Source organism: Haloferax sp. ATCC BAA-644, from assembly GCF_000336975.1.
Lineage (GTDB): Archaea > Halobacteriota > Halobacteria > Halobacteriales > Haloferacaceae > Haloferax > Haloferax volcanii.
In genome coordinates, this window is record NZ_AOLF01000021.1 from 172,752 (window position 1) to 230,105 (window position 57,354).

Genomic DNA, 57,354 nt, shown 5'->3' on the forward strand with positions numbered 1-57,354 from the left:
AGCGGTCGGCCCGCGACCCGCCACCGAACAGGGATGGGATGTCTGGCATGGTTCGAAGTGGGGTCGCCACGGGCGTAGGCCCACCCCCGAACACGTTCAATTCACTGTTCGTCGGCGCTCGTCGCGGTCGTGGCACGGGTCGATGGTGCTTGGTGCTGTCAAAATTCGTCGTCGCGGGACGGGAGCTACGTGTGGACGGGCCAAAGAGCGGCACAGACAGCCCGGACACGGTTCGGAGCGCAGGTCACCGAAATATCGCCACGACGGAGACGGCTCCGGACGCACTCATCTCCGATTTATCAATCGCTGAAGCCGGTCGCGAACGTCGTCCGCGGAGTCGTAAATCTCGTTGTCGACCGAGGCGAGTACCTCGTGGATGGGCTTCGACCCACCTTGCGTTTCGACCTCGTAGTCGCCGTAGTTCTCGACGAGTTGCTCCGTCGTGGTCGGATAGTCCTGAATTTCAAGCGCATCGTCGAGGTCACCGAGCTGCTCCCCGGGGGCGGGTTCGTCGGCGCGGTCACGCGCCTCTTGGAGCGCTCGTTCGCGCTGGCGCTGTTCTTCGTTGGCCGCTTGCTTGTTTCGGCCCTGTTTGTCGTCTGGCATCCTTGGCACTTCGAAAGCGAACGGGATAATGCTGTGGCCGATTCTCGGTAGTCGCTTCCGACACGCGGGTTCTGTTAGCTCCGGCGGGGGTCAACAGCGTCAGGCAGAAAACCGGTCAGTCCGGGGACGCCCGGTCGGTGCCGGCGCTCCGTTGCGGTCGGAACGGTCGAGTACACGATGGATGCCAACCGGCCTCGGAGTAGCTTTATTTTCGGCCCGATACGGTACACCACTTGCGGAACGATGCGTGCTCACCAATCGCTCGAAATCCTCGTCGTGGCTATCCTCTACATCTGCGTGTTTGTGATAGTCGTCGGACCTGCGCTTGATTCGATAGCCGGCTTGGAAACGCTCTCGGTGGATGCTACGAGGGGCGTTGAACGCACATGGGACTTAGTCTCGAAGCCACAGGGCTGGATTCTCTGTCTCGGCTACGTCCCAGTTCATTTCGCGTACCTGTTCGTCCGCGCACGACTCGCCGGTGAATCGGTTGATTCCTACTGGGACTGACAACCGCCACGACGTGTACTACGCCTCGCTGAACACAGAGTGCGAGTCGGTCACTAGCGACTCGTTGGCGAAATATATTACACGTCCACCAGTACTCGTTCACGTATGCGTTGCAACCAGCGTCTGCCCTCTATCGATGACTGACGTCAACGACGAGTTCGGTAGTGTGTGGGGTGGCGTGAGTACGCTGCTAGTCGCAGTACTCGCCATCGGCGTCTTCGTATTCTTGACGAACCCGACCAATACTGGTGGAGTTATCGCCGGAATCGTTTTGGCCCTTATTGGTCTTGCACAGGTTCTTGCCCCTCGTATCTCGCCGTGGTTCAAACGCCTTAGCCGTCACTGGATTGGCCTGTGTTGGATACTCGTCGGTGGCGGGATAGCGACTCTCGGGCTTGTTGCCTCGTCAACAGCCGGAACGCTCGTCGGTGGAGTTGTACTCGGGGCACTGTTCATACTCTTTGGAAGCGCTGTTGTATTCGGTCGTTGATATCGCCCTCTAAGCGTTGCACGCGTGTTCTCTCAACACCGAGCGGTTCCGACAGAGACGGACGAAAAACAGCGATCAATGGTTGCCAGTCGGTGCAACGGCGCTACTGCGGGTCAGGGTCGGGGTCGAATATCTCGGGGTCTTCCGGTCCCTCGGCGCGGACGACCGCCATACAGCCCTTGCGGACGACGCGGGACAGCGAGTGGTCGACGAGCTTGAAGTCGCCGGGGACGGGCGAACTCATCGTCGCGATGGTCGTGCTCCCCGGCGGCACCTGTCGCGTCTGGATGTGGGTCTGCGGGTCGGTCGTCAGCGACCCCTCGGGGTAGAGCGTCTCCCAGACGCTTCCGATGGGGTGGAAGCTACTGGAGAGGTTCGGCCCCCCGTCGACGAAGTACACCCGGACCGTCTCGTCGAGGCCGACCGTCGCGGCCGGCCCCCGGCCGTTGGGCGTCCACGCGTACTTCTCGCCGTTCATGAGGACGTACGTCGGGTCCTCGTTCCGCATGGCCTCGTAGTCGAAGGCGTGTTGGCCCTCCTCGCCGGCGTCCTTGTCGGTGTAGAGTTCGTGCTGGCCGAGGTATATCTCGTGGTCGACCTCGGGCATCCCCTCCGGCGGCTCGACGAGGATGAGCCCGAACATCCCGGCGCTGATGTGCATGTCCATGTTCGGCACGGCGCAGTGGTAGATGTACGCGCCGGGGTAGGTCGCCTTGAACCGCAGATGTGCCGTCTCGCCGGGGTTCGTCATCGTCGCTTCCGCGCCGCCGCCGGGACCGGCGACCGCGTGGAAGTCGACGTTGTGCGGCATGGTGTTCTCCTCGGGGTTCTCGAACGTCACGTTCACCGTGTCGCCCTGCCGGACGCGGACGAGCGGGCCGGGAACCTGCCCGTTGTACGTCGTGTAGGTGAACGTCACGCCGTCTTCGACCTCCGCGGTCACCTCCTCCGGCCGGAGCGTCACGTCGACCTCGGCGGGCTCGCTCCGGTCGATTGGACCGGGGATATCCGTCGGGTCGGCCGCGACTTGGTCCACCAGGTTCGTCGAACCCTGTTGTGTCGGTTCCTCCGTCTCGTCGAGCGACTGCGCGGCGGTCGGCGATTTCGTCGCACAGCCGGCGAGCGATGCGACGCCGCCGAGTCCGAGCCACTGGAGCGTCCGCCGCCGGGTCGTGGATAGCATCTGTGTCTCCCTCCGGTTGAATCGAGTGCCCGGATACTGGTATAAACGGACACTGGTTGTCCGGGTTGGAGACGCGCTCCGAACATCTTCGCGAACCGTACCACGCCGTGAGACGCGGAGAGGCGCGGTCGCTAACGAGCGCGCGAATCCCGAGCAGACGAACGGGGGTTCAGTCGTCGCCGACGAAGCGGTCGCGGCGGTACCGACACTGCTCGCAGAAGAACTGCGCGAGTCCCGCCGGCTGCGTGCCGGTGAAGGCCATCTCGGAGCCGCAGTCGGGGCACCATTCGGAGTGGGTGGTATTCGTGTGGTCTGAACTCATACCACGTACAAACGCATGGGGTATTATTACATTAACGATTATGCCAAATTAGGCACGACCGACACGTTTCGGGTCGAAAACGGTGCCGCTCCCGGCGCTGACGAGGGGCACGCAGGAGGGGTGTCGGAGACCGCCCCGACTCAGGGCTCCCAAATCGCGGTGACGACGCCCTCGTCGCGCTCGGCGGAGCAGTAGGCGAATCCCCGGTCGTCGAGCTTCGGGTAGAGGAACTTCGGCTCGCGGTCGTTAAGCTGGACGAATACGGTTTCGCCGTCGAGGTCGGTGAGGCGGTTCATCGTCTCCGTGAGGGGTTCCGGCGGCGGCAGCTCCCGCACGTCGAGGAAGTCCACCGCTCGCTCGGTCGGTGCGTCGAGTCCGTCGAGGTACGCCTCGTGGTCCATATGCGTGTCGTGGGGGCGACAGCGCAGGAAGCTCACCCCGAACGTGTTCGATTCGGTTTCCCCGGCCAGTCGGCCGAACACGTTCGGGGCGTGGCTCACCTTCCGCGACGCCGAACCGCACGACAAGAGCCATGTCTCGACCGCCACACGTCGACACCGACGCCGACGCCGAAGCCAACACCGACGCGGAGAGTGACGCCGGCGCGCCGCCGACGGCGACCGCCCCGCCGGACCCGTCGAGCATCGACACCTCGCGGCGGCCGTTCGTCCTCATCTGGGAGATCACGCAGGCGTGCGACCTCGCGTGCGACCACTGCCGGGCCGATGCGACGCCCGCGCGACACCCCGACGAACTGACCACCGCCGAAGGAAAACGCCTGCTCGACCAGGCCCGCGAGTTCGGCCCGGGCCAACTCGTCGTCCTCTCCGGCGGCGACCCGCTGGCGCGCTCGGACCTCGTGGAGCTCGTCGGGTACGGAACCGACCTCGGCCTCCGGATGACGCTCACCCCGAGCGGAACGTCGTCGCTGACGCCCGAAACGGTCGCAGACCTCGCCGACGCGGGCGTCAGGCGCATGGCGCTCAGCCTCGACGGCGCGACCGCGGCGTCGCACGACGCCTTCCGGGGAGAAGACGGGAGCTTCGACCAGACCGTCGCGGCCGCCCGCGCGGCCCGCGAGGCCGGCCTCCCGCTCCAGATAAACACGACCGTCTGCGCCGAGACGGTCGACGAACTCCCGGCGCTCTGCGACCTCGTGGCCGACCTCGGGGCGGTGCTCTGGTCCGTGTTCTTCCTCGTCCCCGTCGGGCGCGGGCGCGTCCTCGATCCGATTTCCCCGGAGCGCGCCGAGCGTGTCATGGAGTGGCTGACCGAAGTGAGCGAGGAAGCCCCCTTCGGCGTCAAGACGACCGAAGCGCCCCACTACCGGAGGGTCGCCATCCAGCGCCGGCGTGACGCGAGCGACGCGCCCCCGACCGACGGCATCGGCCGCCGGCTCGGCATCACCGCGGGCGACGGCTTCGCCTTCGTCAGCCACACCGGCGAGCTGTTCCCGTCGGGCTTCCTCCCCGCGTCCGCCGGTTCGGTCCGCGACGGCGGCCTCGTCGAGCGATACCGCGAGAGCGACCTCTTCCGGTCGCTTCGGGACCGCGACGCCCTCGGCGGGAAGTGCGGCGCGTGCGAGTTCCGCCACGTCTGCGGCGGCAGTCGGTCGCGGGCGTACGCCCACACCGGCGACCCATTGGCGAGCGACCCGCTCTGTGAGTACGTGCCCGCCGACTACGACGGCCCGATGCCGACGACGCGGTCGGCGGGCGACTGACGCCTCGGCAGGTGGCGGCGCGCGGGAGACGACCCGAACACGTTCGGGATAACCGCTTGCATCCGTCGCCGCCGAGGTACACCTGATGACGAGCGACTCCAATCTCACGAGACGGCGCTTCACGGCACTGACTGCGACGGCGGCGCTGTCGACGGCGCTCGCCGGCTGTTCCGGCTCCGACGGCGGCGCCGCGAACGCGGCCGAGGCGGACGGCGACGACGCGACGACCGCCGAATCGACCCCGGAGCCGACGACCGACTCCGGCGAAACGACCGACGCGGAGAGCGGGTCCGGCGGCGGGAGCGCCCCGCAGTTCGACGGCTGGTTCGACAACGTGGACAACTACGACGGCGTGGTTGACGAGACGGGGAGTTCGACGGTGACGGTGACGGTCGGTGCGCAGGCCAACGGCGGGGCGTTCGGCTTCGGCCCGGCCGCCGTGCGCGTCTCACCGGGCACCACGGTCGTCTGGGAATGGAACGGCGAGGGCGGCTCGCACAACGTCGCCGCCGACGACGGGAGCTTCGAATCGGAGTTGGCGGGTAGTAGCGGCCACACGTTCGAACACACCTTCGAGGAGGCCGGGACGTACAAATACGCCTGTACGCCCCACGAGACGGTCGGGATGAAAGGCGCGGTCGTCGTCGAGTAGCGCCCGGTCACGTCGTTTTTCGGCCCGGTTTCGCCCGTCGTCGGTCGGTTCTCCACCGCCCGCGAACTTCTTCTCCCGGTACGACGAATCTCCCGTATGCCTCGGACCTCGGTCCTCGCCGCCGCGCGTCGTCGCCCGTCGCTCACGTTCGCCCTCGCGGGCGGTGCGTTCGCGCTCTGGTACGTGCTCGCTGAGCCGGTGGTCGCGTTGCTGACCGGCGGCGACCCGGCCGTCCCTTCCGGGCCGATGGCGGTGCTCGTCGCTGGAGGCTTTCTCGGCGGCGGCCTGCTCGCAAGCCTGCTCTGGCGGCGACTCGGCGGGCCGAACTCCCGAGTCCGCGGCGCGCTCGTCGGCGGCCTCGTGGGATTGCTCGCGCTCCCCGTCCCGATGTACCTGCTCGAATTCGCGGTGGTCGTGATGGAGGGCAGTCCGTTCGAAGCGCCGGTCGGGATGGGGCCGATGGCGGCGCTCGCGAGGGGTGTCGTCCTGTTTCTCGTCGTCCCGCTGTTGCTCGGGGCGCTGGGCGTGATTGCGACGCTCGGTGGAACGGTCGTCGTCGGGGCCGCGACGGGGCTGGCCCTCGCGTGGGAGTGAGTCGGGAGAGCCGACATCAAAGAGAAACCAGAACGCGTTAATCAGTCGTCGGCCGCGCTGTTGTGTGACAGTCATCTGATAGGTGTGGTGTGACACAGACAGAGGGTGAGTTTAGCACGCCATCGACATCCATTCAGGAAAAATTTCGAGGTAGGAGTCTTCACACTCTGCTCTACCAACAAACCTACAATCAAAACTGAGGTAGTGAGAATGTGCTACCGAATACCTCCGTTAAGTTGGCTCTCCTTGGAATTGCTATCTTGGTAGCAGGTGTCGGTGCTGTGGTTTGGGCAAGATATATTCTATCTTGGATACGCGATTCGAGGAACTGAAACCTCCTACACTTGGTGTGGAGAAACTGGCTATGATAACCGACTCGCGCTCTCTATTCAGCACGACTCCGACAAACTAACAGAAAAGAATCGGTTCGACAGAGCCTCGCCAGTTAGTCGTCGCCCAGGATGCCCTCGGCGACGGCCATGTCCTCGACGCTCGGGTCGTCGGCGGACTGCCGGAGGACGAACCGCTTTCTGACGAGGTCGGCCGCGTAGATGACCGTCCCGAGGATGATGAGCGTGTCGCCGGGGAGCCGCGCCCAGAACAGCGTCTGTATCAGCGGCTGGTCGTAGAAGGCGACGCTCCGGGCGGCGGCGTAGCTCCCGGTGAACGCCGTCTCCAGCTGGAGGAAGCCGACCGGGAGGACGGAGACGAACACCATCAAGACGAGGCCGACGTTCCAACACCAGAAGGCGGCGCGCAGCCACGAGCCGTCCCAGCGCTCGGCGTCGATGGACAGTTGGAGCATGTAGGTGACCATGCCGAGCGCGAGGAAGCCGAACGCGCCGAACATCGCGGCGTGGGCGTGGCCGACCGTCAGGTACGTCCCGTGCTCGTAGTAGTTGATGAGCGGGAGGTTGATGAAGAAGCCGAGGACGCCCGCGCCGACGAAGTTCCAGACGCCGCTGGCGACGATGAACATGAACGGCAGGCGGTACGGGAACGACTCGCCCGACATCGCGCGGTACTGCCCGAGCGCCTCGTAGAGGATGAACACCAGCGGGATGAGTTCGAGCGTCGAGAAGACGCTCCCGATGGGCACCCACATGTCGGGCATTCCGACCCACCAGTAGTGGTGCGAGACGCCGATGATGCCCGTCCCCATGACGAGAAGCGCCTGGAGCATGACGGCCTTCTCGGCGCTCCGGCGGGACAGCAGGTTCATCGACACCAGCGTCAGGCCGACGATGGCGACGATGAAGAACTCGAACGCCCCCTCGACCCACATGTGGACGACCCACCAGCGCCAGAACTCCGTGACGGCGATATTCGTCTCGGGGGTAAAGAGGAAGCCCGCGGTGAACAGGAGGGCGATGGAGCCGCCGGCGTACAGAATCATGTGCGCCAGCCCGTACGGCGGTTCCTTATCGAGAAGCGGTTTCAGGCCGCGGACGGCCAGCCCCGCCCAGATGAGGAAGCCGGCGAGGATGCCGAACTGCCAGAGCTTCCCGACTTCGAGGTATTCGAGCCCCTCGTTGCCGAGAATCCACCACAGCGAGCCGTCGATGTAGCCGTTCGCGCCCAGCCAGATGCCCGACAGGCCGCCGACCACGACGACGACGATCGCGCCGAGGAGGACGTTGATGTACCTCGACTGCTTCGGCGGCTCGTAGCCGGTCAGAAGCGGCGGGAGGAACAGCCCCGCGCCGAGCCACGTCGCGGCGATCCAGAGGATGCCGAGGTCGATGTGCCACGTCTTGGCGATGGCGAACGGGAGCAGTTGCAGGATGGGCACGCCGAATATCGACTCGATGCCGAAGAACCCGGCGCGCTCGATGTAGAAGTGCGCGAGCAGGCCGCCCAACAGCACCTGCGCCAAGAACAACCCTGCGGCGACCGGGATGAACCGGAGCGCCGCCCGCTGGCTCGGGAAGACGCTCACGTCGCCCGGTTCGGGCACCGTGATGTCCTCGGCCGACGGCTCGGGGAGTTCGACCGACTTGTACAGCCAGATGCCGAGGCCCGCGCCCGCGACGAGGAGCACCATGGCGATGACGCTCCACGTCATCGAGGCGGCGGTGGCGTCGTTGCCCGCGCCGGGCTGGTACGGCCAGTCGTTCGTGTACGAGTGGGTGCCGTCGGGGCGGTCGGTGTGGGAGAACCACGCCGTCCACATGGCGAAGTCCGCGAACGCCCGCGCCTCCTCCTCGGAGTCGATCATGTTCACGGGCACGCCGCGCTCGTGGTCGCCCTCGTGGTAGCGCTCGACGTACTCCTGGCGGACCTGCTCGTGGGCGTAGACCTCGGCCGCGGTGTACCGAATCGCCCCGCCCTCGTAGCTGTCGTCGAGGTCGGATTTCACCACGTTGGCGACGGCCGCTTGGTCCGCGGAGTCGAGTTGGTCGTAGCTCTCACCGTACCGCTCTTGGGCGTAGTAGTTCCGCATGAACTGGACTTTCAAGTCCAGCGCGTCGGCGGTGTAGTCCGCGCCGTAGTACGCGCCGTTGCCCAGTATCGACCCGTGGTTCATCAGGCCGTCTTTCTGGAACACCGTCTTGCCCTCTCGAATCACGTCGCCGTTGGCGACGACATCGCCGTCGGGTCCGACAACCTCGTCGGGGATGGGTGGGGCCTCCTGATAGGCGAACCACGCGCCCGCACCCATCACGACGAGGTTGAAGACGAACACGACGACGATTGCCTTCGCGATGGTCTTGCGTTGTATCTCCATACACGTCGTGGTTCACACGCCTCGTATAGGCTCTACACGCCGCTTCCCGGCCTCGCACAGCTCGGACGAACATGTTCGGATAGTCGCTCTTTGAGCCGGACGCCGTTCCTCGAAGCGTAATGACGACCGATTCGCGACCCGCGGCCCACGACCACGACACGCCCGACACGGCGACCGACCGCGTCCACGACACCTCGTGGTCCGCGAACCTCGAACTCCCGCGACACGCCGCCGACCGCGACCTCGTCGTTGCGGAGGCGGTCGCCGCGGTCGAACACACGGCCGCCGGCCACCACGTCAACCTCGTCACGCACGGCGACCACGGCCACCCGGAGACGTACCTCTACGACGCGCTCGCGGAACGGTTCGACGGCGTGGCGTACGAGTATGTCGAACAGTGCGGCTGCGGCGGGCACGTGACACGGGTGTACGTGGAGTAGTCCCGTCTCGAACCGTGGGCGGACTGTCCCCGCGCTCGCGTCGATGCTGTACCTATTTATCGGGGAACGCGGATGACACGTCTATGGCCTCACAACTCGTTTTGGCCCTGCTGGCAGGCGTCTTCGCCGGAGCCCTGTTCGGCCTCATAGAAACACCGATTCCGGCCCCGCCCAACCTCGCCGGAATCTTGGGTATCGTCGGCATCTACCTCGGCTACACGGGAGTCCAGCGGTTGGGGTTCCACGTCGATATCCCGGGGGTGCTCGCGTCGCTGTTCTGAGCGCGTGATTCGAGAAAACGATTCAACACGGCATCGACTCCCCCGACTCCTCCTGCGGGCGACTTACTCCGACTTCTCCTTCGGATACGTCTCTCCCGCCGACTCGCCGCCCTCGCCTTTGAGCCACATGAACGTGCCGAACAGCGCGGGCGACGCCAGCATCGCGCCGAACGTCCCGGCCAGCGCGATGCCGCCGAGGCGCTCGGTCCCGGGGTCACCGAACGGTTCGGCCACCTGCGCGTTCGACCCGCCCTCGTCGTCGGTGACGACGACTGCCCCTTTCATGCCGAGCGTCTTGTGCGGCGTGCAGGCGTAGGTGTACGTCCCGGCCTTTTCGAAGGTGTGTTCGAACGTGTGGTCGCCGGCGCTGACGAGGTCGGATTCGAAGCTCCCGTCCTCGGCGGCGACGTTGTGCGACCCGCCCTCGCCGGACCACGTCCACGCGACGGTCGTCCCCTTCGAGACGCGAATCGCCGCGGGACCGAAGCCGAACGCCCCGCCGTTGGCCTGCGACCCGACCTCGACCGTCACGCGCTGGAGGCCGGTCTGCGCCTCCACGCCGTCGAAGTTCGAGGTGTTTTCGAACCACGCGTCGAGGTCCGCGTCTCCCTCGCCGGCGGCCTCGGTGGACTCCGACTCGCCCTCGCCGGCCGAGTCGGTCGAGTCGGCTGCCTCGGTCGCGGTCGCGCCGCCGGCGTCACCGACGACGATTGCGCCCTTCATGCCGAGCGTCTCGTGCGGCGTGCAGACGTAGGTGTAGACGCCGGTCGAATCGAACGTCCGCTCGAACGTGTGGCCGCTGTCGCCGACGAGGTCGGACTCGAAGCTCCCGTCCTCGGCGGCGACGTTGTGCGACCCGCCCTTCCCGGTCCACTCCCAAACGACGGTCGTTCCGGGGTCGACGCGCACGGCGGCCGGGCCGAAGCCGAACGCCCCGCCGTTGGCCTGCGACCCCACCGTCACCGTCACCGTCGAGCGTCCCGTCTCGTCCACCACCCCGTCGTAGTTCGAGGTCTGTGCGAACCACGAATCGAGGTCGGTCCCCGACTGCGCTCGCGCGGCGTCAGCGGCGCCTCCCAGTGCAGTCGCGGAGACGGCCGCGCCGCCGAGGAGTCGAAGTACGGTTCGCCGGCCGAGCGTCGGAGATGTGGTGTCGTTCGAACTCATGATTGAGGATGGCGAGGCGGTGGACCCGCCCCGCTCGATACTCGACGGTCGGTGGTCCGGTGAAAAACCCGTCTCGGTGGTTCCCGAAACGCGGCCGAAGGGCGAACATGTTCGGAAGTATCTTTGTGCGGCGGGGACGACTTCGTTTCACTACCGATGCCCCGGGCAACACTCTCCATCACGCTCCCCGAGCAGGTCTGGGTCTCCGACCTCTCGGGCCGCTATCCGGACGCCGAGTTCACCGTGCTCGCGGCGATGCCGGCCGACGAGACGGGCGTCGGCCTCGTCGAGATACGGGCGGCCGACATCGAACCCGTCGTCACCACTATCGACGAGTACGACTCGGTCGTCTCGGTGACGATTCTCGAAGCGCAGCCGGAGCGCGCGCTCGTGCAGTTCGAGACGACCGAGCCGCTGTTGATTCTCACGCTCAGCGAGGTGGGCATCCCGCTGGAACTGCCCATCACCATCGTCGACGGCGAGGTGACAGTCGAGGTGACCGCGCCGCGGGCGAACCTCTCGGAGTTGGGCGAACAGCTCACGCAGTTCGGCATCCCGTTCGACCTCGTCTCCATCCACCAGTCGATAGACACGGAGTCGCTGCTCACCGACGACCAGTACGACCTCCTCGAAACGGCCGTCTCTGAGGGGTACTACGACACGCCGCGGACGTGCACGCTCACCGGGCTCGCCGAGGCCGTGGGGCTGGCGAAGTCGACGACGAGCGAGAAGCTCCACCGGGCGGAGGGCAAAGTGATGAAGGCGTTTCTCGCGCGGGACGACGCGACGGTCGGGTAGGTCTCAGTCGTCGGTCTGGTCGCTGACGGCCGACCACATCGTCGAGAGCTGGTCCGAGGCCGACCGCGACGGCGACGACACCGAAAGCGAGAGGTCGCCGGGTTCGCGCGTCACGACGACTTCCTCGAAGCCGAGCGCGTAGCGGGCGGCGTCGCGGCCGCGGTCGCGCTTTTCGAGGAGCCCCGCCTCGACCATCTGTTCGAGCTTTCGGTACACCGTCGACCGCGGGAGGTCGCACGCGGCGGCGATGTCCGAGGCGGTCATCGGCCCGTCGAGCCGCCTGAGAACCGCCCGACACTGCGGGCTGGTGAGGGCGGCGAACACCGTCTCGAAGTCCGGTTCGAGCGCGTCTGAGAGTGGATTGGTCGACATCTGCGTGAGAGTGGATTGCTCGGCGGCGACCCGCGCGCCGTCGGTTCGATTCCCGATACACCTCCGGGGCGTATGAAAGTCGTGGGGGGCACCAGCGTCGGTGCGGTCGAACCGATGGCCGTCGATTCTGACTGGTACGCCCGAGTCGACTGTTTTCCCGCCCGGTACGTATCGGCAATGCCGAACATGTTCGGTAAACTCCTGTGCGTCGGGAACCGGCGAGACGGTATTCCATACCCCCGGGCAACGACCGACTGTAATGCGAAACTACGTCGGTGCACCCGGTTCGACGGTATCGCGTCGCGAATTCCTCGCCGCAACGGGAAGCGTCGGAGCGCTCGGCCTCGCGGGGTGCGCCGCGCCCACGAACGATGACGGCAACGCCGCCGTCGGTGCGGACGAGACGACGGTCGCCCAGACGAGCGAGTCGAGTCTGCCGTACACCAGTCCGCCGGAGGTCGTGCAGGTGGACGAACAGGGCGGACAGGTCACCCTCAAGAGCGCGCCGGCGCGCCACGCGGCCCACCCCCTCGAAACGATGGGCGGGCCGGTCGAACTCCCGCAGGTGTGGGCGTTCAGCGCCGACGACGGCGAGCCGAGCGTCCCCGGGCCGATTCTCCGGACGACCGAGGGCAACGACATGGAGGTCACGCTGGACAACACCGACGGGATGCGCCCGCACACGGTCCACTTCCACGGCGTGCGCAAGGCCTGGAAGGACGACGGCGTGCCGACGACGACGGGCATCCGAGTCGACCCCGGCGAGAAACACACCTACACCATCCCGGCGAACGTCCCCGGGACGCACCTCTACCACTGTCACTACCAGACCCACCGGCACATCGAGATGGGGATGTACGGCATCCTCCGCGTCGACCCGAAGGGGTACGAGCCGGCCGACCGGGAGTACTTCATGACCGTTCGCGACTGGGACTCACGGCTCCCCCGGCAGATGGCCGGCGAGAACGTGACCTACGACCCCCGGGACCGGAAGCCCGACGTGTTCACCGTCAACGGCAAGAGCGCGCCGCGGACGCTCCACCCCGAGGACGGCTCGCCCATCATCGTCGAGCAGGGCGACACCGTCCGGGTCCACTACGTCAACGCGGGCTACATGAGCCACCCGATGCACATCCACAACCACCGCTTCCAGGTCGTCGAGAAGGACGGCGGCGTCGTCCCCGAGGCCGCCCGCCACGACATGGACGTGACGAACATCGCGCCCGCGGAGCGCCACACCATTGAGTTCACGGCTGACGCCCAACCCGGTGTCTACCTCATGCACTGCCACAAGGTCAACCACGTCATGAACGACAACTTCTACCCCGGCGGCATGCTGAGCGGCGTCGTCTACAAGGAGGCGATGGACACCGACATCTTCGCGAGCCTGATGGAGTACGCCGGCTACGAGGGATAACGAAACTGGGGGTAGCGGCGGTGTGTCCGCTCGCCTCGACGTCCGGCGGCTCGTTCCGTTTCAATCGATTTCCGTGACTCCAGCTGGAACCGCTACCTATCGAGTAGCAAAACCGGCAGCTGAATTAGTCCTCACGCCCCGTGGCGTCGACAAACAACGTAGCCGAACCGCTATATTTTTTAGGCCGACCTAATTCAGAGTTCGTAATGAAGCGAACCAACCCAACGCGTAGGGACTTGCTGGGAAGTGGCGCTGCCCTCGGTACCGCGCTCTTCGCAGGGTGTCTCGGTGGCGGCGAGAGCGGGACTGACGGCACGACCGACAGTTCGACCAGTGAGCCGGACACCACGGCAGTGGCGACCACCGATGAGTCGAGCGCCACAAGCGACACCGGTGGGTCGTACACCGTCTCGATCGAACCGATGGGTGCGGTCGAGTTCGACGGGCCGCCGGAGCGGTGGACCGCGCTGTTACCGACCCTCGCGGACATGGGGTTCGCGCTCGGCGGGGGACAGACGCTCGGCATCCAGAACCACGCGCGCTTCGCGAACGAGGCGTTCGAAGCACTGCCCGGTGTCGAGTTCGACGCGGACGCTATCGTGGAGCTAGTCGGAGACGGCGTGCCGAAAGAGCTGGTGTACGAACTGAACGCCGACGCTCACCTTCTGGACCCCAATCTACTGGTGAACTGGTACGGCTGGGACCGCAGCGACGTCGAGGAAGTCCGAACCGAGATCGGTCCCTTCTTCGGGAATTTCAGTCGCAAGCACAGCTCGGAGTGGCACGACGGCTACCGCTACTACGAACTCTACGAGATGTTCGAACTGGTCGCCGACGTGTTTCGGGCCCGGCCGCGGTACGAGGCGTTTGTCGACCTCCACGGGGAGATGCTCGAGACGATTGACGAGCGAATCCCACCGGCCGACCAACGCCCGACTGCACTGCTGGTCTATCCGGCCGGTCAAGAGGGCGATGAGTTCTATCCGTTCCGCTTCGACGACGGCGGAATCAGCACCAAGCAGTGGCGAGACCTGCGGCTACAAGACGCGCTTGCGGGGACGGACATCGAACACTTCAGCGGGACCAACAACAGCACAATCGACCTGGAGGCCGTCCTCGAAGTCGACCCCGAGGTACTGCTCGTCCGCAACTACGGTGGTGCGTCCGAGTCGGAGTTCCGGGAGGCCGTGGTCGAACCGTTACAGGACGACCCGGTCGCGAGCCAGGTCCGAGCCGTTCAGGACGGGGCGGTCTATCCCGCTGGATATCTCGACCAAGGGCCGATAATCAACTTCTATCACACCGAACAGGCGGCCTTGAACATCTACCCGGACGCCTTCGAGGGCGCAACGCTGTTCGACCGCGAACGCGTCGCCGACATCGTCACCGGCGATTTCTGACGCCCGCCGCGGGAGTGCTTCCGACGGCGGTACCCGACTAACGACCGACGCTTTTCCAACACCGTCGTGGGTTCTTGACGCGAATCCGTCCGTGTTCTCACCTGCTACTCTCGCCCGACTGCCGCAGCTGTCACAACTGTTATTAGCTAGTTGTATCACTAGGTAATCAATGGCGTCGACACAACTTCAACACGCCCGAGCGGGAACCATCACCCCGGCGATGAAACGGGTCGCAGCGCGCGAGAACCGCGACCCCGAGTTCGTCAGGAAGCAGGTCGCCGAGGGGCAGGCGGTCGTCCCCGCGAACCGCAATCACGACTCGCTCGACCCGATGATTATCGGCCGCGAGTTCGCCACGAAGGTCAACGCGAACATCGGCAACAGCGAGACGACGAGCGACCTCACCGAGGAGTTGGAGAAACTCCACACCGCGGTCCACTACGGCGCGGACACGGTGATGGACCTCTCGACGGGGTCGAACCTCGACGAGATTCGCGAGGCGAACGTCGCGTACTCGCCGGTCCCCATCGGCACCGTCCCCATCTACGAGGCGGTCAAGCGCGTCGACAGCCCCGAGGACATCACCCGCGACCTGCTCCTCGACGTCATCGAGAAACAGGCCGAGCAAGGCGTCGACTACATGACGATTCACGCGGGCGTGCTGATGGAGCACCTCCCGCTTACCGACGGCCGGAAGACGGGCATCGTCTCCCGCGGCGGCTCCATCCTCGCCCAGTGGATGGAAGAACACGGCGAGCAGAACCCCCTGTACGTCGCGTTCGAGGACATCTGCGATATCTTCGCCGAGCACGACGTGACGTTCTCGCTCGGTGACGGCCTCCGACCCGGCTGTCTGGCCGACGCCGGCGACGACGCGCAGTTCGCCGAACTCGACACGCTGGGCGAACTCACGCGGACCGCGTGGGACCACGGCGTGCAGGTGATGGTCGAGGGTCCCGGCCACGTCCCGATGGACCAAATCGCCGAGAACGTCGAGCGCCAACAGCAGGTCTGCGACGGCGCGCCGTTCTACGTCCTCGGGCCGCTCGTCACCGACGTGGCTCCGGGCTACGACCACATCACGAGCGCCATCGGCGCGACCGAGGCGGGGCGCGCCGGCGCGGCGATGCTGTGTTACGTCACGCCCAAAGAACACCTCGGCCTCCCCGACCGCGAGGACGTGCGCGAGGGGCTCGCGGCCTACCGAATCGCCGCCCACGCGGCCGACGTGGCGACCGACCTCCCCGGCGCGCGCGACTGGGACGACGCGCTCTCGGAGGCCCGCTACGAGTTCGACTGGGCGCGGCAGTTCGACCTCGCGCTCGACCCCGAGCGGGCGCGGTCGTACCACGACCAGACGCTTCCCGGCGACAACTACAAGGAGGCGCGCTTCTGCTCGATGTGCGGCGTCGAGTTCTGTTCGATGCGCATCGACCAGGACGCCCGCGAGGCCGACGGCGAGATGGAGACACTCGCCTCTGTGACCGACCTCGACGCGTCGCCCGCGGCCGACGCGAACCTCCCCCCGGTCGGCGCGCACGACACCGACCGCGTCCCCGACGAAATCGAAATCGGCGGCGTCACGTTCACGCCCGAGTCCGCCCACGGCGACGACTGACGACCCGCCGCGCCCGCGGCCCGCCGACCAACCGACCTCGCGGGCCACCGACCTCCCCGGCGCGCGCGACCACCCCGTGTCGGTGGCTTCTTTTTCCGCGTCGCTGAACGGGCTTCCAATGGCCCTCGGCAGTCTCCTCCCGTCGTCGCCGCTCGCGAACGTCGCCGTGATTCTCCTGATGACCGGTCTCATCTGGGTCGGCAGCGGGTGGCTCGAAGAGTCCGCCGACCACCTCGCGGCGTACTACGGCCTCCCCGCGGTCGTGCAGGGCTCTATCATCGTCGCCCTCGGGTCGAGCTTTCCCGAGTTCGCCAGCGTCGCCGTCGCCGCGACCGCGGGCGTCTTCGACATGGGCGTCGGCGCGATCGTCGGCTCGGCCATCTTCAACATCCTCGTGATTCCGGCGCTGTCGGGGCTCGCCACCGACGGCGACCTCGAAACCAGTCGGCTCGTCGTCTACAAGGAGGCGCAGTTCTACATGGTCGCCGTCGCCACGCTCGTCGTCACCTTCTCGCTGGCGGTCATCTACTTCCCCGTGCCCGACGGCCCGCCGCTGACGGGAGAACTCNTGGTCGCCGTCGCCACGCTCGTCGTCACCTTCTCGCTGGCGGTCATCTACTTCCCCGTGCCCGACGGCCCGCCGCTGACGGGAGAACTCACCCGCCCCATCGCGCTCATCCCACTGCTCCTCTACGGGCTCTACCTATTCATCCAGTGGCAGGACGTGTCGGAGCACGAAGCCGAGGACGCGGGCGTCGCTGACGGCATCGGCCGCGAGTGGGCGCGGCTCCTCGGCGGCCTCCTCGTCATCCTCGTCGGCGTCGAGCAACTGGTCGGGAGCGTCGAGTCGCTCAGCGCGACGTTCGGCGTCCCGACGTTCCTCGCGGGCGTCACGGTCGTCGCCGCCGCGACGAGCCTCCCCGACACGCTCGTCAGCGTCCGCTCGGCCGCCGACGGCAACAGCGCGACGAGCCTCGGCAACGTCCTCGGGTCGAACACGTTCGACCTGCTCGTCGCCATCCCCGTGGGCGTCCTCATCGTCGGGAGCGTTCCGGTGGACTTCGCCGTCGCCGTCCCCATGCTGGGCGTGCTGACGCTGGCGACCGTCCTGCTTTTCGGCCTGCTCCGAACGGACCTGTCGCTCTCGCGGCTGGAGTGCTACGCGCTCGGCGCGGCGTATCTCGTCTTCGTCGGCTGGGTTATCGCTGAGACCGCGGGCGTCACGTCGCTACTTCGGAACTGACGGGCGGACGCGGTCGGTCCGTCGGGTCCGCCGACTCGGGCTGACTCGCCCCGACGCCCGGCGACCCCGCCCTACTCCTCTCGCGGCTCTCTGACCGTCACGACCGGCACCGGCGAGGACCGGACCAGTTTCTCGGCGACGCTGCCGAGCATGTAGCGGTCGAACCCCGTGTGGCCGTGGGTTCCCATCACCACGATGTCCACGTCGTACTCGTCGATGTACGCGAGGATGCCGTCGTGAATCGACACGTCGCGGCCGACCGACTTCCTGATAGTCTCGACGCCCGCGGCGGCCGCCGTGTCGCTCGCCGCGTCGACCGCGTCGCTCGCCCGCTCTTCGAGTTCGTCGAGGAGGAGCGGTCCGCGGATGTCCGCGCCGAAGGCGGCGACGTTGACGACCGACACCGCGTGGAGCGCCGCGTCGGTCGCCGCGGCCAACTCGCTCCCGAACGTGACCGCCGCGGTCGCGCAAGCGCTCCCGTCGGTGGGCGTCAGCACGTCGGCGTAGGGGTACGCGAGGTCGGTCGCCGCGTCCGGCCGAACGGTGAGCACGGGCACGTCCGACCGCCGGACGACGCGCTCCGTGGTACTCCCGAGGAGCAGGCGGCTCAACCCCGTCCGCCCGTGGGTCGGCATGACCACGAGGTCGGCGTCCTGCTCGGCCGCGTACTCGGTGATGACCTGATACGGTTCGCCGCGTTCGACGCTCGTCACGACCGTCACGTCGGACTGCGACGCGCGGGCCGCGGCGTCGCTCACGAATCGCTCGCCGTCGCTTCGGCGGCGTTCGCTGGGGTCGTCGCCGGCGTCGTCGCCCTCGGAGCCGCCGGTCAGGCTCGGGCGGCGCTCGGGTTCCGGCGGGGCGACGTGCAGTAGGTGGAGGGTCGCGTCGTGGGCGGCGGCCATGTCGACGACGTGGTCGAGGACGGCGTCCGCGCCGTCGCTCCCGTCGGTCGGAAAGAGGAGTTGGTCGAACATGGTTCGATATTCTCAGCGAACGCACAAAAGCGAGGAGGCTGGTCGCCGGGGAGTGAGAAGTCGGCCGCGCCCCGCTTTCAGCGCCGGAGCGCCCAGACCGCCAGTCCGATGGCTTCCCGGAGCGTCACGCCCGCCGCGAACACGTACACCGTCTGTAACGGCAGTTCGAGGAAATCGATGGCAGCGACCGCGAACGACATCACGATGGCCATCCCGACCCACCCGAGTGCGAACCGGCGCTCCGACGCCGACGTGTGTGTGCCCAACTCGACCATACTCCCTGACTCGGCCGAATCTATTTAATTTCTCGTGCCGGCGCGCCCGAGCGGGCGGTCGGGTGCGCCGTCGACGGCCGGGTTACTCCGATTGGGCGTCCACCACGGCGACCCCCGCGAGATCGAACGACCACCTTTTTCCGGTTCGGGTTCGCTCCGCTCACCCTCTCCGCAAAAAGCTGGACCAAAAAGTCCCTCGCTCCGCTCGGGGCCGCTACTCCGATTGGGCGTCCACCACGGCGACCCCCGCCAGATTGACGATGTCTTTGACCTCGTCGCCGCGCTGGAGGACGTGGACGGGTTTGTCCATGCCGACGAGCATCGGGCCGATAGCCTCCGCGCCGCCGAGCCGCTGGAGGAGCTTGTAGCCGATGTTCCCCGCTTCGAGGTTCGGGAACACGAGGACGTTCGCGGGGNGGGCCGATAGCCTCCGCGCCGCCGAGCCGCTGGAGGAGCTTGTAGCCGATGTTCCCCGCTTCGAGGTTCGGGAACACGAGGACGTTCGCGGGGTCGTCGAGTTCCGCGAAGTCGTAGGTGTCGGTCAGCATCTCCTCGACGAGGGCGGTGTCGGCCTGCATCTCGCCGTCCACCGGGAAGTCCACGTCGGGGTCGGCGTGCAGTTGTTCGACGGCGTTTCGGGGCTTGCGCGTGCCCTCGTTCGTGACGCTCCCGAAGTCCGAGTACGAGAGCAGCGCCGCGCGGGGTTCGACGTTGAAGCGCCGGGCGAGCTCGGCGGTGTGTTTCGTCACCTCCGCGAGCACGTTCTCGTCGGGGTCGAGGTTGACCGTCGCGTCGGCGCAGAAGACGACCCGGTTCCGGAACGTCAGCATGTAGACGCCGGCGGCGTAGTCGGCGTCGTCGGCCGTGCCGATAATCTGGAGCGGCGGGCGCAGCGCCGACGGGTAGTGGTGCGTGAGGCCGGTCAGCATCGCGTCCGCGTCACCGACTTCGACCATCACGCTGGCGAAGTAGTTCGAGTCGCCCCGCACGAGTTCGGCCGCCTCGGTCCGGGTGAGACCCTTGCGCTGGCGGCGCTCGTAGAGGTGGTCGACGTAGTGGTTCCACTCGCCGCTTTCGGGGTCCGCGATGGTCGGGTCGAAGTCGAGGCCGAGGTCCTCGGCGGTGCGGAGAATCTCTTTCGTCCGGCCGACGAGAATCGGTTCAGCGATGCTCTCTTCGACCAACTGGCTCGCGGCGCGAATCATCTTCTCGTCTTCGCCCTCCGCGAGGACGACCCGCTTGGGGTTCGATGCCGCCTTGTTGAGGACGACGCGCATCATCTCGCGGGACTTCCCGAGGCGGGCTTCCAACTCCTCGCGGTAGTCGTCGAGGTCGCGCTCGCGGCGGGCCGCGCCGCTCTCCATGGCCGCCTCGGCGACGGCGGGCGTCACCTCGTAGAGGACGCGCTGGTCGAGCGGCTTGGGGATGAGGTAGTCGGGGCCGAACTGGAGCGGGCCGTCGCCGTAGGCCTTGACGACCGCGTCGGGCACGTCCTGTCGGGCGAGGTTCGCCAGCGCCTCGGCGGCCGCGCGCTTCATCTCCTCGTTGATTTCGGTCGCGCGCACGTCGAGCGCGCCGCGGAAGATGAAGGGGAATCCGAGCACGTTGTTCACCTGATTCGGATAGTCGGAGCGCCCGGTGGCCATGATAACCGTGTCGTCGCGGGCGTCCTTCGCGTCCTCGTAGGCGATTTCGGGCTCCGGATTCGCCATGGCGAAGATGATGGGATTGTCGGCCATCGACCGCACCATCTCCTGGCTGACGATGCCGCCGACCGAGAGGCCGACGAGCACGTCCGCGCCCTCGATTGCGTCCGACAGCGAGCCCTCGTCGACGCCGCGGGCGAACGGCTCGGCGTACTCGTCGAGTTCGCCGGCTTCGGCCCGCGACTCCGAGAGGACGCCGTCGATGTCGCACAGCGTGATGTTCTCGTGAGGGATGCCCAGCGAGACGTAGAACCGCGCCGTCGCGGTCGCGGCCGCGCCCGCCCCCGAGAAGGTGACGTTCAGCGACGACAGCTCCTTGTCCGCGATGTCGGCGGCGTTCAGAAGCGCCGCCCCGGAGATGATGGCCGTGCCGTGCTGGTCGTCGTGGAACACGGGGATATCCATCCGCTCGCGCAGGGATTCCTCGATTTCGAAGCATTCGGGCGCACGGATGTCTTCTAAGTTGATGCCGCCGAACGTCGGCTCCATCGCGGCGACCGACTCCACGAACGCTCGGGGGTCGTCGTGGTCGAACTCGACGTCGAACACGTCGATGTCGGCAAAGCGCTTGAACAGCACGCCCTTGCCCTCCATCACCGGCTTCGACGCCTGCGCCCCGATGTCCCCCAGCCCGAGGACGGCGGAGCCGTTGGAAACGACGCCGACCAGATTACCCTTCGCCGTGTACTCGTAGGCGGCGTCTTCGTCCTCCGCGATGTCGAGACACGGCGCGGCCACGCCCGGCGAGTACGCCAGACTCAGGTCGCGCTGGGNTCGTCCTCCGCGATGTCGAGACACGGCGCGGCCACGCCCGGCGAGTACGCCAGACTCAGGTCGCGCTGGGTGTTCGTCGGCTTCGTCGTCGCTATCTCTACTTTCCCCGCGGGCGGACGCCGATGGTAGTCTCGGGCGTCGTCTCCGAGTGTCATTGCTCGTGATGGGAACGGTGAGGTAAGTAGACCCTTCGCTCCGACAGCGCCACGTCAACGAGAGTCACGCACAGCGCGGCCGCTCGTCGCGCCGTTTCCCCGCCGAGGTCATGAATGTACGGGTCCGGCTGGTGCTTACGGGCGACAGCGTCGTTGGCACGCCCCACCCGCGCGCTCAACGGAGCGCTTCGTGCGGCATCGTGTAGAGCTGAACGTTGTCCGCTATCGACACCTCCTCGAAGTGACTCTCCGTGACGAACAGGTCCGAGACCGCGTCGACTTGCTTGATGGGATAGATATGCTTCGCGCTGCCGTAGCCGTGGTACACCTCGACCGGCACGGCGAACGCAATCTCTCCCTCGTCGACTTCGACTGTCGCACCGAACGTCAGCTCGTCGTCCTCATCGACAACTGTACAGATAGTTGATGGTACCGTATCCCCTGCATCGTATATCTCTTTGACCATCCGTTGACAACCCACACTATTTTTCATTACCTTGAACCGTGTTTCTCCCCGCCCACTCTTCGGGAACACACTGCTCAAGTTTCAGCCACATGTCCGACGAGCACCGTGATAACTATTACTCAACCGCCAGAACTATATGTGTAGTTGATACGTTCGGCGGCGCGTTGACCCGCGTGCGCCGAATCACTGCGTCGGAACCGAACTGCGGGCCGCCGACCGCTGGCCGACGCCCGTGGTGTGTCTCTTCGCCCGCCACGGGGGCGACGAACTCGACAGCCGAGGCTCCCGGCCCGAGCGAGAATCCGCGCGTTCACCGACGCGTCGCCGGGTGAACTCCCCGTCAGCTGTCTAGTCGTCTCCTTAGTATGTCATCGTGCGCGCGGCCTGATAGTCGACCATCAGTTTGCGGACAGTTCGTGTCGCACGCGACCCGCGAATGCGACGTCGAGCTCAGCGGAGGGCGTCGTGCGGAATCGTGTAGAGTCGGACCTCGTCCGCGACGGTCATCTCGGCGGGTTCACCGTCCGTGACGAACAGGTCCGAGACGCGTTCGATCTGTTCTGTCGGATAGACGTGCTTCGCGCTGCCGTAGCCGTGATAGACCTCGACCGGCACGGCGAACGTCAGCCCACCCTCGGCAGCGGGAACCGAGCAGATATCCGTCGGTACGTTCTCTCCTGCTTCGTATCGCTTGTTAACCATTCTGATTACCCACACTTTGTGGCGGCTCTGGGCAGTATCTCACCCACCCCTTGAGATATCCTATCGAGTTTCGACTACAACTCCAACGACCACGATGATAATCGTTCCCCCCAAGTGGACGAGAGCGGCGGCCGAATGGGTCTCACACGGTCGGGTGGTCGTGACCACGGGTTTCATCGCGTTCGAGAGCGTCCGACACGCGTGTTCTCGGCCGAGGTCGAACGCGCCAAACCGTGGTCGGTTGTCCCAGAGTGTAATGAAGATACGTCTGTTACAGCTCTGTCGGTCACCCGCGTTCCGTCCACCGCGGTCGCCTCGAAACGCCCCTCGCTTACGCGGGAGCCAAGTCGACCCTGCCGATATCATAACATATATTATGGATATTCGCACCTCGGCGGCGACCGCGCCGTGTCGCTTGCGACGACGGGGGTTGATTTCAACGGCGTGAGGTCCGCCCGAGACCAGGCATCGACCTTTCAGAAACTTTCACATTCAAAAGTATTATGCCGTTTCTATCTGTTGGGTGAGATATGAGTCGCTACCGCAGGCTCTCCCGGCAAGGGTTGAGTCTCGCACTCACTCTCATCGTGGTATTCTCGGTTATCGCAGGGCCAGTCTCTGCGAGCGCCGGGACCGCCACAGGTGAGGCACAACTGGGTGGACCGCCCGCTAACCAACTCGACACGGTCGACGACGACCAACTGACCCGGGCGTCGGAGAACATTAGCGTCTGGGACGGCGCGTTCCTGACGCTCCGGCCTGACGACACCGACTCGCGGCTCGACTCGGCCGCGGCGTATCAGGTCCAGTCGACCAACACGTACGTGCGGGTAGACGGGAGGGAGCGGTCCCTCGAAAAGAATCCGATGTACGTGTACAACGTCGGACAGGAGGTTCCGTTCACGTTCTCCGGTTCGAGCGCCGGTGCGCCCCGAGCCCTCGAGGACCAGGACGTCCAACTCGTCGCGGCAAAACTCGATAAGGGCGCGACGATTCCCCGGAGCGTCCCCGGCGTCGCCGAGACGCTCACGAGCGACGACGACGTGAGTTCCTCGGTCGTCGGCTCGGCGCAGGGCACGTCGGACGACAACTCGTTCGCGTTCACGCCCGACGAGTCCGGCATGTGGATGTTCGCGGTCGTCACCGTCGACGACGGCACCGGCTTTTCGGACGCCAACGGCGACGGGAACCTCGAAACCGACGGCAACGTCACGTTCGTCGGCGTCGACGCCCTGCCCGTTCAGCAGGGGTCGTCGTCGGTGAGCGCGCCGTCGCTCGCGGGCAACGGCCAGAACGTGACGGTCACGGTGGACGCCTCGTCGCTCGACGCGACCGAGGTCAGCCACACCGTCGCAATCTTCAACGAGTCCGACCTCTCGAACTACGACCAGACCATCAACGCGACCGACCGGTCGAGCATCTCGCTCGAAACCGAAATCGCGCGGGTCAACGGGACCAGTCGGATGCCGTCGAACGCGAACATCATGGGCGCCACGCCCGGTTCGCGGTCGTTCGTCGGCAGCGAGACGGCCGTTTCGATTTTCGACCAGCTCAACGACAGCACGTCCCGGTTCGACGACGTGACCGTCGTCTCCCCGGGCGCGACCGTCTACGGGTCGGCCGTCACCGAGGTCGCGGGGAACCAGACGACCGTCGAGGTCCCCATCGCCGACGACGCCACGCCCGGTGACTACGTCGTGATGCACGTCGCGACGAACCAGTCGGGCACCGAGTCGGTGACGAACCGCGCGCCGCTGCAAGTTGCCCAGAGCGTCCAACTGAACCTGACGGCGAACACGACCACGCCCGTCGCGGGTGAGGACGTGGAGTTCGCCGTCACGCGCGAAGACACCGGCGCGGCCGTCGAGAACGCCGAGGTCACCGTCGGCGGAACGACCGTCCAGACGAACGCCAACGGCGTTGCGGTCGTCACCGTCCCGACGGCGGGCGAGTACAACGCCACCGTCTCGAAGAACGCGACGAACGGCGAGGCGTTCGCCGGCGACGCGCTCGCGCTCGACGTGTTCGAGCCGGCGACCTTCGAGTACAGCAACCTCACCATCGAACCGAAGCAGGTCGTTCCCGGAACCGACGTGGTCGCGAACGCGACCGTCGAGAACGTCGGTGAAGTCAACGGGAGCTACGAGGCGGCACTCACCGTCGACGGCGAGCCGCAGTCGCCCTCCGACACCGGCGAGCTCCAGCCCAACGAGTCGACCGAGGTGAGCTTCACCACCTCGTTCGAGGACCCCGGCACCTACAACGTCTCCATCGACGAGCTCTCGACCGACGACGCCGAACTCGTCTCGCGGACCGTCCGCGTCATCGCGCCGGCGAACTCGACCGTGACCGACATCACCGTCGAGCCGACGAGCGTCAACACGACCGAGCGCTACACCACTTCGGCGACCGTCGAGAACACCGGCGGTCGCTCCGACCTGGTCCGGCTCACGTACACGACGACCGACGACTCGGGCACGGAGGTCTCCAACACCACCCGAACCGTCGTCGTGGGCGCCGATTCCACGGTCACGAGAAACGTGACCACGCTCGCGCCGACCGCGCTCGGTGCCGACGACGTCGGAAACTTCACCGTCGCCGTCAACGGCGTCGAAGCGGATTCGACGCTGACGGTCACGCGGCGCGACCGGCTTCCGCCGACCGTCCGGCTCCCGGAACCCGCACAGGGCGCGGTCCCCTTCGGCACGCCCATCACGCTCAACGTGAGCGACGAGTCGGACATCAGGCGCGCGACGTACAACTTCGGTAACGGCTCACAGCCGCTCTCGCTCGACGCCAACGGGAGTGCGACCATCCCGACCGGCGACCTCGACGAGGGAGAGACGACGCTGACGGTCAACGCGACCGACACGGCCGGGAACACGATTACCCGGACGTTCAGCTTCGACTTCGTCTCCTCGCCGCGCGTCACGAGCGTCGAACCGACCGACGTCGTCGGGCCGTCGAGCACTATCTCGGCGTCCTTCGCGGACGACCGCAACGGCGACGCGGAGTCAGGCATCAACGCCAGCGCGACGACGCTCGTGGTCAACGGCACGGCCGTCGACCTCTCGGGCGCGACGACGAACGACAACTCGACGCTCGAAATCAACGTCTCCGAACTCGGCGTCTCGCTCGACGAGGGGCCGACGACCGCGAGACTGACCGTCGTCGACGAGGTCGGCCACGCCACCTCGCGGCTGTTCGAGTTCGAGTACGACGAGACCGCGCCGACCGCGAGTCTCACGCTCGACCCCGACTACGACGAGGACCGCGAGGACGTGAGCGCGAACAACCCCGTCGACATCACGCTCGACAGCGCCGACGACAACCTCGAATCCGCGGCGTTCGTCGTCCGTGACTCGGACGACGAGGCGGTGTACACGCGCGACGTGACCTCCCTCGCCAGCACGACCGGCGAGTTCGAAATCGAGTGGGACGGCACGAGCGACGACAGCAGTCTCGTCGACAGCTGTTCCTACAACCTCACGCTCGTGAGCACGGACGCCGGCGGTAACACCGGCGTCGCCAACGCCACGGTCTGCGTGGACAACGATGAGCCGACCTACGACGTGTCGGCCGTCGACGGAACGACGGACACCGTCTACACGAACGGCAGCGTCGATGTCGCGTACAGCACCTCGGAGAGCGTCACCGTCGAATACGCGTTCGAGTCCGACTCGGGCGTGACGGCGACGTTCGAACGGACGCCCGACAACGGGACGAGCAACCACACGCTCGACGTGGCGTCGGCGCTCCCCGACGGGAACTACACGATGACGGCGACCGCCACCGACCTCGGTAACAACCAGGTCACCGTGGAACGGGCCGAACCCGTCGTGGTCGACACGACCGACCCCGGACTCACCGCGACGCTCAACACGACCGAGTCCGGCACCCTCTCGGTCAGCGTCGCCAGCACGGAACCGCTCGTCGGCACCCCCGACGCGGAACTCACCGACCCGAACAGCAACGTCGAGTCGCTGAATCTCACGCAGGTCGACTCGACGACGTGGACCGCCGAACTCGACACGACCGAGTCCGGCGAGTACGCACTCGACGTGACGGGGACCGACCTCGCCGGCAACACGGCGAGCGACTCCAGTACCGCGACCGTCACGAGCAACAACTTCTCGGAGCAGTCGTCGGTGTTGCTCGTGAGCGCGAGCGGCGACACGTTCATCCGTATTAACGCCAGCGACGACGCCGACCTGCCCGCTGGGCAGACCGTCATCACGCTGACCGACACGAACGTCCCGCCGAACGCGCTCTCGCAGGGCACGGCGGCGACGAAGTATCTCGAAGCCAACGCCGGACTCACCGAGGACCAAATCGAGAGCGTCACCTACGGCTTCAACGAAGACCTCGACACCTCCGGAAACGGCTTCAACATCGTCTACATCGAGCGCGGCGGCACGCGGGTGCTGCCGACGACGCTCCAGACCGACCCGTTCGGCCTGTCCGGTGACTACTACACCGCGACCCGAACCGGCCTGTCGACCTACGGCGCGGTCGAAAACGACACCGAAGCGCCGACCATCAGCTACGACGACCCGACGGAGGGCGCTGCGTTCTCCGAGGTCAACAACACGGTCTCGGTGAACGCGACGCTCTCCGACAACGTGGAGGTCAACACCTCCTCGGTGTCGGTGACACTCGACAGCGACGGACCGGTCAGTAACGTGGACGTGACCGACAACGCGACGGTCACGAACGAGTCGGTCAACTACACCGCGTCCGGTCTCTCGCCGGCGGACTACACCGTCACCATCGAGGCGTCCGACACGAACCTGACCGCCAACACGGCGACCGAACAGGTCAACTTCACCGTGCAGGACGACCGCGAACCGCCGACGATCACCGCGCTCGGTCCGACCAACGGCACGACCTTCCCGTTCGGCACCGACACGGTGGCACTCAACGCGACCTACGAGGAAGCGAGTGACGCGGTGAACGACACCGGCGTCGACGCGGAGAACGTCACCGTCCTGTACGACGGACAGGACATCTCGGCCTCGGCCGCGCCCGACGCGACCGGGTTCAACACGACCGTCTCCGTGGACGGAAACGAGACGCACAACCTCACCGTTCGCGTGCTCGACAACGCCGGTAACAGCGTCGAGGACACGACGAACTTCAGCATCGCCGCTGACGACGCCGAGCCGACGGTCGAGATTTCGAGCCCCGTCGAGGGCGAGGAACTCTCGAACACGACGAGCTCGGTCAACGTGACCGCGAGCGTCGACGACGCCGAAAGCGGCGTCAACCTCAGCTCCGTGACCGTCGCCTTCGACGGGACCGATGTCACGAGCGAGGCGACCCTCGACGACCTCTCGAACATCCGGCTCAACGAGACCGGTCTCGAACCGGGCACCAGCCACACGGTGTCCGTCTCGGCGGCCGACGAGAGCGGGAACGAAAACGCCTCGACGGTGAACTTCACCGTCGCGCCCGACCTGACGGCACCGAACGTCACGCGGGTCAGTTCCCAGAACGCCACCTTCGAGAGCGACGCTAACGTCTCGGTCGAAGTGAACTACTCCGACCCCGAGAGCGGCATCGACGCCTCCGCGGTGACGCTGCTGCTCGACGGCGAGGACGTGACCGACGACGCGACGGTGTTCTCGAACCCCGGCGCGACGCTCGAGCTCAACTCGTCCGAAATCGACTCGGGCGAACACCAACTCAGCGTGCGCGTCACCAACAACAACGGTGACACGACCACGAACGACACCACGTTCTCGGTCAACCGGGGTCCGGACATCGCCGTGACCGCCGCGGACCTCAACGCGACCAGCGTGCAGACCGGCGACCAGGTCGAGGTGACCGCGCAGGTCGAGAACTTCGGTGACGAGACCGGGTCGCTCGACATCGGCGTCACCGGCACCAGCCAGGCGGGCACCACCGACTTCGGCGCCACGAAGTCCGTGACTCTCGACACTGGTGAGAACCAGTCCGTGAGCCTCGTCATCGAGCCGACGAGCGCGGGCACCTACTCCATCGCGGTCAACGAAACGACCACGGAGAACGCGCTCGACGTGAGCTCGCCGACGGCCGACATCCAGCTGCTCAGCGACTCGTCGGCCAGCCCGTCGACGCTCCTCGAAGACGAGGAGACGACCGTCACGGTCAAACTCGGTAACCTCGGCGGCGCGAGCGGCAATATCTCCGGCACCGTGACCCGGAACGGGACGACGGTCGGGAACGTCTCGACCTCGCTCGCGTCCGGCGCACAGCGGACGTTCACCTTCACCGACACGCCGCCGGGAACCGGCGACTACGTCTACGCGTTCGACGGCGAGACCATCGAGACGGTCAGCGTCTCGGCGCGTCTCCCGGCGTTCAGCATCGACGCGGGCGCGAGTTCCATCTCGCAGTCGACCGTGGACACCGAAGAGACGTTCACGGTCTCGGTGCGCGTGAACAACACCGGAACCGCGGAGGGGACGTACACCAAAGCGCTCACGGCTGACGGCACGACGCTGGCCACGGAGAGCGTCACCGTCGGCCCCGGTTCCTCCGGCACGCTGACGTACACCGTCTCCATCGACGACGCCGGCACGTACGACCTCCAGGTCGACAACGTCACGGTCGGCAGCATCACCGTGGAGGAACCGAACGTCGGTGGCGGCGGCGGTGCCGGCGGGAGCAGCCTCCCCCACGACGACACGACCGACAGCGACCGGCTGTTCTCGGCACGCGGGTTCGACGCCCAGTTCGACGGCGGACAGGGCGTCTCCGCGGTGAGCATCACGTTCAGCGAGCAGACGACCGGTGAGGTCGTCGTCAGCGAACGGTCGGGGGTCCCCGGCAGCGTGGGACAGCCCGACGGCACGGCCGTCAGCTACGTGCGGATTGACGTGCCCGACAGCGCCCGCGACCGCGCGTCGACCCTCCGGTTCACCGTCAAACAGAGCCGGCTCGACGAACTCGGCATCGAATCGTCCGACCTCGTGGTCCGGCGGTTCAACGAGGACGCCGGTTCGTGGGAAGACCTCGAAACCAGCGTCGTCGACAGCGGTAACGGCGCGGTCGTCCTCGAGGCCGACACGCCCGGCTTCTCGTACTTCGCCGTGACGTCGAGGCAGGCCGTCACGACGACAGCGCCGGACGACGGCGCCGGCACCGACACGACGACGCCGGACGACGGCGCCGGCACCGACACGACGACTAGCACTGCCGGCTTCGACGACGAAACGTCGACGGCAGCGAGCGGCACGACCGACTCCCCCGTTCCCGGATTCGGCGCGGCGCTCGCCGTGGTCGCGCTCCTCGCGGCCGCGCTCCTCGCCGTCCGTCGGAACGACTAACGACCGCACCGCGCGGTTCGTCCCCTTTCCCGTCTCTTATTTCTTCGACCGGTCCAGCGACGCCCGCGGCCGGCGCGACTGCCTACAAGCTTTTACCACCGGTGAGCAAAACGAACGATGATGCTACGACCCCGCGTCTCGATTCCCGTTCTCGTGGTTGCCGCGATGCTCCTCGCGGCCGTCGCGCCCCCCGCCGTGGGGACGACCCACGACTACGACATCGACATCGACGGCTCGATCGACACCGTCGACAGAACCGTCTCGACCTCGCAAGGCGAGTTCACCGTCACCCAAGTCGGCCGCGCCGACGCCGGCGACACCGTTTCGGTCTCCGTGGACGCGCCGAGCGACAGCGACTACACGATCACGATTCTCGACTCCGAACAGCGATTCCGGCGGACCGCCGACGCCACCGGCGACGCGAGCCGCGAGTTCGGAACCGGTGGACTCGAGCCCGGAACCTACGCCGTCGTCGCCGGCAACCAGTCGACGGAGGAGGTCTACGCCGGCGAACCGCTCGTGATTCGCGCCTACGCGGTCTCGACGCAGGCCGCCGAGAGCGTCGAGCAGTCGGACGACCTCGACGTGACCATCGAACTCGACGAGGTCGAGTCGGGCGAATCCATCGAGGCCGTCGAGGTCGTCCTCGCGGACGACTCCGAGAACGTCCGCGTCGACGCCTCGGCGGTCAACGACACGCACTACTCGGCGTCCGTCTCCACCGACGACGTGGACGCCGGCGACTACTCGCTGTACGCGGTCGTCCGCGGCGACGACCAGGCCCTCGGCGAGAACGAACTCATCGGCGTGAGCGACGCCTCGACGGTCGAGGTGGTCGAACAGAGCGACACGTCGACGCCCGACGAGGGCTCCGGCGGTGCTGGCGGTGGCGGCGGTGGCGGCGCGGACGACGCCACTGAGACGACCACCACGGAGTCCGGCGACACGTCGACATCGACGACCGACACCGCGGCCACGACCGACGACGACGAGCCGTCGACCACCGAGTCGACCGAGACGACCGACGCCACCGAGCCGACGGCGACCACGACGACCGATAACGTCGTGACGCCCAACGAGTCCACGACGACGGCCCAGACGACGACGTCTTCGGAAGTCCCGAACACGGCGCTCCACGTCCTGTTCGGCGCGCTCGTCGTCTTCGCTGTCGGTCGCCGCCTCGTCGGCTAACGCGTCCCCCGCGTCACTCCCTGTTTTTCTGTGCCTCTCAGCGCTCCGCTCGCGCGCGCCGGTTGTCGAGTCGGTTGACCAGCCAGATACCGAACGCGACGACCGCGAGCGCGTACTGGAGGTTGTACCGCGGGTCGCCGAGCGATTCGAGGACGCGGACCCACGGCGGCACCGAGTCCGCGGCGTAGTCGGTCGCCGGGAACAGGGGCCACAGGAGGAACTGCATCGAACCCCAGTCGCCGGCGAGGAGCGCCCGGGAGGTGTCGCCGAGGTAGTGCGAGAGCGTCGCGACGACGAGGGCGGTCGCGTGCTCGCCGTAGCCCAGTCGATAGCCGACGCCGACGAGGGCGACGAGCGCGGGCAGCATCACGAGAAGCGAGTGGCCGAGCGAGCGGCCGCTGACGAGGACGCCGTAGTACGCGAGCGGTTTGTCGATGAGGTCGGGCAACTGCGACCCGACGAGCGCGGCGGCCAGCGTCCACCCGGTCGGCAGTGGGCGACGACGACCGACCCGGAAGAGCGCGACCGAGAGATATCCGAGCGCGAGGTGGCCGATTGGGAACACTACCGAGGTGGACGGCACCGAGGCTATTCAACCGTGTGGACGATGCGGGGCCGCACGACCCGCGAATCTGGACGTTCGTCGAATCGCGCTGGACTCTCGGCGTTCGCGACTCCACGCACCAAGTATATGTCACGTCGGGGACCACGTGGCAGTATGTCTGATTCGGTCTCCGAACACCGCCCTCCCGCCGCGGCGGACTCGGCGGCGACGCTCCGTTGCGAGCGGGTCGTCCGCGAGTACACCCGCGGCTCCGACTCGTTTTTCTCCCGCGGGTCCGACGCCCCGACGGTCCGCGCGCTCGACGGCGTCTCGCTTTCGGTCTCGACGGGCGAGTTCGTCGCCATCGCCGGGCCGAGCGGGAGCGGTAAGTCCACGCTGTTGCATCTCCTCGCCGCGCTCGACACGCCCACTCGCGGCGACATCCGGGTCGCGGGCACCGACGTTCGGTCGCTGTCGAACCGCGGGCGGACGAAACTCCGCCGCGACACCATCGGCATCGTCTTCCAGCATTTCCACCTGCTGCCCTCGCTTTCGGCCCGCGGCAACGTCGCGCTCCCGCTCATCGAACGCGGCGCGTCGAAGCGCGACCGCCGCGCCCGCGCCGAGGAACTGCTCGAACAGGTGGGGCTCGGTGACCGCGCCGGCCACAAGCCGGGCGAACTCTCCGGTGGCGAGCAACAGCGCGTCGCCATCGCCCGCGCGCTCGTCTCCGACCCCGCGGTCCTCATCGCTGACGAGCCGACCGGCGAGTTGGACACCGAGACGGGCCAGCGCGTCCTCGACTACATCGAACAGACCGCCACGGAGCGGGCGGTCGTCGTCGCCACGCACGACGAACACGTCATCGAGCGGGCCGACCGCGTCGTCCGCCTCCGCGACGGCCGCGTGGTGAGCGATGGCTAGGCGACACCGGCTGTTCGGCGTCGTCGGCCTCGCGGGGCGGCGCGTTCTCGGCCGCCTGCGGACCACGTCCTCGAAGCAGGTGCTGTTGAGCGTCATCGGCGTCGCCCTCGCCGTGACGCTCATGACGACCGTCAGCGGCATCGCCCTCGGTCTCGGCGCGGAAAACGCCATCCAGAGCGAGGGCGTCGACTACTGGGTCGTCCCCGAGGCCAGCACGGCCTCGTCGGTCGCCGTCTCGGTCGGCAGCCCGCAACTCGGTGACACCCACGCGATTACCGACCGGCTCGCGCGCGACGAGCGGGTGGACTACGCCACGCCGGTCCAAACGCAGTTGGTGACGCTCACACCCGCTGGCGGCTCGACCGACGAGTACGTCCTCGCGGCGGGTATTATCCCGCCCGAGGAACCCACGTCGGTCGTCGGCGTCTCGACGGAGGCGCTCACGCCGGGCGACCCCCACTACGCCAACGGGAGCTACGACGGCCCGCGGACCGGCGAACTCGTCCTCAACGACGCCGCCGCGGAGCTGCTCGGCGTCTCGGCCGGCGACGAGGTGACCGCGAGCGTCGGCGGCTCGCGGGCCGAATTCACCGTCGCAGACGTCCGCGAGGGGTCGCTGTCGTCGGGCGTCGGGCCCGTCCCGGTCGCGCTCGTCCACCTCTCGGAACTGCAAACCATGACCGGCTCGACCGAGGGCGACCTCGCGGACCAACTGCTCGTCAGCACCGACTCGGCGGGCGTGCGGTCCGACATCGAGGCGCTCTACCCGCGGACCTCGGTCGTCACGCAGACCGGCCTCGCCGTCCGCGGCGCGTCGACCTCCAGCCTCCCGCTGGCGATGGCCGCCGTCTCGCTCGTCGTCGCCGTCCTCGTCGGCGTGCTGTTCGTCGCCACGATGATGGGCCTCGAAGTCAACGCGGACCGCCGCAATCTCGCCGTGCTCTCGGCGATGGGCTACCGGACGAGTTCGCAGATGTTGCTCGTCGTGGCCGAGACGGTGGTCGTCGCCACCGTCGGCGGCGTCGTCGGCGTCGTGGCCGGCATCGGCGGCATCCACCTGACGAACGCGATTACGCGGGAGCTCCTCGGCGTGCAGGTCGCGCTGTTCGACCCGGTGCTCGTCGGATACAGCGTCGCGGTCGCGGCGCTCATCGGCCTCGTCTCCTCGGTTTACCCGGCGTGGCTCACCTGGCGGACCCCCACTCTGGAGGCGATGTCACATGACTGAGGGCGCCGACCCGAACCGCGGTTCGGACGCGACGCCGAACGGGGACGGGAATCGTCGGGCGACCCCGGAGTCGTCGCGGTTCCCGCGGCTCGCTCGCGTCCGCGCGTCTGCGGGCATCGCGGTCTCACAGCTCTCTCACGCCCGCGGGCGGACGGTCCTGACCGTCCTCGGCATCACGCTCGCGGTCCTCGCGGCGACGCTCTTGGCGGGGACGGGTATCGGCGTGATACAGACGGGCCAACAGCAGTTCGACGCGGCGGGTCGCGACGTGTGGATTACCGGCGGCCCGGTCCGGTTCTCACCGACCGGCGTCGGCGGCTTCGAAAACAGCATCGTCGACGCCCACGGGTTAGACGCCGAACTGGAGGCCCGCGAGGACGTGAAAGTCGTCACGCCGATGTCGTTCCAGACGGTGTACGTCAGGTCCAACGAATCGGACTACGAGACGCTCGTCGGCGTCGGCGCGCCCGCCCGCGGCGGCTCGGTCCAGATTACGAACGGCTCGGGCTTCAGCCGACCGGATGTCCACTACGCCGGCGGCAACTACACCGGGCCGATGACCCACGAGGTCGTCATCGACCAGCGGACCGCCGAGATGATGAACGTCTCCGTCGGTGATTCGCTGTACGTCGGCGGCACCACGGGCATCGCCCGCGAAAACGAATTCACCGTCGTCGGCGTCTCGCCGACGTTCTCGCGGTTCCTCGGCACGCCGAGCGTCGTGGTCCACCTGAGCGAGCTTCAGGAGGTGACGGGCTCGACCGGCGCGGACACGGCCACGCTCATGACGCTCACCGTCGCCGACGGGGCCGACCCCGAGGCGGTCGCGGCCGACATCCAAGCGGACTATCCGGACTACGACGTGCGGACGAACCAGGAACAGCTCACGGAGATTCTGCGCGACCAGGCGGTCGTGATGGCCGCCGGCGGGAGCCTCGTCTTCCTCGCGCTCCTCGCGGGGCTGGCGCTCAGCGTGAACGTCCTGCTGTCGCACGTCTACCACCAAAAGCGGGAGCTCGCCGCGCTGAAGGCGCTGGGTACGTCGTCGTCGACGCTGTCGCTGACGCTCGTCGCGCAGGCGCTCGTCCTCGGCACGTTCGGCGGCCTGCTCGGGGTGGCGCTGTCGTTCCCGGCGGCGGTCGGCCTGAACCGACTGGCACAGCTCCTCGTCGGCTTCGGTGACGTGGTCGTCCTCCCGCGGGCGGTGCTCGCCGGCGGCTTCGCCATCGCGTTCGTGATGAGCCTCGTCTCGTCGCTCGCGGTCAGCCGGCAGATAGCCGGCATCCGACCGCTCGACCACCTGTAATCGCGGGGCCATCCGGGCGTCGCCCGACCCCCGCAAGCGATAGTTTAGTTATCCCGCCCCGTCCACGACCGTACATGGCAACGGCACGACGCGAGCGGTTCATCCGCGCCCAGCTCGCCTGGATGCTCGGCGCGACCCTCGTCTTGGTCCTCCTCGATTCGCTTTCCTACGAGTTGGTGTTCGTCGTGTCGCTCATCGGCTTTCTCGTCGTCGTCGAACTCACCGCGCCGGTCGCGGTGACGCCCGCGTGGCGGCGACGGCTCCTGTGGCTCATCGGCGGCGGCCTCGTCGCCTTCGGCTACATCGTGGTCAGACGCATCCTCGACATCCTCCCGCCGGGGGTGTTCTGAGTGCGCCTCGGCTCCCGCGAGGTCGGCTACCCGCACCTGTTGGTCGCGGCGCTCCTCGTCGCGATGCTCGTCGGCGTCGGCGTCGGCGCGGGCACCTCGTCGTCCACCTACGGCGCGTTCAACGCCGCGTGGGACGGCGGCTCCGGCGTCCGCGGAGTCGCGGCCGACGCGGGCGCAGAGACCGAGGTCGTCTACAACACCACCGAGTACGACGCGGTCGACCCGGCGGGCACCGTCGCGTTCGTCATCTCGCCCGAGCGGGGCTACACCGACGCCGAGGCCGCCCGCATCGAGGCGTTCGTCCGCGCCGGCGGGACCGTCGTCGTCGCCGACGACTTCAGGCCGCACGGCAACGACCTGCTCGCCCGACTGGGCGCGTCGGCGCGCATCGACCGGACGCCGCTCCGCGACGACCGCCACCAGTACAAATCGGGCGCGCTCCCGGTCGCCACGCGTGTCGCCGCGGACCCGCTCACCCGAAACGTGACGCAACTCAGCTTGAACCACCCGGCGACGGTGACGGCGAACGAAAGCACCGTCCTCGTCCGCTCGTCGAACTTCTCGTATCTCGACCGCGACGACGACGGCGAACTCGACGACGACGAGACGCTCCAATCGCACCCCGTCGTGACCAGAGAGCGCCTCGGCGCGGGCGACGTGGTCGTCGTGAGCGACCCGAGCGTCTTCATCAACGCGATGCTCGACCGGCCGGACAACCGGGCGTTCGCGACGGCGCTCGTCTCTGACCGGGCGACCGTCGTGTTGGACTTCTCGCACGCCGAGGAGCGCCCGCCGCTGCAAGTCGCGCTTCGGGCGCTCCGCGACTCGGGCGCGCTGCAACTCCTGTTCGGCGTCGTCGCCGTCGGTGCGGTCGCGTTGGTCGCCCGGCAGGGACGGCTCTCGTAGGCCGTCTCGGCGCTCGGCCGGCGCTGTCGCCTCGCCGCCCGTCTCGCGGGGTCGCGGAGACCGCAGTTATATGTGGCCGCCGTCCCGACTGTTGCCATATGAGTGCTCCCGAAGAGGTCTACGAGGCCATCCTGGACGAGACGTCGCAACTCCTCGTCGGGAACGAAGACGCGATTGAGGCGCTCACCATCGCGTTGCTGACGAACGGGCACGTCCTCCTCGAAGGGGTTCCGGGCGTGGCTAAGACGACGATTGCCAACCTGTTCGCCCACGCCGCGAACCTCGACTACCAGCGGATTCAGATGACGCCCGACGTGTTGCCGGCCGACATCACGGGCACCCACATCTACCGCGAGAACCTCGGCGAGTTCGAACTCCAGCGGGGGCCGGTTTTCTCGAACGTCGTCCTCGCGGACGAGATAAACCGCGCGACGCCGAAGACGCAGTCCGCGCTCCTCGAAGCGATGGAGGAGGGACAGGTGACAATCGAGGGCGAGACGCTCAAGCTCCCCTATCCGTTCATGGTCGTCGCCACGCAGAACCCCATCGAGTACGAGGGGACGTTCAATCTCCCGGAGGCCCAGCGCGACCGCTTCCAGTTCAAGGTCGTCGTCGACCTCCCCGAACGGGCCGACGAGCGGGAGATTCTCGAACGGTTCGACCGCTCGCCGTCGCTCAAGCCCTCGGACATCTCGAACGTCATCGACGACGCCGACATCGGGAAGGCCCGGCAGGTCGTCACGGGCGTCCACGTCGACGACAAGGTGTTCGACTACATTCTCGACCTCGTCGGCGCGACGCGGACGCACGCCGCGGTCGATTTCGGCGCGTCGCCCCGCGCCTCGCTGGCCTTCCTGCGGGCCGGGAAGGCCGCCGCGGCGATTCGCGGCCGCGACTACGTGATTCCGGACGACGTGAAGCGGCTCGCGCCCATCATCATGTCGCACCGCCTCGTTCTCGGGACCGAGGCGGACATCAGCGGGCGCGACCCCCGAGACGTCGTCGAGGAGGTCGTCGACACCGTTCCGACGCCCGAAGTCGGTCTCGACGAGTCGACGACGACCTCGGTCGCGGGCGACGACGACTGAGCGCGAGCCGGCGACCTATCGGCGCTCGTCGGGGTCTGCGTTCTCGGTCTCTCTTTTCGTCTCGGTCGTGCCGTCCGCCGCGTCCGCCGACGGCTCGGGCTCGGTCTCTCCGTCGCCTCCGACCTCCCACCGGCAGGTGACGGCGAAATCCATCTCCTCGCCGGCGGCGACCTCTGTGACGACCGGCGCGTCGAGGCCGCGGGCGACGACCACGGCGACGAACGACGCGACCGGCGTGTCGAACGTCTCGGCGGCGGCGAACCGACAGTCCTCGACGCGGACCGTCAGGCGACCGTCCGCGGCGTCCGTCTCGGCGGTCGCGGCCCCGGCGAGTTCGAACAGTTCCACGAGCGCGTCGGTCGCCTGTCGCGCCAGCGTCTCGGGGTCGTCGCCGAGGGGACCGTCGAGGCTCCGCTCGAACTCGTCGAACAGGCCGCCGCCGCTGGGGTCGAACGCGACGCCGCGGGCCAGTTCGTCGTCGGTGACGACGAAGGTGTCCCGGAGCGCCTCGGCGTCGGGAAGCGCGTAGGCGCGGTGCTCCGGGACGAACAGGCGAACGCTGTCGCGGTCGGCGTCGGGGACGTAGACGGTCGCGTCCTGCAACCCGAGTTCGTCGACGACGGCGGCGTGGTTGCTCGCGTGCGCGCCGAACACCGACGAGCCGACGCCGACGGGGATGAACCGCTCGGGGCTGAGATACCGGGTCACCGCGGCGGCGAACAGCCCGATAGCCCCGAGGACGACGAGCGTCTCGCGAACGGGCGGAAACAGCGCCCCGCCGAGCAGTCCGGCGACGCCGAGCGCGGCCAGCGCGACCGCGGTCCGCCGGTACTGCCCATCTCGGAGCGCTTCGTAGCGCTGTCTGAGCCGGACGTTCTCGCGCCGGAGCCCGGCGAGTTCGGCGCGGTCGGCGTCGGGGTCGCCGGTGTCGGTTCGGCCGGCGTCGCCGTCGCGTTCGGCCGCAGCCGACACGACCGCGTGGGTCTCGCCGTTCGCCAGCCCCTCGTCGAGACGGTCGAGGTCGTCGTCGGCGCTCATCGTTCCGCCTCCGGCGCGTCAACGAGACCGAGGGCGACGCGCTCGTAGCGGTGGAGCCCGTAGGCGACCGCCGCGGCGAGAACGGCGGCGACCGCCGCAGCCTGCCACGCCCACCGAAGCGTCGCCCACAGCGCCCACGCGACCCCGAGGGCGACGACGTAGCCCGCCGCCAGCCGGGCGAGTCGAGCGCGGTCCGGCGGCCACGCGCACGCGGCGCTCGCGAGGAGCGGGAACGCGGCGAGCTGCGCGCCCCCGACCGCGACGAGGCCGGCGTCTCCGAACAGCGAGACGGCGGTCAGTTGGGCGACGACGAACGCGAGCGGTCCCTCGGTCGCCGCCGCCGCGACGAGGACGAGGACGCCGGCGGCGAGGCCCCACAGCCCGTTGGCCAGCCCCACCGCGAGCGTGAAACAGAGGACGCCCGTCGCGTCCATCGGGGTGAGCTCGTTCGCGTCCAACACGGTTCGAATCGTCAGTTCGCTCTGGTTCACAGGTGTCTCCATCGGTGTTCACTCCGCTGTGGTGGCCCGCGCCGTCGCCAGTGCCATCGCGCTCTTCGGGGCAACCTCGTAGGCGGTGACGTTCGGCAGCCGTTCGAGGCGCTTTCTGAACTCCTCGAAGGCGACGAACCCGGCCGCGAAGTCCGTGGCTCCGGCGTCGGCGGCGTCGGCGGCGTCGTCGAAGAACGTCGTCGGCGTGAGGAAGACGCTCGTCTGGCTGCTCCGCTTCGATGCGACGACGACCGCCTCGTAGGTCTCGACTTTCGCCGAGTCGTCGGTGACGAGCACGAGGTGGTCCTGTCTGTTCGACCGCGAGCACGCGGATTTCACCGCGTCGAAAAGCGGCCGGTCGCTGACCCGCGAGACGTAGCTTTCGCCGTCGCGGAGATACGGGCGGAGTGTCGCCGCGAACGCCGAGTCGTCGTCGAGGAGGCGACTTCGCTTGCGGGCGTCTTCCGGGGCGACCGGGCGGGACGCGTCGACCGGCCGGCGCGGGCTGGCGGTCGGCTCCATCGAGAGCAGCCGCCGCCGAACCGTCTGGTAGGCGTTCGACGAGGAGGAGGGGCCGAACTCCCACTCCATCGCGTCGTCGCCGACGAACTGCGTCGAGACGGGGTCGCCGTGGGACTCCGCGGCGTCGACGAGGCCGAGCGCGATTTCGCGCGCGTACGACAGCATCGTCCGCCCGGTCGGGCCGCGGTTCATGTGCGACCCGCAGTCGACCACGAGCGACAGCAGGTAGTCGGACTCAGATTCGAACTCGCGGATGTACGGGTGGTTCATCCGGGCGGTGGTCTTCCAGTCGATCTGCGACAGCGTGTCGCCGGGGAGGTACTGCCGCGTCTCGTGGGGGACGAGCCCCGGTCCGGTCTGGTCGCTCGAGTGGTCACCGAACGTCGTGCCGACCAGTTCGCCGCCGCGCCCGACGTGGATTCCCTCGGGGGCCGGCGGTTCGACCAGACAGCGGGCGTCGGCGTCGAGCGTCACCGACTCGGTGAAGAAGCCGGCGCGCCCGTCGATATCGACGGCGACCTCGTCGAAGGCGATTCGCCCGGCGACGGGGAGTTCGACGCTGCACGTGACCGACCCCTCGGTCTCGCCGGGGGCGAGACTGACCGTCCGGCGCGCCCGCTCCGGCGCGTTCACGCTCGGCGGCGCGACGAGTTCGACTTCGACGGGCGCGTCGACGGCCTCGGACAGCGACGCCGTCAGCGTCACCGCGGCGCGGTCGCCGACGAACACCGACGTGGGCTCGACCGAGACGGACGCCGAGAGGTCGCGGTCGACGGCGCGCATCGCCCCGACGGCCTCGACCTGCGCGACGACGAGCCACGCGACGAGACCGCAGGCGGCAACGAGCGGCGTCGGCTCGTCGAGGACGACCGCGTAGACGGCGAGGAAGCAGGCGACGCCTGCGAGTGCGGCCCACCGGCGGGTCGGAAGCATCGTGGATTCGATTCGTGCCCCCGAAGTTGAATGTTTGTGTTGGAGCGGGCCGCGGTCGGCCGGGCGGCCTCCGACGATTCACGCCGCGGTCGCGGCTTCAACCGGACGTTAAACCCGACGTTAACGCGTTGCAGTCTGCGAATCACGCCTCCGAGGTCGCGGCCGACCGTCAGCCGAATGCCAAAACCCATTACGTCCCCCCGTCTGACTACGAGTAGTGCGTGGAGCATGGGGCCGCCCGGCACGGTTGCTTTGGACGCTGTTGGTCGTCGCCTGTCTCGTCGCGACAGCGTCGGCGGCGGCAGTCCCCGCGGGAGCGGCCGCCGACACTGCCGCGCAGTCCGCGACCGCCCCGGCGTCGCCCGGAGCAGACGCTGACCGGTCGGCACTCGGGACGGCCGCGACCCCGCCGCGACAGACCGGGAACGAGACGAACAACAGCACCGGCGTCATCCACGAGAACCCCGACGAGGTCGACGGAGAGAACGAACTCGACCGCCTGCTTTCGTACCTCTCGGGCGAGCTCAACGGTGACATCGGCGCGAGCACGCTGCGACTCAGTCGGGGCGAGTACGAGGCCGCGCGGGCGGCGCTCGGCGACGACTACGACGACTCGCTCGGCAAGTACGTCGATGTCGAAGGTGAGACCGACGGCAACGGCGCGAGCGAGGAGTACCGGACCGTCGGCGAGACCCAGCGGGCGTACGTCGACACCGTCAGCGAGTTCCGCGAGACCCGTCGCGAGTACGAGGCGGCGAGGCGGGCCGGAAACGACGAGCGCGCCCGCGAACTCGCCCGCGAGCTGACGCGGCTCGCCGAGGACGGCGAGTCGCAGTCCGACCGACTGCTGACGGCGTTCGATGTCATCTCGAACCGGACGGACAGCGACCTGACGGAGAGCAGCACCCAAATCACGGCGGTGCAGGCGAACGTCTCCGAACAGCGCGACGAAATCGTCTCCCGCGAGTTCGTCGCCACCGGCCTCACCGTCGACGACTACGACCGGAACATCTCCTTTACCGACCCGCTCGTGCTTTCGGGGTCGCTCGTCGCCGCCGACGGCACGCCCGTCGCGGGGTCGACCGCCCGCTTCGCGGTCGGCGGACAGACGATTCGAACCGCGGTCGACGCCGACGGCTCGTTCGAGCTGACCTACCGGCCGGCGCGGATTCCGGCCGGCAGTTCCTCGGTCACCGTCCGGTATCTCCCGAACGACACGTCGGTGTATCAGGCGACCGAGCGGGTCGTCCCCGTCGCCGTCTCGCAGGTGAACGCGACCGCGGGGCTGTCGGAGCCGGCCGCGCCGGCCTACGGCTACGCCGACGGCGTCTCGGTTCGCGCGACGCTCCGCGTGAACGGGACGCCGGTTCCGAACTACCCGCTCGCCGCGAGTTTTGCCGAGTCGTCGGCGACCGCGTCGGCGACGAACGCGAGCGGCCAGTCGACCGTCTCGACGACCGTCCCGGCGACCGCGACGGGCGCGGCGTCGATTCGCGTCGCGCCCGACGGCGACGGGAGGGCGGTGGCGTTCGCCCCGGCGGCGGTGTCGGTCCCGCTCGAAACCGAGGGGACGGCGCTCGACGCGAGCGCCCGCGAGACCGAGAACGGGACGGTCGTCGTCGACGGCCGCCTCGAAACCGACGAGGGCGAGGCCGTGTCCGGCCAGACGGTCGCCGTCAGCGTCGCCGGGCGGGAGGTCGCGTCGGCGTCGACCAACGAGTCGGGGGCGTACCGGGCGACGTTCGACCTCCCGAGCGACGCCGCCGCCGAGAACGCGACCGTCTCGGCCGCGTTCGACGGCGGGGGGACGAACCTCGAATCGTCCGCCGCGACGGCGAGCATCCGGCTCGTGGACGGTCCCGCCGCGGCCGGAGCCGGAAACGGCGCGTCCGGCGGCCTTCCGCTCGACCTCGCGTGGGTCGTCGCCGGGACCGCGGTGGTCGGCCTCGTCGCCGCCGTTCTCCTCCGGCGGAACCGCGCCGGCGCGTCGGCGACGACAACGACGGTTGACGACGAACCGACCGCGTCGGACACCGACGACTCGTCCGAGCCGGATTCGGTGACGACGGGGACACCGGCGCTGGACGCGGCGGCCGACGCGCTCGACGCCGGTCGGCCGAACGACGCGGTGGTCGTCGCCTACGCGGGCGTCAGACAGTCGCTCGGACCCGCCGCAGGCGTGGACGACGCCGCGACCCACTGGGAGTTCTGCGACCGGTGTGTCGACGCCGGCGTCGCGCCCGTCGACGCGCTCGAATCGCTGACCGCGGGCTACGAGCGCGCGGCTTACAGCGGGCTGTCGGTGAACGACGAAGCCGCCGCCGAACTGGTCGAGACGGCCCGCTCGCTCGCCGGCACGGCAGCGCCCGACGCGACGGACTCCCCCGATTCCGACGGCGATGCGGACGCCTCGGAAGCGGTCGGCGCGGCCGAGTAGCGCGCTCGCGGAGCCGCGGGTGACAAATGATTTTTGTGTTCGTGCCTCCCATCTCGGGTAGATGTCGCAGCGCCGAGACTGGCGGTTGTTCCTCCCCGAGCCTGTCCGCAGCCTTCCGGCCGACCTCGCGGTCGTCGTCGCGGGGGTCGCGCTCACGCTCGCCGTGACGCTCACGCCCGGACTGGCGGAGACGCCGCTCCGGGACATCGCCGGCTTGGTGTTCTCGCTTTTCCTCCCCGGCTACGCGCTCATCGCGGCGCTGTTTCCCGAGCGCGGCCCGCCGATAGACGCCGAGGACCGCGACCGAATGGGCGGTATCGACGGTATCGAACGGGTGGCGCTGTCGTTCGGAACGAGCATCGCCGTCGTTCCGCTTCTCGGTCTCGTCCTCAACTTCACGCCGTGGGGGCTTCGACTCGGTCCTATCCTCGTCACCCTGAGCGGCTTCACGCTCGTCGCGACGTCGTTCGCGGCGACCCGGCGCTCGGCGCTCCCCGAGGACGAGCGGCTTGTGGTCCCGTACGAGCGCTGGTTTGCCGCCGCGCGCGACGAACTGTTCAGTCCGGCGTCGCAGACCGACGCGATGCTGAACGTCGTCCTCGTCGTGAGCGTGGTGCTCGCGACCGCCAGCGTCGGCTACGCGGTGGCGGTGCCGAAAGACGGCGAGTCGTTCACCGAACTGTACCTCCTGACCGAAGACGGGAACGACGAACTCACCGCCGACAACTACCCCGAGGAACTCGTCCGCGGCGAGCCGGCGTCGCTCGTCCTCGGCGTCGGCAACCAAGAACACCGGACAGTGAACTACACCGTCGTCACCGTGCTCCAGCGCGTCGAGGTGTCGAACAACTCGACGACCGTCCTGGAGTCCGAGCGGCTTCGGACGTTCACGCCCCGACTCGAACACAACGAGACGTGGCACGAACCGCACGAGGTCCGCCCGACGATGACGGGCGAGCGCCTGCGGCTGACGTACCTCCTCTACGAGGGCGCGCCGCCGGCGGCACCGACGGCGGACAACGCCTACCGCGAAGTCCACCTCTGGGTGACGGTTCGGGCGGAGTGATGGTGAAAACCGACCGCAGTCGGGTGGGTCTCGGCTATCTCATCTTCTGATAGTTCGACGCTCAACCTCGGAATCCGCACGAACGAGGGCTCAAATCGTGTAACTCGGTTGTGTTCTAGTTTTATCACGTCTGATAATCCATGGGTAACGTTTAGGGTACTGCACGCTAAGCTTCCGCCGGCGAAGTCACAATGCGAGACTCTGGAAGGTCGGTTTCCCGCCGCGGCGGCCGAGGTCCGAAGATAGAACGCATCGCGAATCGCTACGGCCTCGACGGTCTCGGCGACGACCTCGTCGATGCGTGGCTCGGCGATGGCCGAGCGCAGCGGAGCCTCCGCGAACTGGAAGGCGACGTGAACAAGCGCCTCATCCGGGCCGCACTCGATGAGGCCGGCGCACACGTCCTCGACGGGGAGGCGGAGAACTTCTACCGCCTCCTGACCAGCGACGACGTGACCGCAGGGAGTCGTACCGACGCGCGGAACACGCTCCGCGAACGCGGCGTCGATGTCGAGCAGCTAGAGGCCGACATCATCTCCTACCAGTCGGTGTACAACTACCTCAAGCGACACCGAAACGTCGAACGCGAAGACGATGACGACGACGAGACGGACGCCACCGAGGCGGGACTCGCGACGATTCGAAAGCTCCGGTCCCGACTTCGTACCGTGACCATCGACGTCGTCGACCGCTTGGTGAAGGCCGAGCGGGTCTTCATCGGCGCGTACGAGGTCGAAGTCGACATCAGAGTCACCTGTACCGACTGTGACACTCGAATGACCCCGACGGCGCTACTCTCCTCCGGGCACTGCGACTGCGAACGCGAGCGAGACGAGTAGCGATTCGGGCTCACCAAACATCCCACATCCGACACATGAACGATTCAGAGGCACTTCAGGCGGCGACTGTACGCATACGAAACATCGGCGGTATCGACGAGCGGCGCGTCAGGCTCGACCCCGGCGTGACCGTGCTCACCGGCCGCAACGCGACGAACCGAACGTCGTTCCTGCGGGCGCTCATGGGCGCGTGCGGGAGCGACGCGGTCAGCCTCAAAGGCGACGCCGACGAGGGGTCGGTCGAACTCGAACTCGACGGCCGGACGTACACTCGCCTCCTCTCGCGTGAGAACGGGACAGTCTCGACCGACGGGACGCCCTTTCTTCGAGACGCGGCGACCGCGGACCGCTTTGCGTTCCTCCTCGGCTCGAACGAGGCGCGGCGGGCGGTCGTCGCGGAGCGCGACCTCTACGACGTCATCATGGCCCCGGTCGACACCGACGCCATCGAGGCCGAAATCGAGCGCCTCCAGTCACGCCGCACGCAGGTCGAGCGCCGACTCGACTCGCTGGACTCGCTCGACGCCGACCGGCGGTCGCTCGAATCGAAACGCGACGACCTCGAAGCCGAAATCGAGGCGCTCGAAGCCGAGCGGGACGACATCGAAGCCGAAATCGAGGCCGAAGACCGGACGGTCGAGACGCAACGCGAGCACCAAGCCGAATTAGACGAGGTGCTTTCGGAGCTTCAGTCCGCGCGGTCGGACCTCGAAAGCGTCCGCTTCCGCCTCCAGAGCGAGCGCGAGAGCGTCGAATCGCTCCGCGAGGAGCGCTCCGAACTCCAGTCGGAACTCGACTCGTTCGACGCCGAGGCGGTCGACCGCGGCGAGGCGAGCGACCGAATCGAGTCGGTCCGGTCGCACATCGAGTCGCTCAACTCGACGATTTCGGAGCTTCAGACCGTCGTCCAGTACACCGAAGACGTGCTCGACGGGAAGGCGGGTCTCGTCGAGGACTCGCTGGGCGCGGCCGGCGACGGCTCGGTGACGGACCGGCTCGTCGCGTCGGAGACGACCACCTGCTGGACCTGCGGCACCGAGGTCGACCGCGGCCAGATTCGGGGGACGACCGACCGGCTCCGCGAGGTCAGAGACGAGAAACGCGAGGAACGCGCCGAGCTCCGCCGCGAACTCGACGAGCTCGAACGCTCGATGCGGGCGGCGGAACAGGCGGAGCGCGACCGCCGGAAGCTCCGGGATAAACTCCGCCGGCTCGAAGACGAACTCGACCGCCGGACCGGCCAGATAGCGTCGCTGACCGACCGGCGCGAGGAACTCGCCGAACACGTCGACGCGCTCGAAGCCGACGCGTCCGAACTCCGCGGACAGAGCGGGGGGGAAGGCGACCTTATCGAACTCCACAGAGAGCTCAACGAAGTCGAGTTCGCTCTCGACCGGACGCGCGACGACCTCGCGTCGGTCCACGACGAACTCGACGAACTCGACGACCGGTTCGACGAGCGCGAGGAACTCGAACGCGAACGCGAGCAGGTAAACGAGGAGCTCGAAGCCGCACGGACCCGGATTCGGTCGCTCACGGCCGCGGCGGTCGAGTCGTTCAACGAGGAGATGGAGACGGTGCTCGACCTCCTCGGCTACGACAACATCGAGCGCGTCTGGCTGGAGCGAGTCGAACGCCGGGTCCGCGAGGGGCGTCGCAAGGTCGAAAAAGCCCAGTTCGAACTCCACATCGTCCGCGCGTCCGACTCCGGCGCCGTGTACGAAGACTCCATCGACCACCTCAGCGAAAGCGAGCGGGAGGTCGTCGGCCTCGTGTTCGCCCTCGCGGGCTACCTCGTCCACGAGGTGTACGAGCAGGCCCCGTTCATGCTCCTCGACTCGGTCGAAGCCATCGACGCCGAGCGCATCGCCGCACTGGTCGACCACTTCGAGCAGTACCCGACGTTCCTCGTCGCGGCGCTCCTCCCGGAGGACGCACAGGCTCTCGACGCGTCGTACCGGCGCGTTACGTGGGGCACGGACGTGACGCCGGCCGCCTGACTGACGTGCCCTGACAGCGCGAGTTCGCGAAGGGCTAGGGGCGTCTCCCGCGTCTCCGCTTCGTCCTATCGTCTCATTCTGCTCCGCTTCGTCCCGTCCCGTCCCGTCCCGTCCCGTCCCGTCCCGCATCCCGTTTCGGTCGGTTCTCGGTTCGGTCACGCGCTTCTCTCCGTTCTTCCAGCCGTCCGCTCGTTTCCACGACACCGAACGCGCGTTCGCTGAGTCGCCGGTCCCCGCTCGCTGGCACAGTATTGCATTAAAACAGAATTATCAAGGGAACATACCGATAGTACGCAAGAAATATAACACATCGAAACGACGTATCAGACGGACGATACTGGGGGGACGAGACCATCATCACATCTGACACACGGACACGAACTGAGTACGAACCGACGCGTGTTTGGTACGACTGCGAGCGTACCGAACCGGTCTCTGCGGCGGTCGCCGCAGCCGTGGACAAACACGCCCGCGGCGACGCGGACCTGCCGCCGCTCACAGACCACGTAGACACCGACGCCCTCGATACCCTGTTCGGCCGCGACACGCCGGGCGCGCCGCGCGTCTCGGGTGCCTCGCTCGAATTCGATTACGCCGACTTCGTCGTCACCGTCGAGTCCGTCGGCCGCATCGAGGTTCGGGACGCGGGCCGGTAATCTGCCGGGTCGCTCGGCACGACGCTGTGACGGGTCGAGCGTCGCCGGCGGGACCGCTCGCCCTCGCCGTCTCGACCCGCGCCAATCGCTCTCGAAGTCGTCTGAGATGTTCGTTCGAACGAGCCCTCTGGACGCGGTCTCAACGTTATCAGTTAAGAACTTTCTGGCAGAAATCTTGCAGTTTATTTGAATTACTGTCTCGAATAACGGCGAGTGAGACGCCTCCGCGTCCTCGCCGCGACGTACCTTTTTGTCTCGTGGACGCCGACAAGGGGTATGGAACTCGAATTACGCTTCTTCGCGACGTTTCGAGAGGTGGTGGGTCAGAAGTCCATCTACTGGCGGGTCGACGACGACGCGACGGTCGGAGATGTCCTCCGGTCGCTGGAAGCGGAGTACGACGGCCTCGCCGGCCGACTCATCGAGGACGGCGAGGTCAAGCCGCACGTGAACGTGCTGAAAAACGGGCGCGAGGTGGTCCACCTCGACGGGATGGTCACGGCGCTCGACGACGGGGACGCCGTGAGCGTCTTCCCGCCGGTCGCGGGGGGCTGACGTGGCGCGCCGACAGCGGGCCTTCCGCGGCATCTCGCCCCGCCTCGCGATTCAGTACCTCGAAGGGCTCGGCGGCGAGGCCGACGGCGACGGCCGCGTGGTCGGTCCCGACTGGGCCGTCGACATCGAGACCGAGGAGGTCACGATAACGAGCAGTATCCAGCTCACCGAAGTGCAACTCGCGTTCGAGGGCAACGAAGAGACGCTCGACGACCTCGTCGAGCGGTTCGCCCGCAAGGCGATGCGCGCGGGGGGATGACCGTGGGGGCCGACGGCGACCGGCGACCGGGTCGCGAACGACTCAGCGAGCGCCTCGCACCCGACGGCGACGACGGCGCGCCCCGCGGGGGTGCCATCGACGGCACGGCCATCATGCTCGCGGCCGCGAAGGCGAGCGTCCCCGCCAGCAGTCTGCCGCGGTTGCTCGACCGGGCGCAGGCGTACCTCGACGGGCGGGCGACCGAGTACGCACAGGGGTTCGAGTGCGTCCACGAGGACGACGATGCGGCGGTGTATCTCGTCCCGCTGGGCCACTGGGACACGAAGGGGCTCGACCTCGACTTTTCCCACCGTGAGGTCGACGCCGTCCGTCGGGCGCACGCCGAACACCTCCGGCGGGTCGGCGCGGACGCCGACCGCCGCGACGAGTTCGAGACGGCGCTCGAAATCCGCGAGGTCGCCGTCGTCAGCCGGGAGGGAAAAAGCCGGCAATCCGCCCGACGATAGACGGCTATTTTGGGGACGGTGCCCTGCTACCGACAGATGCCAACCGTTTCTTCCTCTTCCGACCTCCTCGACGGCGTCCGGGCGGCGGGGCCGCTCCAACTCGGCATCGCGCCGTTCGGCCTCGTCGCCGGCGTCGCGGCCGTCGAGCAGGGGCTGTCGGTCGCGCACGCCCTCGGGTTTTCGAGCATCGTCTTCGCCGGCGCGTCGCAGCTCGCCATGATAGAGCTCCTCGGCGCGGACGCGCCGCTGGCTATCGTCGTCGGCACGGCGGTCGTCATCAACCTGCGGACGATGATGTACTCGGCCTCCATCGCGCCGTACTTCCGCGACCTGACCGCCCGGTCGAAGGCGCTCGCGTCGTACCTGCTGACCGACCAGGCGTACGCCGTCTCCATCGCCCGCTACGGCCGCGACGGCGGGACCGACCGCTTCGCGTACTACGTCGGTGCGGGCGCGTCGCTGTGGCTCGTCTGGCAGGTGACGACCGTCGCCGGCGCGCTCCTCGGCTCCGGGCTCCCGCCGGAGTGGGGCTTCGACTTCGCCGCGCCGCTGGTCTTTCTCGCCCTGCTCGTGCCCACCCTGAAAGACCGCGCCTCCGGCGCGTCGTGTCTGGTCGGCGGCCTCGTCGCCACCGTCGTCGTCGTCGCGGGCGTCCCGTTCCACCTCGATATCATCGTCGCGGCCGTCGTCGGCGTCCTCGCCGGCCTCGCGGTCGACTCGCTCGGAGGCGACGCCTGAATGCCGACCGGCTACGACTCGGCGACCGTCTGGCTCGTCATCGCCCTCGCGGGCGTCCTCACGTTCGCCATCCGCGGGTCGTTCATCTACCTGTTCGGCCGCATCGACGACGTGCCGCCGGCGGTCGAGTCGGCCTTGGAGTACGTCCCCGCGGCCGTGTTCGCCGCGCTCGTCTTCCCCGCGCTCTTGGCTCCATCCGGCGACCTCGCGGTCTCCGTCGGCAACGACAAACTCGTCGCCGGCGCGTTGGCCGCGCTCGCCGCGTGGTACACCGAACGCGTGCTCGCCACCATCCTCGTCGGCATGGGCGCGCTCTGGGTCCTCCGGTTCGTCGTCTGAACGTCGCCCGCCAGCCCCCATCGTCCGACCCGCCTCCTGTCCCCAAGATACTCGTTTCGCGGGCGACCACGACCGCACGTATGCCCTCCCCGGTCCCACGCCTCTACTCGCTCCCCCGCGACGACGGTCGCGCCCTTCTCCCGACCGGGTTCGCCGCCGGCGTCGCCGCGTTCGTCGTCGGCACGGTCGCGGTCGCCGGCTGGCTCGCCCTCGCCACCGACGGCTCGTTTTCCACGCTCGACGCCGCGACCGAGATGACCGCCGGCAAGTCCGTTCCGTCCGTGTCCGTCCCCGTCTGGACGTTCGGCGGCGCGATAGGCCTGCCCGTCCGCCTCGTCGAGACGACCGGCCCCGGTCGCGCGGTCGTCCTCCGCAACCTCGTCGATGGGCTCGACGGGCCCGCCGACCCGTGGTACTGGCTGGGCGCGCTGCCGCCCGCCTGCCTCTTTCTCGCCGGCGTCGTCACGGCGCGCCTTACGGCGTGGTCCCGACGCCCCGCCGAGGGGTTCGCCACCGGGTCGTCCGTCGCCTTCGGCTTCGCCGCCGCCGTCGCCGTCGCCGCGCTCGTCGCCCGCGTCGGCCTCGGCGACGTGCCCCCGAACGCGGACGGAGTCGTTCGAATCGGTTCGACCGGCTTTCACCCGACCGACCTCGACGGCGACTCGGTCGGCCTCCCGCTTTGGGGGGCGTTCTCCGGGCTGGTGTACGGCGTCGTCTTCGGCGGCCTCGGCGGGGCGGTGGCGTCGCTTCGCCCGTTCCGGTAGCCGGCGTCCCTCCCCGGAAGATATTCACTGCTTTGCTCGCACAGAGCCTTCATGTCCGGGCAACTCGTCGTCTCGGTCTTCGCGCTCCTCGTCGCGCTCTCGCTCGTCGGCGCGCCGGTGACGATGGCCGACTGGTCGGAGCAGGTGTCGTTCTCCGCGTCGGAAATCGACGCGTCGCAGGTCCGAGACGAGACGCCCGTGCTCCGGTACGACGGACTCGACGCCGACGCACAGGACGCGGTTCGGCGAGCCATCGAGTCGCCCGACGGCTCCCACGTCGTCTACGGCGACGAGGGCCGGCCGGACCGCTTTTTTTACAGCGACTACACGGCGCCCGGACAGGGGCTGTACGCCGTCGTCTACGAGGGCGACTACTACCGGCTCTACACCTTCGCCGCCGGCGGCTTCCCGGTGATTTATTGGCTGTACGAACTCCCGTTCGTCACCTACGGCCTCGCGCTCGGACGCGTCGGGACGCGGGCGTACCGCGGGGCGGGTTCGGCTCGGCTCGCCGCGGGAGCCGCGGTCGTCGGTGCCGCGTTCCACCTCGTCGGACCGGTCTTCGACTTCCCGCTCGTCTCATCGACGGCGTTCATCGGTCTTGGCGTCGTCGCCGCCGCGGCGCTCGTCGGGAGACTCGTCGCTACTGCGGTTCGCAACCGGTCGGAAAAAGCGTGATTCGGATTCGCGCGGGAGCCGATTGGACCGAACGGCGTCGGCTCGGTCGTCGGCTCAGTCGTCGGCGGGCGCGGGCGAGTCGCCGCGGGAGACGCCCGTGCCGGGGCCGATGTCGATTTCGAGTTCGTCGAGGCGCTCGTCGGGGACGACGCCGTCGACCCACTGGCGGCGGGCGTAGTACTCCTCTTTCATCTCGTCGAGTTCGCACAGCTGCCCCTCGGACGCGCCCTGTCCGGGCATCGCCTCGTCGCCCTCGACGAAGCGCCCCGGCAGCGAGTCGTCTGCACCGTCGAAGCCGGCGAGGTTGTTGTAGTACCGCTCTAAGGTGTAGATGCGGTCGCCGGTTTCGAGCAGTTCCTCCTCGCTCACGTCGCGGCCGGTCATGCCGTTGTACTGCAGGACGTACTCCTCGATGCCCTCCGCGAACGCGTTGAACTTGCAGATGTCGAACGAGTCCGAGATGGCGTGCATGTCCTGGAACAGCGCCACGAGTTCGCCCTTCCCGCGCCACTCGTGGGGGTCGTGTTTCTCCGGGATGCCGAGAATCTCGGCGGACGGCGTGTAGCCGCGGAGGTGACACGCGCCGCGGTTCGAGGTGGCGTAGCCGATGCCCATGCCCTTCATGCAGCGCGGGTCGTACGCCGGGATAGTCTGGCCCTTGACGGCAAGCGAGTTGTCGTGGGCGTCGAAGCGCTCGGCGAGGCCGTTCGCGCCTTCCGCGAGCGCGTCCGCGAGGTCGCCGTCGCGGTTCGCGATTTCCGTGATGAGGTCGATCATGCGCTCGGTGTCGCCCCAGTCGAGCTGTTCGCTCAGCCCGTCGAGCTTGCCCTGCTCTGACATCTCCATCGCCATCGCCATCATGTTGCCCACCTCGATGGTGTCGACGCCCATGTCGTTACAGCGGTCGATCATGACGGCGATTTCGTCGCGCTCGGTGTGCCCGGAGTTCGGTCCCAGCGCGTAGGCGGACTCGTACTCGTAGGACTCGCCGCGGACGTTCATCTCCTCGCCTTTGTGCATCACCGACACCTCGACTTCCTTCTTACAGGCGACGGGGCAGGAGTGACACGTCGGCTCGTCGACGAGGATGTTCTCGCGGACGTTCTCGCCGGAGACGCGCTCGGAGTCGATGTCCGCGCCCTCGGCGTCCCGCATCGCCGCGGTCGAGGTGTACTTCCCGTTTTTCGTCGGGAGGCCGTCGAGCTCCTCGCCCGCGTTCATCAGGACGTTCGTCCCGTACAGCGACAGGCCGCCCTCGTTGGGCGCGGTGACCTCGGACTCGCGGATGAGCTGCATCGCCTGCTGGTAGCCCTGTTTGAACGTGTCGGCGTCGGCGGGCTTCGGCATCCGCGTGCCGGACTTCACGACGATTGCCTTGAGATTCTTCGAGCCCATGACCGCCCCCGTGCCGCCGCGGCCGGACGCGCGGTCGTCCTCGTTGACGATACAGCCGTACTTGACCTCGTTTTCGCCGCCGGGGCCGATGGCCATTATCGAGAGGTTCTTGCCGAGGCTGCCGTCGACCTCGCCTTCGAGCGTCTCGATGGTCTCGTGGACGCCCTTGCCCCAGAGGTCGCCGGCGTCGTGGAGCGTCAATTCGCCGTCTTCGACGACGGCGTAGCTCGGCCGCTCGGCCTTGCCCGCGAACAGGAGGCCGTCGAAGCCGGACCACTTGAGCCGCGCACCGCTCCAGCCGCCGTGGTGCGAGTCGGTGACGGTCCCCGTGAGCGGGGATTTCGTCACGACCGCGATTCGGCCGCTCATCACGGTCTGCGTGCCGGTGAGCGGCCCGGTCATGAACGCGAGGAGGTTGTCCGGTCCAAGCGGGTCCACGTCCGGTCCCTGGTCGAAGACGTACTTCACGCCGAGGCCGCGGGCCCCGATGTACTTCTTTGCGTCCTCGTCGTCGATTCCCTCGTACGCGATGTCGCCGGACGACAGGTCCACCCGAGCGACCCTGTCGTGATAACCACCGAGTTCAGTCATTGTAATCCTCGTTAGTTATATACGGTCGCTGTCGGGTTAGTGATTCCCACCTCGGCGTAACCGTTCGAGGTTACGCCGCCGCGACCCGACGCCGGACTGTCTCGGGATTGCGGCAATCCGTGCGACTCATCCCGGTTGCGGGCCGGCGGCCCGGAGCGAGACGGCTCCGGTGGCGTCGACGACGACGCTCGCGGGGCCGCGCGGCGGACAGGACCACCACGTTCCCGAGGTTGCCGCGCCGGTTTCGAGGCTCACCGAGACGACGTGCGGTCCGGAGGTCGTCACGGGGACGAGTTCGCGGACCTCGTCGGGGTCGAGCGCGAGCGTGCGGTCGAACGACTCGCCGCCCGCGGCGTCGACCCGGAGCGAGAGCCGGTGCGGTTCGTCGTCGCGGTTGGCGACCGTGAGCGTCGTGTTCGCGGGACCGCAGCCGGTCGCCCCGCTCGACACGTCGACGTACGTCGTCGGCTGGTCGGGGACCGGCCACGCCGTCTCGACGCGTCGCTCGTCGGTCTCGACGGCGACGCGGTAGGTCCCGCTTCGGTACGTCACCGGAATCGACAGCCGCGCTCCCGTGGGGACGCGGTACGCCCGGTCGACCAGCGACGTGTCCCCGAGGTCGATGCGGAGCCGCGCGGTCGTCTCGAAACCGGCGTTCTCCACGACGACGCCGGCGGGCGCGTACCACCGGGTGGAGCCGTCGCCGACGAGCGGGAGGTCGATTCGCGGCCCGTCGTCGGGGGCCGCCGCCGCGAGCGAACACGCCCCCCGCGCGTCGCACGAGACGGTCCGCCAGAACGCCGCGCCGTCCCGGCCGAGGACGACCTCCAGTCCCTCGAACGCCGCGTCGACGACCCACTCCGACCGGGCCCGCACGCCGGTGTCCGTCTCGACGAGCACCGCCGTTTCCCCGGTCGGCACCGACACCGACAGCGCGGCCCGCTCGCCGGGGAGCAGATCGCGGTTCTCGAAGAACACGTCGCGGTCGCCGCGGACGCCGACAACGGTGGTAAACACGGGGTCCGGCGTCGGGTTCCAGAGCGTCAGCGACCGCTCTACGCGCGCTTCGGGCGTCGGCGTCGCGGTCGGCGCGTCGGTCCCCTCTTCGGGCGTCGGCGTCTCCGTCTCTCCGTCCGGCGTCCCGCACCCGGCGAGTCCGGCGACGCCGCCCGCGAGAAGCGAGAGGAGCGTGCGGCGCTCCATACCCCTCATACGGGCGCGGCGCATATGAACGTCTGTCGCGGCCGCCGCCCCCGCGACGCGGCGCTCCGCCGCCGCGACTCCGGCCTCCAAAACAGCTATTTCGTCGGCGGTCAGTCGTTCTCACGAATCGATGGGACTCGCCAGCTTCCTCGGCGCGATTGACACCGCGAGCCGGTCGCTCTCGGTGGTCAATCGCTCGGCTCCCGACCCCGTACAGCGGATGCTCGAAACCACGTTCGCCGACCAGCCGGTCGACGTCGACGAACTCTCCGACGACGCGCGCGGCGACGACGTGGTCGTGCTCACCGAGCAGACGGCCGCGGGGCACGAGGTCGTCGCGACCTCGCCGCTGGAGGAGGTGATGAACTCCGTCCTCCTCGTGAACTCCGACCTCTACAAGACGGGGCAGGCGAAGCTCGACGAGTTCGAACTCCCGTCGGTGCTCACCCGACTCGACGACGTGCCGTTCTCGCTCCGCGGCTACCCCGAATCCGACAAGGAGAAACTGCTGCTCGTGGCGATTTCGCGGTACATCGAGCGCCACGCGTGGCGCGCCGGCAACGGTAGGCTCCGGTCGTCGTTCCAGCGACTCTCCCGAATCGAAGACGAGCGCGGGACGCGAGCGGTCTACAAGAAGGTCGCGTCGACCGACGTGCAGACCCACATCTACGGCATCCCGGACTGGTCGCCGCCGACCAACTCGAATCTCGTGACCCACGGCGGCTACTTCGACGATTTCTACGACTCGTGGTTCGTCGTCTACACGCCGCCCGAAGACGAGTCGGTTGAGGCGGAACCGGGCGACCGAACTGCGGCGAGCGACGAGCGTCTCGACGCCGTGGCTCCGGGCCAGCCCGTCGCCCTCCTCGCGCTGGAGACCGAGCCGAAGCGCTGGGAGGGCTACTGGACGTTCCGGCCGTCGCTCGTTTCCGACATCGACCGCTACATCTCGCGGAACATGTGAGGCGGGACAGGCCGGCGACCGCCGCCGACCGAACCCAGACGAAGCCGCTTTACGCACCCGCCCGATACGGGTATCCAATGAGTAAGCCGAGCCCCGAGGTCTACGAACGGGGACGCGGGATGGACGCGCACAACAAGGTGATGCGCGACATCCGTTCGCAAAAGCAGAAGACCTACGACCCCCACGAGCCCACGCGGGTGTGGATTGACGAGGACAACACGCCAGACGGCGTCTACGACTCGCTGACGATTATCCTCAACACCGGCGGCTGCCGGTGGGCCCGCGCCGGCGGCTGTACGATGTGCGGCTACGTCGCGGAGTCCGTCGAGGGCGGCACCGTCGCCCACGAGGCGCTGATGGACCAGATTCGGGTCTGTCTCGACCACGAGGCCGAGGAGATGGACGACGGCGAAAGAGCCGGTCTCATCAAGATTTACACCTCCGGCTCGTTCCTCGACGAGCGCGAGGTGCCCGCGGAGACCCGCGACGCCATCGCCGAGACGTTCGCCGACCGCGACCGGATGGTCGTCGAGTCGCTGCCGGATTTCGTCACGCGCGAGAAACTGGCCGACTTCACCGACCGCGGTCTCGACACCGACGTGGCGGTCGGCCTCGAAACCGCCACCGACCGCGTCCGCCACGACTGCGTGAACAAGTACTTCGACTTCGCGGACTTCGAGGACGCCTGCGAGGAGGCCGCCGCGGCCGGCGGCGGCGTCAAGGCGTACCTCCTGATGAAGCCGCCGTTCCTCTCGGAGCCCGAGGCGCTCGACGACATGAAGTCCTCCATCCGCCGGTGTGCGGCGGTCGACAACTGCCACACCGTCTCGATGAACCCGACGAACGTCCAGCGCTACACGATGGTCGACGAACTGTTCTTCAACGGCGGCTACCGCCCGCCGTGGCTCTGGTCGGTCGCAGAGGCGCTCCGCGAGACGGTTGACGTGGACGCCATCGTCGTCTCCGACCCCGTCGGCGGCGGCCAAGAGCGCGGCGCGCACAACTGCGGCGACTGCGACGAACTCGTGTTCAAGGCGGTCAAGGACTTCAACCTCCGGCAGGACCCGAGCGTCTTCGACCAGGTGTCCTGCGACTGCGAGGCGACCTGGGAGTTCGTCCTCGACAACGAGACGAGCTACAACATGCCGCTCGTGAAGTAAGCGCGCGCTCCCGCGTCCGCCGTGTCGCCTCGCGCCGACGGACGCCCGCCTCGGATCGAGCCGCGCTTCCTCGCGTGGCGGCCGGCCGTCCGATTCGCTACCCGTTCGTCCAGTATCCCACCCAGTGTTCTCCCATTCGTCCGCGTTAGGGGGTGCTATCCGAAAGTAACAGGCACCTAACCGTCGGATAGGATATTCGTATCAAAGAGGGTGTGAGACGTTGTCATATTCGGTGGTTCGGACGTGTCCATCCGAACCGCCCGCCATCATGACGAAACACACGTACAAGACCGTCTACTACGCGGATGGGTGGTTCGAGATTCGCGAGGAGGAGAACGCCGAGGCGTGGGTCGCCACGGACGCTCCCTGCGCTCTCGCTCCATAGCACACGGCACGCGGGCCGGAACCCTCGACACTCCAACATCGCTCATCGTGTACGCCGCTCCGTTCGCTCACCGGCCCCGTGCCGTCCGCCACCGTGGCGGGCGGTCTTTTTTATACCCTACTCCCCGAATCCCGCCAGCACGCCACGACCGTCGGTGTTGCCGAGTTGCGGGAGTGACGCCCGCTCGGGGTGCGGCATCAGCACCGCGACGGACTCGCTGTCGCCGAGGACGCCCGCGACGTTGCCGAGCGACCCGTTGGGGTTCGCCTCGTCGGTGACGTTGCCCTCCGCGTCGCAGTAGCGGAACAGGATTCGGTCGTCGGCTTCGAGTTCCTCGTAGCGCTCGGCGTCGAGTTCGAAGCGACCCTCGCCGTGGGCGATGGGCAGTTCGATGACCTCGCCTTCGTCGTACGCCGCGGTCCAGCGCG

The 57,354-nt window shown here is 67.9% G+C and carries 53 protein-coding genes and 1 pseudogene (2 of these 54 running past the window's edge); 34 read left to right on the forward strand and 20 right to left on the reverse strand.

The window, feature by feature from the left end; translation table 11 throughout:
- Together C458_RS09530 and C458_RS09535 are read right to left on the reverse strand one after the other, a co-directional pair.
- Positions 1 to 49 carry the beginning of a hypothetical protein gene (locus C458_RS09530; protein WP_008575229.1) on the reverse strand. It extends 566 nt beyond the left edge of the window, so 49 of the gene's 615 nt are visible here — the first part of the coding sequence; it begins with the start codon at positions 47 to 49; the stop codon falls past the left edge of the window.
- A gap of 236 nt (positions 50 to 285) precedes the next feature.
- The gene (locus C458_RS09535; protein ID WP_008575231.1) at positions 286 to 606 is read right to left on the reverse strand and encodes a hypothetical protein; all 321 of its coding nucleotides are present in this window, start codon (positions 604 to 606) and stop codon (positions 286 to 288) included.
- A gap of 243 nt (positions 607 to 849) precedes the next feature.
- Between C458_RS09535 and C458_RS09540 the strand changes: the two genes are divergently transcribed.
- Both C458_RS09540 and C458_RS18125 read left to right on the forward strand, forming a co-directional pair.
- Positions 850 to 1,116 carry a hypothetical protein gene (locus tag C458_RS09540; protein ID WP_008575233.1) on the forward strand — a complete coding sequence of 89 codons (267 nt, stop codon included), beginning with the start codon at positions 850 to 852 and terminating at the stop codon, positions 1,114 to 1,116.
- 136 nt (positions 1,117 to 1,252) lie between these two features.
- Positions 1,253 to 1,606: a hypothetical protein gene (locus C458_RS18125; RefSeq protein WP_152418131.1), complete on the forward strand. Its 354-nt coding sequence runs from the start codon at positions 1,253 to 1,255 to the stop codon at positions 1,604 to 1,606.
- Between the two features lie 103 nt (positions 1,607 to 1,709).
- On the opposite strand, the gene nirK is transcribed toward C458_RS18125, so the two are convergent.
- From nirK to C458_RS09550, 3 genes are all read right to left on the reverse strand, one after another.
- Complete coding sequence (gene nirK / locus C458_RS09545; RefSeq protein ID WP_008575234.1) at positions 1,710 to 2,789, reverse strand: copper-containing nitrite reductase; 1,080 nt, start codon at positions 2,787 to 2,789, stop codon at positions 1,710 to 1,712.
- Positions 2,790 to 2,958: 169 nt separating this feature from the next.
- Complete coding sequence (locus C458_RS18255; protein ID WP_008096193.1) at positions 2,959 to 3,111, reverse strand: HVO_2142 family zinc finger protein; 153 nt, start codon at positions 3,109 to 3,111, stop codon at positions 2,959 to 2,961.
- A gap of 140 nt (positions 3,112 to 3,251) precedes the next feature.
- A complete protein-coding gene (locus tag C458_RS09550; RefSeq protein WP_008575235.1) occupies positions 3,252 to 3,611 on the reverse strand; it encodes a DUF2249 domain-containing protein in 360 nt (119 codons plus the stop codon).
- A 32-nt stretch (positions 3,612 to 3,643) separates the two neighbouring features.
- Between C458_RS09550 and C458_RS09555 the strand changes: the two genes are divergently transcribed.
- The 3 genes from C458_RS09555 to C458_RS09565 all read left to right on the forward strand — a co-directional run bounded on the left by C458_RS09555 (position 3,644) and on the right by C458_RS09565 (position 6,080).
- On the forward strand, positions 3,644 to 4,834 hold the full coding sequence (locus tag C458_RS09555; RefSeq protein WP_008575236.1) for a TIGR04053 family radical SAM/SPASM domain-containing protein: 1,191 nt from the start codon (positions 3,644 to 3,646) through the stop codon (positions 4,832 to 4,834).
- A gap of 85 nt (positions 4,835 to 4,919) precedes the next feature.
- A complete protein-coding gene (locus C458_RS09560; protein WP_008575237.1) occupies positions 4,920 to 5,486 on the forward strand; it encodes a halocyanin domain-containing protein in 567 nt (188 codons plus the stop codon).
- A gap of 96 nt (positions 5,487 to 5,582) precedes the next feature.
- Entirely contained in the window at positions 5,583 to 6,080 is a 498-nt protein-coding gene (locus tag C458_RS09565; protein ID WP_008575238.1) for a hypothetical protein, read from the forward strand.
- Between the two features lie 445 nt (positions 6,081 to 6,525).
- Here C458_RS09565 and C458_RS09570 read toward each other — a convergent pair whose 3' ends face one another.
- Positions 6,526 to 8,808, reverse strand: a complete 2,283-nt coding sequence (locus C458_RS09570) for a nitric-oxide reductase large subunit (protein WP_008575240.1) — start codon at positions 8,806 to 8,808, stop codon at positions 6,526 to 6,528.
- A gap of 119 nt (positions 8,809 to 8,927) precedes the next feature.
- Here C458_RS09570 and C458_RS09575 point away from each other — a divergent pair, with 119 nt between their 5' ends.
- Positions 8,928 to 9,248, forward strand: a complete 321-nt coding sequence (locus C458_RS09575; protein ID WP_008575241.1) for a CGCGG family rSAM-modified RiPP protein — start codon at positions 8,928 to 8,930, stop codon at positions 9,246 to 9,248.
- A gap of 83 nt (positions 9,249 to 9,331) precedes the next feature.
- Positions 9,332 to 9,529: a XapX domain-containing protein gene (locus C458_RS09580; protein WP_008575242.1), complete on the forward strand. Its 198-nt coding sequence runs from the start codon at positions 9,332 to 9,334 to the stop codon at positions 9,527 to 9,529.
- A gap of 63 nt (positions 9,530 to 9,592) precedes the next feature.
- Here the strand turns inward: C458_RS09580 and C458_RS09585 are convergent, their stop codons facing one another.
- Positions 9,593 to 10,696, reverse strand: a complete 1,104-nt coding sequence (locus tag C458_RS09585; protein WP_008575243.1) for a halocyanin domain-containing protein — start codon at positions 10,694 to 10,696, stop codon at positions 9,593 to 9,595.
- Positions 10,697 to 10,852: 156 nt separating this feature from the next.
- On the opposite strand from C458_RS09585, the gene C458_RS09590 reads away from it, so the two are divergent.
- On the forward strand, positions 10,853 to 11,494 hold the full coding sequence (locus C458_RS09590) for a helix-turn-helix domain-containing protein (RefSeq protein ID WP_008575244.1): 642 nt from the start codon (positions 10,853 to 10,855) through the stop codon (positions 11,492 to 11,494).
- Between the two features lie 3 nt (positions 11,495 to 11,497).
- On the opposite strand, the gene C458_RS09595 is transcribed toward C458_RS09590, so the two are convergent.
- The gene (locus C458_RS09595) at positions 11,498 to 11,866 is read right to left on the reverse strand and encodes a helix-turn-helix domain-containing protein (protein WP_008575245.1); all 369 of its coding nucleotides are present in this window, start codon (positions 11,864 to 11,866) and stop codon (positions 11,498 to 11,500) included.
- Positions 11,867 to 12,125: 259 nt separating this feature from the next.
- Between C458_RS09595 and C458_RS09600 the strand changes: the two genes are divergently transcribed.
- From C458_RS09600 to C458_RS09615, 4 genes are all read left to right on the forward strand, one after another.
- The gene (locus tag C458_RS09600; RefSeq protein ID WP_008575246.1) at positions 12,126 to 13,283 is read left to right on the forward strand and encodes a multicopper oxidase domain-containing protein; all 1,158 of its coding nucleotides are present in this window, start codon (positions 12,126 to 12,128) and stop codon (positions 13,281 to 13,283) included.
- 422 nt (positions 13,284 to 13,705) lie between these two features.
- Positions 13,706 to 14,683, forward strand: coding sequence for an ABC transporter substrate-binding protein (locus C458_RS09605; protein WP_049896724.1), 978 nt, complete (start codon positions 13,706 to 13,708; stop codon positions 14,681 to 14,683).
- Between the two features lie 169 nt (positions 14,684 to 14,852).
- A complete protein-coding gene (gene thiC / locus C458_RS09610; RefSeq protein WP_049896703.1) occupies positions 14,853 to 16,301 on the forward strand; it encodes a phosphomethylpyrimidine synthase ThiC in 1,449 nt (482 codons plus the stop codon).
- A gap of 118 nt (positions 16,302 to 16,419) precedes the next feature.
- Complete coding sequence (locus C458_RS09615) at positions 16,420 to 17,544, forward strand: sodium:calcium antiporter (RefSeq protein ID WP_008575254.1); 1,125 nt, start codon at positions 16,420 to 16,422, stop codon at positions 17,542 to 17,544.
- A 71-nt stretch (positions 17,545 to 17,615) separates the two neighbouring features.
- On the opposite strand, the gene C458_RS09620 is transcribed toward C458_RS09615, so the two are convergent.
- From C458_RS09620 to C458_RS09640, 5 genes and pseudogenes are all read right to left on the reverse strand, one after another.
- Positions 17,616 to 18,521 (reverse strand): universal stress protein, encoded by a 906-nt coding sequence (locus tag C458_RS09620; RefSeq protein ID WP_008575255.1) that lies wholly within the window; start codon positions 18,519 to 18,521, stop codon positions 17,616 to 17,618.
- 77 nt (positions 18,522 to 18,598) lie between these two features.
- On the reverse strand, positions 18,599 to 18,796 hold the full coding sequence (locus C458_RS09625) for a hypothetical protein (RefSeq protein WP_004042040.1): 198 nt from the start codon (positions 18,794 to 18,796) through the stop codon (positions 18,599 to 18,601).
- Positions 18,797 to 19,010: 214 nt separating this feature from the next.
- Positions 19,011 to 21,431: pseudogene (locus C458_RS09630) on the reverse strand (NADP-dependent malic enzyme).
- A 175-nt stretch (positions 21,432 to 21,606) separates the two neighbouring features.
- Positions 21,607 to 21,897, reverse strand: a complete 291-nt coding sequence (locus tag C458_RS09635; protein WP_004042042.1) for a hypothetical protein — start codon at positions 21,895 to 21,897, stop codon at positions 21,607 to 21,609.
- Positions 21,898 to 22,347: 450 nt separating this feature from the next.
- Positions 22,348 to 22,599, reverse strand: a complete 252-nt coding sequence (locus C458_RS09640; protein ID WP_049896705.1) for a hypothetical protein — start codon at positions 22,597 to 22,599, stop codon at positions 22,348 to 22,350.
- Positions 22,600 to 23,186: 587 nt separating this feature from the next.
- Between C458_RS09640 and C458_RS09645 the strand changes: the two genes are divergently transcribed.
- Both C458_RS09645 and C458_RS09650 read left to right on the forward strand, forming a co-directional pair.
- Positions 23,187 to 29,909: a PGF-pre-PGF domain-containing protein gene (locus C458_RS09645; RefSeq protein WP_008575261.1), complete on the forward strand. Its 6,723-nt coding sequence runs from the start codon at positions 23,187 to 23,189 to the stop codon at positions 29,907 to 29,909.
- Positions 29,910 to 30,026: 117 nt separating this feature from the next.
- On the forward strand, positions 30,027 to 31,100 hold the full coding sequence (locus C458_RS09650; RefSeq protein ID WP_008575263.1) for a hypothetical protein: 1,074 nt from the start codon (positions 30,027 to 30,029) through the stop codon (positions 31,098 to 31,100).
- Positions 31,101 to 31,137: 37 nt separating this feature from the next.
- Here the strand turns inward: C458_RS09650 and C458_RS09655 are convergent, their stop codons facing one another.
- The gene (locus C458_RS09655) at positions 31,138 to 31,665 is read right to left on the reverse strand and encodes a metal-dependent hydrolase (protein ID WP_008575265.1); all 528 of its coding nucleotides are present in this window, start codon (positions 31,663 to 31,665) and stop codon (positions 31,138 to 31,140) included.
- A gap of 153 nt (positions 31,666 to 31,818) precedes the next feature.
- On the opposite strand from C458_RS09655, the gene C458_RS09660 reads away from it, so the two are divergent.
- The 6 genes from C458_RS09660 (at position 31,819) to C458_RS09685 (ending at position 37,446) form a co-directional block, all read left to right on the forward strand.
- Positions 31,819 to 32,568 (forward strand): ABC transporter ATP-binding protein, encoded by a 750-nt coding sequence (locus tag C458_RS09660; protein ID WP_008575268.1) that lies wholly within the window; start codon positions 31,819 to 31,821, stop codon positions 32,566 to 32,568.
- On the forward strand, positions 32,561 to 33,796 hold the full coding sequence (locus C458_RS09665) for an FtsX-like permease family protein (RefSeq protein ID WP_008575270.1): 1,236 nt from the start codon (positions 32,561 to 32,563) through the stop codon (positions 33,794 to 33,796). Before C458_RS09660 ends, C458_RS09665 begins: the two co-directional genes overlap by 8 nt.
- The gene (locus C458_RS09670; RefSeq protein WP_008575272.1) at positions 33,789 to 35,102 is read left to right on the forward strand and encodes an ABC transporter permease; all 1,314 of its coding nucleotides are present in this window, start codon (positions 33,789 to 33,791) and stop codon (positions 35,100 to 35,102) included. The genes C458_RS09665 and C458_RS09670 overlap by 8 nt, the downstream gene beginning before the upstream one ends.
- Positions 35,103 to 35,176: 74 nt before the next feature.
- Positions 35,177 to 35,452, forward strand: a complete 276-nt coding sequence (locus C458_RS09675) for a hypothetical protein (RefSeq protein ID WP_004042058.1) — start codon at positions 35,177 to 35,179, stop codon at positions 35,450 to 35,452.
- Positions 35,453 to 36,358, forward strand: a complete 906-nt coding sequence (locus C458_RS09680; protein ID WP_008575274.1) for a DUF4350 domain-containing protein — start codon at positions 35,453 to 35,455, stop codon at positions 36,356 to 36,358.
- 98 nt (positions 36,359 to 36,456) lie between these two features.
- Positions 36,457 to 37,446, forward strand: a complete 990-nt coding sequence (locus tag C458_RS09685; protein WP_004062724.1) for a MoxR family ATPase — start codon at positions 36,457 to 36,459, stop codon at positions 37,444 to 37,446.
- A gap of 15 nt (positions 37,447 to 37,461) precedes the next feature.
- Here the strand turns inward: C458_RS09685 and C458_RS09690 are convergent, their stop codons facing one another.
- The 3 genes from C458_RS09690 to C458_RS09700 are packed head-to-tail and all read right to left on the reverse strand — an operon-like array spanning position 37,462 to position 40,430.
- Complete coding sequence (locus C458_RS09690) at positions 37,462 to 38,484, reverse strand: hypothetical protein (protein WP_008575278.1); 1,023 nt, start codon at positions 38,482 to 38,484, stop codon at positions 37,462 to 37,464.
- On the reverse strand, positions 38,481 to 38,975 hold the full coding sequence (locus C458_RS09695; RefSeq protein ID WP_008575280.1) for a hypothetical protein: 495 nt from the start codon (positions 38,973 to 38,975) through the stop codon (positions 38,481 to 38,483). Before C458_RS09695 ends, C458_RS09690 begins: the two co-directional genes overlap by 4 nt.
- Positions 38,976 to 38,993: 18 nt before the next feature.
- The gene (locus C458_RS09700; protein ID WP_008575281.1) at positions 38,994 to 40,430 is read right to left on the reverse strand and encodes a DUF58 domain-containing protein; all 1,437 of its coding nucleotides are present in this window, start codon (positions 40,428 to 40,430) and stop codon (positions 38,994 to 38,996) included.
- Between the two features lie 259 nt (positions 40,431 to 40,689).
- On the opposite strand from C458_RS09700, the gene C458_RS09705 reads away from it, so the two are divergent.
- The 12 genes from C458_RS09705 to C458_RS09760 all read left to right on the forward strand — a co-directional run bounded on the left by C458_RS09705 (position 40,690) and on the right by C458_RS09760 (position 51,228).
- Positions 40,690 to 42,867, forward strand: coding sequence for a hypothetical protein (locus tag C458_RS09705; protein ID WP_049896798.1), 2,178 nt, complete (start codon positions 40,690 to 40,692; stop codon positions 42,865 to 42,867).
- A 61-nt stretch (positions 42,868 to 42,928) separates the two neighbouring features.
- A complete protein-coding gene (locus C458_RS09710; protein ID WP_008575283.1) occupies positions 42,929 to 43,933 on the forward strand; it encodes a DUF1616 domain-containing protein in 1,005 nt (334 codons plus the stop codon).
- 191 nt (positions 43,934 to 44,124) lie between these two features.
- Complete coding sequence (rdfA, locus tag C458_RS09715; RefSeq protein ID WP_004062717.1) at positions 44,125 to 44,772, forward strand: rod-determining factor RdfA; 648 nt, start codon at positions 44,125 to 44,127, stop codon at positions 44,770 to 44,772.
- 35 nt (positions 44,773 to 44,807) lie between these two features.
- Positions 44,808 to 46,772, forward strand: coding sequence for an archaea-specific SMC-related protein (locus C458_RS09720; protein ID WP_008575284.1), 1,965 nt, complete (start codon positions 44,808 to 44,810; stop codon positions 46,770 to 46,772).
- A gap of 356 nt (positions 46,773 to 47,128) precedes the next feature.
- Positions 47,129 to 47,428 (forward strand): HalOD1 output domain-containing protein, encoded by a 300-nt coding sequence (locus C458_RS09725; RefSeq protein WP_255348177.1) that lies wholly within the window; start codon positions 47,129 to 47,131, stop codon positions 47,426 to 47,428.
- 276 nt (positions 47,429 to 47,704) lie between these two features.
- The gene (gene samp3, locus C458_RS09730) at positions 47,705 to 47,983 is read left to right on the forward strand and encodes a ubiquitin-like modifier protein SAMP3 (RefSeq protein WP_006601267.1); all 279 of its coding nucleotides are present in this window, start codon (positions 47,705 to 47,707) and stop codon (positions 47,981 to 47,983) included.
- A 1-nt stretch (position 47,984) separates the two neighbouring features.
- Positions 47,985 to 48,242 carry a hypothetical protein gene (locus tag C458_RS09735; RefSeq protein WP_008575286.1) on the forward strand — a complete coding sequence of 86 codons (258 nt, stop codon included), beginning with the start codon at positions 47,985 to 47,987 and terminating at the stop codon, positions 48,240 to 48,242.
- Positions 48,239 to 48,709 (forward strand): hypothetical protein, encoded by a 471-nt coding sequence (locus tag C458_RS09740; protein ID WP_008575287.1) that lies wholly within the window; start codon positions 48,239 to 48,241, stop codon positions 48,707 to 48,709. Before C458_RS09735 ends, C458_RS09740 begins: the two co-directional genes overlap by 4 nt.
- A 36-nt stretch (positions 48,710 to 48,745) precedes the next feature.
- The gene (locus tag C458_RS09745; protein WP_008575288.1) at positions 48,746 to 49,447 is read left to right on the forward strand and encodes an AzlC family ABC transporter permease; all 702 of its coding nucleotides are present in this window, start codon (positions 48,746 to 48,748) and stop codon (positions 49,445 to 49,447) included.
- A complete protein-coding gene (locus tag C458_RS09750; RefSeq protein ID WP_004042073.1) occupies positions 49,448 to 49,786 on the forward strand; it encodes an AzlD domain-containing protein in 339 nt (112 codons plus the stop codon).
- 80 nt (positions 49,787 to 49,866) lie between these two features.
- Entirely contained in the window at positions 49,867 to 50,550 is a 684-nt protein-coding gene (locus C458_RS09755) for a hypothetical protein (protein ID WP_008575289.1), read from the forward strand.
- A 51-nt stretch (positions 50,551 to 50,601) separates the two neighbouring features.
- The gene (locus tag C458_RS09760; RefSeq protein ID WP_008575290.1) at positions 50,602 to 51,228 is read left to right on the forward strand and encodes a hypothetical protein; all 627 of its coding nucleotides are present in this window, start codon (positions 50,602 to 50,604) and stop codon (positions 51,226 to 51,228) included.
- A gap of 54 nt (positions 51,229 to 51,282) precedes the next feature.
- Here C458_RS09760 and C458_RS09765 read toward each other — a convergent pair whose 3' ends face one another.
- Together C458_RS09765 and C458_RS09770 are read right to left on the reverse strand one after the other, a co-directional pair.
- Positions 51,283 to 53,214: an aldehyde ferredoxin oxidoreductase family protein gene (locus C458_RS09765; RefSeq protein ID WP_008575291.1), complete on the reverse strand. Its 1,932-nt coding sequence runs from the start codon at positions 53,212 to 53,214 to the stop codon at positions 51,283 to 51,285.
- A gap of 126 nt (positions 53,215 to 53,340) precedes the next feature.
- Complete coding sequence (locus tag C458_RS09770; protein ID WP_008575292.1) at positions 53,341 to 54,417, reverse strand: hypothetical protein; 1,077 nt, start codon at positions 54,415 to 54,417, stop codon at positions 53,341 to 53,343.
- Positions 54,418 to 54,547: 130 nt separating this feature from the next.
- On the opposite strand from C458_RS09770, the gene C458_RS09775 reads away from it, so the two are divergent.
- Positions 54,548 to 55,381 carry a DICT sensory domain-containing protein gene (locus C458_RS09775; RefSeq protein ID WP_008575295.1) on the forward strand — a complete coding sequence of 278 codons (834 nt, stop codon included), beginning with the start codon at positions 54,548 to 54,550 and terminating at the stop codon, positions 55,379 to 55,381.
- A gap of 77 nt (positions 55,382 to 55,458) precedes the next feature.
- Positions 55,459 to 56,541 (forward strand): archaeosine biosynthesis radical SAM protein RaSEA, encoded by a 1,083-nt coding sequence (locus C458_RS09780; RefSeq protein WP_008575297.1) that lies wholly within the window; start codon positions 55,459 to 55,461, stop codon positions 56,539 to 56,541.
- Positions 56,542 to 57,043: 502 nt separating this feature from the next.
- Here the strand turns inward: C458_RS09780 and purQ are convergent.
- A protein-coding gene (gene purQ / locus C458_RS09785) for a phosphoribosylformylglycinamidine synthase I (protein WP_008575298.1) crosses the window boundary here: on the reverse strand, positions 57,044 to 57,354 show its 3' portion. The gene runs 364 nt beyond the window's last position; 311 of the gene's 675 nt are visible here — the last part of the coding sequence; its start codon lies off the right edge, out of view; it ends in the stop codon at positions 57,044 to 57,046.

Coding starts and splice junctions, on each gene's coding strand:
- C458_RS09535 (WP_008575231.1), bottom strand. CDS start 606: ATGCCAGACGACAAACAGGGCCGAAACAAGCAAGCGGCCAACGAAGAA.
- C458_RS09540 (WP_008575233.1), top strand. CDS start 850: ATGCGTGCTCACCAATCGCTCGAAATCCTCGTCGTGGCTATCCTCTAC.
- C458_RS18125 (WP_152418131.1), top strand. CDS start 1,253: ATGACTGACGTCAACGACGAGTTCGGTAGTGTGTGGGGTGGCGTGAGT.
- nirK (WP_008575234.1), bottom strand. CDS start 2,789: ATGCTATCCACGACCCGGCGGCGGACGCTCCAGTGGCTCGGACTCGGC.
- C458_RS18255 (WP_008096193.1), bottom strand. CDS start 3,111: ATGAGTTCAGACCACACGAATACCACCCACTCCGAATGGTGCCCCGAC.
- C458_RS09555 (WP_008575236.1), top strand. CDS start 3,644: ATGTCTCGACCGCCACACGTCGACACCGACGCCGACGCCGAAGCCAAC.
- C458_RS09560 (WP_008575237.1), top strand. CDS start 4,920: ATGACGAGCGACTCCAATCTCACGAGACGGCGCTTCACGGCACTGACT.
- C458_RS09565 (WP_008575238.1), top strand. CDS start 5,583: ATGCCTCGGACCTCGGTCCTCGCCGCCGCGCGTCGTCGCCCGTCGCTC.
- C458_RS09570 (WP_008575240.1), bottom strand. CDS start 8,808: ATGGAGATACAACGCAAGACCATCGCGAAGGCAATCGTCGTCGTGTTC.
- C458_RS09575 (WP_008575241.1), top strand. CDS start 8,928: ATGACGACCGATTCGCGACCCGCGGCCCACGACCACGACACGCCCGAC.
- C458_RS09580 (WP_008575242.1), top strand. CDS start 9,332: ATGGCCTCACAACTCGTTTTGGCCCTGCTGGCAGGCGTCTTCGCCGGA.
- C458_RS09585 (WP_008575243.1), bottom strand. CDS start 10,696: ATGAGTTCGAACGACACCACATCTCCGACGCTCGGCCGGCGAACCGTA.
- C458_RS09590 (WP_008575244.1), top strand. CDS start 10,853: ATGCCCCGGGCAACACTCTCCATCACGCTCCCCGAGCAGGTCTGGGTC.
- C458_RS09595 (WP_008575245.1), bottom strand. CDS start 11,866: ATGTCGACCAATCCACTCTCAGACGCGCTCGAACCGGACTTCGAGACG.
- C458_RS09600 (WP_008575246.1), top strand. CDS start 12,126: ATGCGAAACTACGTCGGTGCACCCGGTTCGACGGTATCGCGTCGCGAA.
- C458_RS09605 (WP_049896724.1), top strand. CDS start 13,706: ATGGGTGCGGTCGAGTTCGACGGGCCGCCGGAGCGGTGGACCGCGCTG.
- thiC (WP_049896703.1), top strand. CDS start 14,853: ATGGCGTCGACACAACTTCAACACGCCCGAGCGGGAACCATCACCCCG.
- C458_RS09620 (WP_008575255.1), bottom strand. CDS start 18,521: ATGTTCGACCAACTCCTCTTTCCGACCGACGGGAGCGACGGCGCGGAC.
- C458_RS09625 (WP_004042040.1), bottom strand. CDS start 18,796: ATGGTCGAGTTGGGCACACACACGTCGGCGTCGGAGCGCCGGTTCGCA.
- C458_RS09635 (WP_004042042.1), bottom strand. CDS start 21,897: ATGGTCAAAGAGATATACGATGCAGGGGATACGGTACCATCAACTATC.
- C458_RS09640 (WP_049896705.1), bottom strand. CDS start 22,599: ATGGTTAACAAGCGATACGAAGCAGGAGAGAACGTACCGACGGATATC.
- C458_RS09650 (WP_008575263.1), top strand. CDS start 30,027: ATGATGCTACGACCCCGCGTCTCGATTCCCGTTCTCGTGGTTGCCGCG.
- C458_RS09660 (WP_008575268.1), top strand. CDS start 31,819: ATGTCTGATTCGGTCTCCGAACACCGCCCTCCCGCCGCGGCGGACTCG.
- C458_RS09665 (WP_008575270.1), top strand. CDS start 32,561: ATGGCTAGGCGACACCGGCTGTTCGGCGTCGTCGGCCTCGCGGGGCGG.
- C458_RS09670 (WP_008575272.1), top strand. CDS start 33,789: ATGACTGAGGGCGCCGACCCGAACCGCGGTTCGGACGCGACGCCGAAC.
- C458_RS09675 (WP_004042058.1), top strand. CDS start 35,177: ATGGCAACGGCACGACGCGAGCGGTTCATCCGCGCCCAGCTCGCCTGG.
- C458_RS09685 (WP_004062724.1), top strand. CDS start 36,457: ATGAGTGCTCCCGAAGAGGTCTACGAGGCCATCCTGGACGAGACGTCG.
- C458_RS09690 (WP_008575278.1), bottom strand. CDS start 38,484: ATGAGCGCCGACGACGACCTCGACCGTCTCGACGAGGGGCTGGCGAAC.
- C458_RS09700 (WP_008575281.1), bottom strand. CDS start 40,430: ATGCTTCCGACCCGCCGGTGGGCCGCACTCGCAGGCGTCGCCTGCTTC.
- C458_RS09710 (WP_008575283.1), top strand. CDS start 42,929: ATGTCGCAGCGCCGAGACTGGCGGTTGTTCCTCCCCGAGCCTGTCCGC.
- rdfA (WP_004062717.1), top strand. CDS start 44,125: ATGCGAGACTCTGGAAGGTCGGTTTCCCGCCGCGGCGGCCGAGGTCCG.
- C458_RS09720 (WP_008575284.1), top strand. CDS start 44,808: ATGAACGATTCAGAGGCACTTCAGGCGGCGACTGTACGCATACGAAAC.
- samp3 (WP_006601267.1), top strand. CDS start 47,705: ATGGAACTCGAATTACGCTTCTTCGCGACGTTTCGAGAGGTGGTGGGT.
- C458_RS09740 (WP_008575287.1), top strand. CDS start 48,239: ATGACCGTGGGGGCCGACGGCGACCGGCGACCGGGTCGCGAACGACTC.
- C458_RS09745 (WP_008575288.1), top strand. CDS start 48,746: ATGCCAACCGTTTCTTCCTCTTCCGACCTCCTCGACGGCGTCCGGGCG.
- C458_RS09750 (WP_004042073.1), top strand. CDS start 49,448: ATGCCGACCGGCTACGACTCGGCGACCGTCTGGCTCGTCATCGCCCTC.
- C458_RS09755 (WP_008575289.1), top strand. CDS start 49,867: ATGCCCTCCCCGGTCCCACGCCTCTACTCGCTCCCCCGCGACGACGGT.
- C458_RS09760 (WP_008575290.1), top strand. CDS start 50,602: ATGTCCGGGCAACTCGTCGTCTCGGTCTTCGCGCTCCTCGTCGCGCTC.
- C458_RS09765 (WP_008575291.1), bottom strand. CDS start 53,214: ATGACTGAACTCGGTGGTTATCACGACAGGGTCGCTCGGGTGGACCTG.
- C458_RS09770 (WP_008575292.1), bottom strand. CDS start 54,417: ATGGAGCGCCGCACGCTCCTCTCGCTTCTCGCGGGCGGCGTCGCCGGA.
- C458_RS09775 (WP_008575295.1), top strand. CDS start 54,548: ATGGGACTCGCCAGCTTCCTCGGCGCGATTGACACCGCGAGCCGGTCG.
- C458_RS09780 (WP_008575297.1), top strand. CDS start 55,459: ATGAGTAAGCCGAGCCCCGAGGTCTACGAACGGGGACGCGGGATGGAC.